The 57,252-nt window shown below is 68.5% G+C and carries 46 protein-coding genes and 2 tRNA genes (1 of these 48 only partly in view); 21 read left to right on the top strand and 27 right to left on the bottom strand.

From position 1 onward, the window contains the following. Positions 1-1,131 carry the beginning of an Rne/Rng family ribonuclease gene (locus tag B161_RS0107310; RefSeq protein ID WP_026310262.1) on the bottom strand. The gene continues 2,115 nt to the left of window position 1, outside the view, so only the first 1,131 of its 3,246 coding nucleotides appear in the window; the start codon lies at positions 1,129-1,131; the stop codon falls past the left edge of the window. A 600-nt stretch (positions 1,132-1,731) separates the two neighbouring features. Between B161_RS0107310 and B161_RS18745 the strand changes: the two genes are divergently transcribed. From B161_RS18745 to prfB, 3 genes are all read left to right on the top strand, one after another. After that, positions 1,732-3,555 (top strand): N-acetylmuramoyl-L-alanine amidase, encoded by a 1,824-nt coding sequence (locus tag B161_RS18745; protein WP_018632714.1) that lies wholly within the window; start codon positions 1,732-1,734, stop codon positions 3,553-3,555. A gap of 184 nt (positions 3,556-3,739) precedes the next feature. Continuing rightward, positions 3,740-6,715 (top strand): penicillin-binding protein 1A, encoded by a 2,976-nt coding sequence (locus tag B161_RS17225; protein ID WP_018632713.1) that lies wholly within the window; start codon positions 3,740-3,742, stop codon positions 6,713-6,715. Positions 6,716-6,824: 109 nt separating this feature from the next. Further along, entirely contained in the window at positions 6,825-7,949 is a 1,125-nt protein-coding gene (gene prfB / locus B161_RS0107295) for a peptide chain release factor 2 (RefSeq protein ID WP_018632712.1), read from the top strand. 85 nt (positions 7,950-8,034) lie between these two features. Here the strand turns inward: prfB and B161_RS0107290 are convergent, their stop codons facing one another. The 4 genes from B161_RS0107290 to B161_RS0107275 all read right to left on the bottom strand — a co-directional run bounded on the left by B161_RS0107290 (position 8,035) and on the right by B161_RS0107275 (position 12,237). Continuing rightward, complete coding sequence (locus B161_RS0107290) at positions 8,035-8,565, bottom strand: bactofilin family protein (protein WP_018632711.1); 531 nt, start codon at positions 8,563-8,565, stop codon at positions 8,035-8,037. Positions 8,566-8,746: 181 nt separating this feature from the next. Beyond that, the gene (locus tag B161_RS0107285; RefSeq protein WP_018632710.1) at positions 8,747-9,262 is read right to left on the bottom strand and encodes a peroxiredoxin; all 516 of its coding nucleotides are present in this window, start codon (positions 9,260-9,262) and stop codon (positions 8,747-8,749) included. Further along, complete coding sequence (gene zapE, locus B161_RS0107280) at positions 9,259-10,422, bottom strand: cell division protein ZapE (protein ID WP_018632709.1); 1,164 nt, start codon at positions 10,420-10,422, stop codon at positions 9,259-9,261. The genes B161_RS0107285 and zapE overlap by 4 nt, the downstream gene beginning before the upstream one ends. A 99-nt stretch (positions 10,423-10,521) precedes the next feature. Beyond that, positions 10,522-12,237 (bottom strand): thiamine pyrophosphate-binding protein, encoded by a 1,716-nt coding sequence (locus B161_RS0107275; protein ID WP_018632708.1) that lies wholly within the window; start codon positions 12,235-12,237, stop codon positions 10,522-10,524. A 140-nt stretch (positions 12,238-12,377) separates the two neighbouring features. Here B161_RS0107275 and B161_RS0107270 point away from each other — a divergent pair, with 140 nt between their 5' ends. The 3 genes from B161_RS0107270 (at position 12,378) to B161_RS0107260 (ending at position 15,337) form a co-directional block, all read left to right on the top strand. Beyond that, positions 12,378-13,409 (top strand): ABC transporter substrate-binding protein, encoded by a 1,032-nt coding sequence (locus tag B161_RS0107270; RefSeq protein ID WP_018632707.1) that lies wholly within the window; start codon positions 12,378-12,380, stop codon positions 13,407-13,409. 210 nt (positions 13,410-13,619) lie between these two features. After that, positions 13,620-14,546 (top strand): ABC transporter permease, encoded by a 927-nt coding sequence (locus tag B161_RS0107265; protein WP_018632706.1) that lies wholly within the window; start codon positions 13,620-13,622, stop codon positions 14,544-14,546. Further along, entirely contained in the window at positions 14,543-15,337 is a 795-nt protein-coding gene (locus tag B161_RS0107260) for an ABC transporter ATP-binding protein (RefSeq protein ID WP_018632705.1), read from the top strand. The genes B161_RS0107265 and B161_RS0107260 overlap by 4 nt, the downstream gene beginning before the upstream one ends. A gap of 72 nt (positions 15,338-15,409) precedes the next feature. Here B161_RS0107260 and gyrA read toward each other — a convergent pair whose 3' ends face one another. From gyrA to B161_RS0107235, 5 genes are all read right to left on the bottom strand, one after another. Then, the gene (gyrA, locus tag B161_RS0107255; protein WP_051085749.1) at positions 15,410-18,157 is read right to left on the bottom strand and encodes a DNA gyrase subunit A; all 2,748 of its coding nucleotides are present in this window, start codon (positions 18,155-18,157) and stop codon (positions 15,410-15,412) included. Between the two features lie 249 nt (positions 18,158-18,406). After that, positions 18,407-19,522 carry a DUF4167 domain-containing protein gene (locus tag B161_RS0107250; RefSeq protein WP_083922920.1) on the bottom strand — a complete coding sequence of 372 codons (1,116 nt, stop codon included), beginning with the start codon at positions 19,520-19,522 and terminating at the stop codon, positions 18,407-18,409. Positions 19,523-19,738: 216 nt separating this feature from the next. Next, on the bottom strand, positions 19,739-20,626 hold the full coding sequence (gene prmC / locus B161_RS17220; protein ID WP_018632702.1) for a peptide chain release factor N(5)-glutamine methyltransferase: 888 nt from the start codon (positions 20,624-20,626) through the stop codon (positions 19,739-19,741). Beyond that, positions 20,623-21,678, bottom strand: coding sequence for a peptide chain release factor 1 (gene prfA / locus B161_RS0107240; protein WP_018632701.1), 1,056 nt, complete (start codon positions 21,676-21,678; stop codon positions 20,623-20,625). Before prfA ends, prmC begins: the two co-directional genes overlap by 4 nt. A gap of 177 nt (positions 21,679-21,855) precedes the next feature. Next, on the bottom strand, positions 21,856-23,499 hold the full coding sequence (locus tag B161_RS0107235) for a mucoidy inhibitor MuiA family protein (RefSeq protein ID WP_157755575.1): 1,644 nt from the start codon (positions 23,497-23,499) through the stop codon (positions 21,856-21,858). Positions 23,500-23,779: 280 nt separating this feature from the next. On the opposite strand from B161_RS0107235, the gene ppdK reads away from it, so the two are divergent. After that, positions 23,780-26,533, top strand: a complete 2,754-nt coding sequence (ppdK, locus tag B161_RS17215) for a pyruvate, phosphate dikinase (protein WP_018632699.1) — start codon at positions 23,780-23,782, stop codon at positions 26,531-26,533. A gap of 2 nt (positions 26,534-26,535) precedes the next feature. Here the strand turns inward: ppdK and dapB are convergent, their stop codons facing one another. The 3 genes from dapB to B161_RS0107215 all read right to left on the bottom strand — a co-directional run bounded on the left by dapB (position 26,536) and on the right by B161_RS0107215 (position 28,441). After that, positions 26,536-27,357, bottom strand: coding sequence for a 4-hydroxy-tetrahydrodipicolinate reductase (gene dapB / locus B161_RS0107225; protein WP_018632698.1), 822 nt, complete (start codon positions 27,355-27,357; stop codon positions 26,536-26,538). A gap of 171 nt (positions 27,358-27,528) precedes the next feature. Then, positions 27,529-28,131 (bottom strand): CDP-alcohol phosphatidyltransferase class-I family protein, encoded by a 603-nt coding sequence (locus tag B161_RS17210; protein WP_018632697.1) that lies wholly within the window; start codon positions 28,129-28,131, stop codon positions 27,529-27,531. Positions 28,132-28,138: 7 nt separating this feature from the next. Then, the gene (locus tag B161_RS0107215) at positions 28,139-28,441 is read right to left on the bottom strand and encodes a hypothetical protein (protein ID WP_018632696.1); all 303 of its coding nucleotides are present in this window, start codon (positions 28,439-28,441) and stop codon (positions 28,139-28,141) included. Positions 28,442-28,782: 341 nt separating this feature from the next. Between B161_RS0107215 and B161_RS0107210 the strand changes: the two genes are divergently transcribed. Together B161_RS0107210 and rarD are read left to right on the top strand one after the other, a co-directional pair. Beyond that, a complete protein-coding gene (locus tag B161_RS0107210; protein WP_018632695.1) occupies positions 28,783-29,388 on the top strand; it encodes a superoxide dismutase in 606 nt (201 codons plus the stop codon). 95 nt (positions 29,389-29,483) lie between these two features. Next, positions 29,484-30,368 (top strand): EamA family transporter RarD, encoded by an 885-nt coding sequence (gene rarD, locus B161_RS0107205; RefSeq protein ID WP_026310260.1) that lies wholly within the window; start codon positions 29,484-29,486, stop codon positions 30,366-30,368. Positions 30,369-30,519: 151 nt separating this feature from the next. Here rarD and B161_RS19815 read toward each other — a convergent pair whose 3' ends face one another. The 3 genes from B161_RS19815 to B161_RS19565 form a co-directional block, all read right to left on the bottom strand. Continuing rightward, a complete protein-coding gene (locus tag B161_RS19815; RefSeq protein WP_051085744.1) occupies positions 30,520-31,083 on the bottom strand; it encodes a hypothetical protein in 564 nt (187 codons plus the stop codon). Positions 31,084-31,359: 276 nt separating this feature from the next. After that, positions 31,360-31,797 (bottom strand): hypothetical protein, encoded by a 438-nt coding sequence (locus B161_RS19410; RefSeq protein WP_157755574.1) that lies wholly within the window; start codon positions 31,795-31,797, stop codon positions 31,360-31,362. Positions 31,798-32,226: 429 nt separating this feature from the next. Continuing rightward, positions 32,227-32,931, bottom strand: a complete 705-nt coding sequence (locus B161_RS19565) for a hypothetical protein (RefSeq protein ID WP_018632692.1) — start codon at positions 32,929-32,931, stop codon at positions 32,227-32,229. Between the two features lie 217 nt (positions 32,932-33,148). Between B161_RS19565 and B161_RS0107180 the strand changes: the two genes are divergently transcribed. From B161_RS0107180 to B161_RS0107165, 4 genes are all read left to right on the top strand, one after another. Further along, entirely contained in the window at positions 33,149-36,319 is a 3,171-nt protein-coding gene (locus B161_RS0107180) for a helicase-related protein (protein WP_018632690.1), read from the top strand. A gap of 10 nt (positions 36,320-36,329) precedes the next feature. After that, on the top strand, positions 36,330-36,704 hold the full coding sequence (locus B161_RS17190) for a S4 domain-containing protein (protein WP_018632689.1): 375 nt from the start codon (positions 36,330-36,332) through the stop codon (positions 36,702-36,704). A gap of 53 nt (positions 36,705-36,757) precedes the next feature. Next, on the top strand, positions 36,758-37,096 hold the full coding sequence (fdxA, locus tag B161_RS0107170) for a ferredoxin FdxA (RefSeq protein WP_018632688.1): 339 nt from the start codon (positions 36,758-36,760) through the stop codon (positions 37,094-37,096). 418 nt (positions 37,097-37,514) lie between these two features. Continuing rightward, positions 37,515-38,039: a CarD family transcriptional regulator gene (locus B161_RS0107165; protein ID WP_018632687.1), complete on the top strand. Its 525-nt coding sequence runs from the start codon at positions 37,515-37,517 to the stop codon at positions 38,037-38,039. A 102-nt stretch (positions 38,040-38,141) separates the two neighbouring features. On the opposite strand, the gene B161_RS0107160 is transcribed toward B161_RS0107165, so the two are convergent. The 3 genes from B161_RS0107160 to B161_RS0107150 all read right to left on the bottom strand — a co-directional run bounded on the left by B161_RS0107160 (position 38,142) and on the right by B161_RS0107150 (position 39,928). Then, on the bottom strand, positions 38,142-38,444 hold the full coding sequence (locus B161_RS0107160) for a hypothetical protein (protein WP_018632686.1): 303 nt from the start codon (positions 38,442-38,444) through the stop codon (positions 38,142-38,144). 258 nt (positions 38,445-38,702) lie between these two features. After that, complete coding sequence (locus tag B161_RS0107155; protein ID WP_018632685.1) at positions 38,703-39,401, bottom strand: response regulator; 699 nt, start codon at positions 39,399-39,401, stop codon at positions 38,703-38,705. Then, positions 39,398-39,928 carry a MarR family winged helix-turn-helix transcriptional regulator gene (locus B161_RS0107150; RefSeq protein ID WP_018632684.1) on the bottom strand — a complete coding sequence of 177 codons (531 nt, stop codon included), beginning with the start codon at positions 39,926-39,928 and terminating at the stop codon, positions 39,398-39,400. The genes B161_RS0107155 and B161_RS0107150 overlap by 4 nt, the downstream gene beginning before the upstream one ends. A gap of 189 nt (positions 39,929-40,117) precedes the next feature. On the opposite strand from B161_RS0107150, the gene B161_RS0107145 reads away from it, so the two are divergent. Then, positions 40,118-40,993, top strand: coding sequence for a branched-chain amino acid aminotransferase (locus B161_RS0107145; protein WP_018632683.1), 876 nt, complete (start codon positions 40,118-40,120; stop codon positions 40,991-40,993). Between the two features lie 60 nt (positions 40,994-41,053). Here B161_RS0107145 and B161_RS0107140 read toward each other — a convergent pair whose 3' ends face one another. Then, positions 41,054-41,638 (bottom strand): DNA-3-methyladenine glycosylase I, encoded by a 585-nt coding sequence (locus B161_RS0107140; protein WP_018632682.1) that lies wholly within the window; start codon positions 41,636-41,638, stop codon positions 41,054-41,056. 164 nt (positions 41,639-41,802) lie between these two features. Between B161_RS0107140 and B161_RS17185 the strand changes: the two genes are divergently transcribed. From B161_RS17185 to B161_RS0107125, 3 genes are all read left to right on the top strand, one after another. Next, positions 41,803-43,494 (top strand): putative bifunctional diguanylate cyclase/phosphodiesterase, encoded by a 1,692-nt coding sequence (locus B161_RS17185; RefSeq protein ID WP_018632681.1) that lies wholly within the window; start codon positions 41,803-41,805, stop codon positions 43,492-43,494. Between the two features lie 31 nt (positions 43,495-43,525). Further along, positions 43,526-44,284, top strand: coding sequence for a YggS family pyridoxal phosphate-dependent enzyme (locus B161_RS0107130; protein ID WP_018632680.1), 759 nt, complete (start codon positions 43,526-43,528; stop codon positions 44,282-44,284). Between the two features lie 96 nt (positions 44,285-44,380). Continuing rightward, entirely contained in the window at positions 44,381-44,959 is a 579-nt protein-coding gene (locus B161_RS0107125; protein ID WP_018632679.1) for a nitroreductase family protein, read from the top strand. A gap of 115 nt (positions 44,960-45,074) precedes the next feature. On the opposite strand, the gene ftsZ is transcribed toward B161_RS0107125, so the two are convergent. From ftsZ to murC, 6 genes are all read right to left on the bottom strand, one after another. Further along, complete coding sequence (gene ftsZ, locus B161_RS0107120) at positions 45,075-46,709, bottom strand: cell division protein FtsZ (RefSeq protein ID WP_018632678.1); 1,635 nt, start codon at positions 46,707-46,709, stop codon at positions 45,075-45,077. 290 nt (positions 46,710-46,999) lie between these two features. Beyond that, positions 47,000-48,304, bottom strand: coding sequence for a cell division protein FtsA (locus tag B161_RS20185; RefSeq protein ID WP_018632677.1), 1,305 nt, complete (start codon positions 48,302-48,304; stop codon positions 47,000-47,002). Positions 48,305-48,311: 7 nt separating this feature from the next. Beyond that, positions 48,312-49,601, bottom strand: a complete 1,290-nt coding sequence (locus B161_RS18725) for a cell division protein FtsQ/DivIB (RefSeq protein ID WP_018632676.1) — start codon at positions 49,599-49,601, stop codon at positions 48,312-48,314. 142 nt (positions 49,602-49,743) lie between these two features. After that, the gene (locus B161_RS0107105) at positions 49,744-50,658 is read right to left on the bottom strand and encodes a D-alanine--D-alanine ligase (protein WP_018632675.1); all 915 of its coding nucleotides are present in this window, start codon (positions 50,656-50,658) and stop codon (positions 49,744-49,746) included. Between the two features lie 9 nt (positions 50,659-50,667). Then, a complete protein-coding gene (gene murB / locus B161_RS0107100; protein ID WP_018632674.1) occupies positions 50,668-51,753 on the bottom strand; it encodes a UDP-N-acetylmuramate dehydrogenase in 1,086 nt (361 codons plus the stop codon). Between the two features lie 41 nt (positions 51,754-51,794). Continuing rightward, positions 51,795-53,228, bottom strand: coding sequence for a UDP-N-acetylmuramate--L-alanine ligase (gene murC / locus B161_RS0107095; RefSeq protein ID WP_018632673.1), 1,434 nt, complete (start codon positions 53,226-53,228; stop codon positions 51,795-51,797). A gap of 220 nt (positions 53,229-53,448) precedes the next feature. Between murC and B161_RS0107090 the strand changes: the two genes are divergently transcribed. Both B161_RS0107090 and B161_RS0107085 read left to right on the top strand, forming a co-directional pair. Continuing rightward, positions 53,449-54,396 carry an intradiol ring-cleavage dioxygenase gene (locus B161_RS0107090; protein WP_018632672.1) on the top strand — a complete coding sequence of 316 codons (948 nt, stop codon included), beginning with the start codon at positions 53,449-53,451 and terminating at the stop codon, positions 54,394-54,396. Between the two features lie 261 nt (positions 54,397-54,657). After that, positions 54,658-55,353, top strand: coding sequence for a hypothetical protein (locus B161_RS0107085; protein ID WP_018632671.1), 696 nt, complete (start codon positions 54,658-54,660; stop codon positions 55,351-55,353). Positions 55,354-55,440: 87 nt separating this feature from the next. Here the strand turns inward: B161_RS0107085 and B161_RS0107080 are convergent, their stop codons facing one another. Continuing rightward, positions 55,441-56,445 carry a Bug family tripartite tricarboxylate transporter substrate binding protein gene (locus tag B161_RS0107080; protein ID WP_018632670.1) on the bottom strand — a complete coding sequence of 335 codons (1,005 nt, stop codon included), beginning with the start codon at positions 56,443-56,445 and terminating at the stop codon, positions 55,441-55,443. A 236-nt stretch (positions 56,446-56,681) separates the two neighbouring features. Here B161_RS0107080 and B161_RS0107075 point away from each other — a divergent pair. Together B161_RS0107075 and B161_RS0107070 are read left to right on the top strand one after the other, a co-directional pair. Next, positions 56,682-56,758, top strand: a tRNA-Asp gene (locus tag B161_RS0107075). A gap of 26 nt (positions 56,759-56,784) precedes the next feature. After that, a tRNA-Asp gene (locus B161_RS0107070) sits at positions 56,785-56,861 on the top strand. Positions 56,862-57,252: the final 391 nt, after the last annotated feature.

The raw sequence follows: 57,252 nt of genomic DNA, 5'->3' as shown, positions 1-57,252 counted from the left end.
TTCCTGGATCTTATAGCGGCCGCGCGGGAAGCGGCGCGGCGAAGCGCCCTCGGCTTCTTCGCGGGAATCCTCCTGACCGACGTTCTCGACCTCGAAGGCCTCGCCGTTGTCGGAATCGCCCTGATCGCCCTGATCCTCGGCGCCCGCCCCGATCCCGGAGGCCTCGGCCTCTTCGTCCTCCGGCGCGCCTTCTTCGGCGGCGAGCGCCTCGGAGGCGGCCTTCTCGCGGGGCTTGCCCTCGCCCGGACGCCGGCGACGACGCAGATACCGCGCCCGGCGCCCGCCCGAAGCTTCGCCGCTGGCGGAATCGTCCGGAGAGGCGGCCATGGCCTTGGCCGGACCCTTGCGCTCCGCTTCGTCCGGGGACTCGGGCTGAGCTTCGGTCTGGGGCTCGATCAGCCGCGCGACGGAGCCGTCCTCCAGAATCGCCTCTTGAGCGGCCTCTCCGGCGGAGGACTCTTCCTGAATCCGGGACTGGGCCTCGGACTGGCCGCGGCGCTCAAGGCGCAGCAGACGCGCCGTGGTCCCGTCCTCCAGAACGACTTCGCGTTCCGGCACCTCGACCCAGCCGCCCCGGGAATCGTTCCGGCGGCGGTCGCGCCCCCGGCCCCGGCCCCTGCCCCGGCGTCCGCCGTCGTTCTTGGAGTCCTCGCGCCGGGATTCCTCCCGACGCCCCGAATCGCCCTCTCCGGAGACGGCGTCCGCCGCTCCGGCTTCGAGAGGCTCGGCCTCGCGCCGCGACGACCCGTCGCGGCCGCCTTTGCGCTCGCCGCTTTTTTCAGCGTTGCGGCCGCGGCCGTTCCGGCTTTCCCGGGCGGGGCGCTCCTCGGCCTCCTCCTGATAAGCGCGGGCGGCGTCGGCGAGCAGGGCGGCCCGGTCGGCGTGGGGAATCTGATAGTAATCCGGATGGATTTCGCTGAAGGGCAGGAAGCCGTGCCGGTTCCCGCCATATTCCACGAAGGCCGCCTGCAACGAGGGCTCGACCCGCGTCACGCGCGCGAGATAGACGTTTCCGGCGATTTGTTTCTTGGTGACGGTCTCGAAGTCAAACTGATCGACCCGCTGGCCGTCCACGACGACGACCCGGGTCTCCTCCGGGTGGCTCGCGTCGATGAGCATTTTTCTGGGCATGGATGCGCCGACCGGGGCGCGCGCAAGGGCTGACGGCCCGGTCGGATCGCGCCGCCGGGTCCGCAGGCGCCGCCTTCGCGCGCCGCCGCCTTTCTGATTTGTTGCTGCGGTCGGAGGCGACAGGCTCGGAGGCGGCCCTCTTGGGCCCGCTTGTCCTCCGCCTGAAGCGCTCCGCCTGAAGAATATGAAGCAAAACCTGACTCTTAGGGCTTTATATGGTTAAATCTTCCGCCTCTCGGCGTCAGGTCGCGCGGATCGGCCGCCGCGAGGGGCGGCCGTATGGGAGAGCGCTCAAACCATCCCGACGGACCTTTTTGAGCGCGCGCGCCTTTACGATAAACTCGGGCTTAATCGTAAGGACGCAAAAATCATACGGATCCCGCCGGAGATAATTCTCTTGGGGGGAGGCCTCGGCGCTGAAGCATTCGAAGGCGGAGTCCCTCCGCCGGATCCCGCTCCAGAGCCGCGCGCCGTCATACTAGACGCGCCCCGCCCCTCGCGCCAAATGTTTTTTCGGTTGGCGCGGAGATATGATACAAGGACCGAAAAAAGCCTTTCCGCTTTCCGGCGAGACAAGGCTGAAGATCAGGATCGAGCAGCATGTGGAGAACCCGCCCCCCGTCACGGCGGAGCCGGAGCCTCGGGAAAGCCCTTTTCGGCGCGCCTCTCAAGGCGTCGAGGCTTCTTTTCGCCCTCTGCGTCCTCGCCCTTCTGTCGGCGACGCCCCTTTGGGCTGCGCCTTCGGTCAAGGCCGTGCGCATCGACAGTTTCGCCGCCGGAGCGCATGTCGTCATGGAGCTGGACCAGCCCCTGACGCCGCGCGTCTTCACCACGGCCAATCCGGACCGGCTGATCATCGACATGCCCGAAGTGATCTGGGGCCTGCCCCAGACCTCCGGGCCGGTGGACAGCCCCGTGATCCGCAATTTCGGCTATGCGCCGCATGTGCCGGGAGTCTCGCGGCTGGTGCTGGATCTCGCCGAGCCCGCGCAGCTTCTGGGCTATGATCTGCGCCCCGCCCCCGACGGAAGGGCGCATTACCTCGACATCGCGCTCGCCACCCGCAGCCAGCCGCCCAACGCGCTGATCGCCGGGCCGCCCTCCGCCCCGCCCGCGCGGGTCGGAGCGCCCCGCCCGGCCCAGCCCGCCGCCCCCGCCGAAGAGCCCGAGGCCCAGAAGGCCGAAGATTCCGAAGCGAAGGCCGCCGAAGCCGAATCGGCTCTGGCCGCGCAAAGGCTGGTCGAGGAGGAGATGCGCCGCCTGACGGAGGAGAACCGCCGCCTCGCGGAGGAGAGCCGCCGTCTCGCCGAAGACACCCAGCGCCGCCTGATCGAGGAGCGCGTCCGCATGGCGGCTCTTCAGGCCGCCGAGGAGGCGCGTCTGGCCCGGCTGCGCGAAGCCGCAGGCCCCAGCCTGCTGCGCCCGACCATCGCGCCCGTCGCCGTCCAGCCGCCCCAGACCGCCCCGCCCGCTCCGGCTCCGGTCGTCGCGGCCCCCGCGCCCGCCGCCCCGCCGCCCGGCCCGCTCAAGACCGAGCGCCGCGCCGAAGCCGCCGTGCGCAAGGCCAACGCCGAAACGCCCGCCCCGCGCGGCAAATCCCAGACCCGCCTCGCCGGATCGCCCTATGCGCCTTCTCTGGGCGACGTCTCGGCGCTGAACACGCTGTTCTCGCGCCCGGAGGGCCAGCAGGTCGCCATGGCGACGCCGCCGACCCCCGCGCCCGCGCCCGTCCCTCCGCCCGCCCCGGCGAAGAAGATGCTCGTCATGCTCGATCCGGGCCATGGCGGCAAAGACCCCGGCGCGGTGCGCAGCGGCGTGCGCGAAAAAGACGTGGTGCTGGATTTCGCCAAGCTGCTGCGCGACAAGCTCGTCGCCAGCGGACGCTACGAGGTCCATATGACCCGCAACAGCGACCGCTTCGTCGAGCTGGAGGACCGCGTGGAGGCCGCCCGCGTGGTCAACGCCGACATCCTGATCTCGGTCCACGCCGATTCGCTCGACGATTCGGCAGTCTCGGGCGCCACGGCCTATCTGATCTCCGAACAGGGCTCCAACGAGCGCCTCGAGCAGATCATCCAGAACAAGGACGCCGCAGGCTCGGTGGGCGGCGTGATCCTCGCCCGCGAGGACATCGACATCGCCCGCACGCTGATCGACCTCGCGCGGCGCACCACGCGGAACCTCTCCAAGGAGTTCGCCGACGAGATCATGCGCGAGTTCGCCGCCATCGCCCCGGTGGTCAACCGCGCGGTGCGTCCGGCGAATTACGTCGTGCTGCGCGCCCCGGACACCCCCGCCGTGCTGGTGGAGCTGGGCTTCATGTCCAATGACGCGGATTTGAAACGCCTCCAATCCGAGGAATGGCGCGGCAAAGCCGCCGACGCGGTGCTGAAGTCTCTGGATTCCTGGAACCGGAAGCGCTGAAGCCCATATGCGGATGAGCCGGAGCGCCTGAGAAGGCGCCGCGGCGGGGCGCTGGACAAATCCGGCGCCCCGCGCGCATAACGGAATTAGGACGCAGGGCGCGCGGCGAAGGCTTCTCTTTCGCCGGACGGCGCCTCATCAGGCGGCGGCCTTCGCGAAGCCCGCCGCGCGCGAAGGCGGAATCATGCGGTTTCTCGGTCATCTTTTCAGCCTTTTCGCCGCGCTCAGCGTGCTGGGCGTGGCGGCGGCCGCCGGAGTCTTCTGGTGGTACGGACGCGATCTGCCCGATCATGCGCAGCTGGCCGATTACAAGCCCCCCGAACTCTCCAAGGTCTACGCCGCCGACGGCGCCCCCATCGCCGAATTCGCCCGCGAGCGCCGGATCTTCGCGCCCATCGCCGAGATTCCGCCCTTGGTGCGCCAAGCCTTCATCAGCGCCGAAGACAAACGCTTCCTCAGCCATCCGGGCGTCGATCCTCTGGCGCTGGGCAACGCGGTGCGCGGCGCGCTTCAGGGCGGACGCATGCGCGGCGCCTCGACGATCACGCAGCAGGTGGTCAAGGTCATGCTCGTCGGCGACGAGCGCGAGATCGAGCGCAAGATCAAAGAGGCCATCCTCGCCTTTCGGCTGGAGCGGGCGCTCAGCAAAGACCAGATCCTCGAAATCTATCTGAATCAGATCTATCTCGGCGCGGGCGCCAACGGCGTGGCCACCGCCGCCCAAACCTATTTCGGCAAGAGCCTCGCCGAACTGGAGCCGGAGGAGGCCGCTTATCTGGCCGCTCTGCCGCAGCGGCCCTCGCAGCTCCATCCGGTGCGCAATAAGGACATCGCCACGAGCCGCCGCAACTACGTGCTGCGCGAGATGCGCAACAACGGCTACCTCACGCCCGAACAGGCCGAGGCCGCCATGGCCAAGCCGCTGGAGACGCGGCTCGACGACCCCACCGCCCGCCGCGCGCCCGAGGCCTATGACTGGGCCATGGCCTATCCCATCGAAGAGATCCGCAGCGAATTGATCTCGCGCTTCGGCGAGGAGGCCGCTTACGGCGGCGGACTCGTGGTGCGCTCCAGCATCGACCCCGCCTTGCAGAATCTGGCGGGGCGGGCTCTGCGCGAGGGGCTCAGCGAATATGACCGCCGCGACGGCTGGCGCGGCCCCGTCGGCCGCATCGAAGGCGTCGCGGCCATGGACGAAGACGCCCGCCGCAAGGCCCTCGGCGAGATCCGCGCCCCGCGCGACCTCGGGGACTGGCGGCTCGGCGTGATCACGGCGGTGGACGCCAAAGCCGCGAGCTTCGCCCCCGAGCCCCGCGAGGGGCAGGATTCCGCGCCGCTGGAGCTGACGCTCGAATCCGTGCGCTGGGCGCGTCCGCGCCGCGAGAACGGGAGCCTCGGCGCCACGCCCAAGGCCGTCGGCGAGGCGCTGAAGGTCGGAGACGTGGTCTACGTCGCCCCCGTGGACCCCAAGGCCAACGGCGGCGCCTCATGGCAGCTGCGGCAGGCGCCGAACGTCAACGGCGCGCTCATGGCCATGGATCCCCATACCGGCCGCGTCCTCGCCATGCAGGGCGGCTTCAGCGCGCAGGCCAGCGTGTTCAACCGCGCGACTCAGGCGAAGCGTCAGCCGGGCTCGGCCTTCAAGCCGATCCTCTACGCCGCCGCGCTGGATCACGGCTACACCCCCGCCACCGTGGTGCTCGACGCCCCGGTCAGCGTGGATCAGGGCGGCGGGCAAGGCGTCTGGCGCCCCGAGAACTTCAGCCGCCGCTTCAACGGCCCGACCCCCGTGCGCGTCGGGCTGGAGCGCAGCTACAACGCCATCACCGTGCGCATGGCGCAGGACGTCGGGATGGACGTGATCGGCGATTACGCCGTCCGTCTGGGCGTCTACGACGGCATGCCCAATCTGCTGGCCTATGCGCTGGGCTCGGGCGAGACCACGCTGCAACGGCTCTCCACCTCCTACGCCATGATCGCCAACGGCGGCGAACGCGTCTCGCCCAGCCTCATCGACCGCGTGCAGGACCGCAACGGCGTCACCATCCTGCGGGCCGATGCTCGGCTCTGCGAGGGCTGCGCCGCCGCCGAGCCGGGCGTCTCGCCGCCGATTCCTCAGGCCCGCGAGCGCGTGCTCGATCCGGTGACGGCCTATCAGACCACCTCCATGATGGAGGGCGTGATCCAGCGCGGCACCGCCACGCGCCTGAAGCGTCTGGGCCGCCCCATCGCGGGCAAGACCGGCACCACCAACGACGCCAAAGACGCCTGGTTCATCGGCTATACGCCGGATCTGCTGCTCGGCTGCTTCATGGGCTTCGACACCCCGCAGGAGCTGGGCCGCGAGGCCTCGGGCGGCGGACTCTGCGGCCCGGTCTTCGAGATCTTCATGGGCGAGGCCCTCAAGGGCCAGCCCCCGAAGGCCTTCGCGGTTCCCGAAGGCGTCTCCTTCGTGCGGATCGACCGGCGCACCGGCCAGCGCATGCCCGAAGGCGTGACCAGCGAAGACATGATCATGGAGGCCTTCCGCGCCGGAACCGAGCCTCAGGATGAGGAAAGCTACGCGCCCAGCGCCGACATCTTCGCGCCGCCCGTCGGCGAAATGGGTTATGGCTACGGCTATGAGGACGGCGCCGGGGGCGGCGGATGGGGCGCGGGAGTCTTCGGCGGCGCGGCCGCGCCGGGAGGCTACGATCCCTACCGGAGCGCGGTCCCCCCGGCGCCTCAGCCCTCCGGCCCTCTGCTCGACGTCTATGGGAATCCGGTGGGCTATCAGCCGCCCCAGCCCCCCGCGCCCGCATGGCCTCAGGCCCAGCAGCCGCAGCAACAGCCCCCGCTTTACGTGGATCAATACGGGCGCCCGGTGATGACGGCGACGCAGCAGCAGCCTCTGCCGGGAGTCTCGGAATATCATATGGACCCCGTGACGGGCCAGTTGATCCCCGTGGCGCCGCGCGGCGGCTTTCCTCAGCCTCAGCCGCAATACGCCCCGCAGCCGCAGCAGCCGCAGTTCTCGGGCCAGCCGCAATATGCGCCACAGCCCCAGCAGGCCCAGCCCAACGCGCCGCTCTTCTACGGCGCCCCGCCCCCCGCCCCGCAGCAGCCGCAAGACGCGGCGGCTCAGGCCGGAGAAGGCTTCCGCCTCGACGGAGTTTATTGAAGCCGCGCCGGGGCGCCCCTTCCTGCGGAGGGGCGCGGTCTTTACCCCACCCCCCGGCGCGGCTATATAACCCCCAAGAAGCAAGATCCCGAATTTGAGAGCCCCGCCCATGCGCGCCGAAACGCAAAGCGTCGTCGAAGAGATTCGCCAGTCCCTCGCCCTGCTGCGCCGTCGGCTCGACTGGGAGACCGCGCCCCTGCGGCTGGAGGAGCTGAACGCCCGCGCCGAAGCGCCGGATCTCTGGAACGACCCCGCCAAAGCGCAGCAGGTCATGCGCGACCGGCGGATTCTGGAGGAATCCATCAACGGCTATCGGACGCTCGAAGGCGGGCTTGAGGATAATCTCGGCTTCATCGAACTCGGCGAGGCCGAAGGCGACGCCGAAATCGTGACCGAAGCCGAAACCGCCCTCGCGGCGCTGCGCGAGAAGGCCCATCGCGCCGAAATGGAGGCTCTGCTCTCCGGCGAGGCCGATGGCAACGACGCCTATCTGGAGGTCCATGCGGGGGCGGGCGGAACCGAATCCTGCGATTGGGCGCTGATGCTCTCGCGCATGTATCTGCGCTGGGCCGAAAAGCGCGGCTATAAGATCGAGCTGATGGAGGAGACCCTCGGCGAAGAGGCCGGGCTGAAGTCGGCCACCTATCAGATCAAGGGCGAAAACGCCTATGGCTGGCTGAAGAACGAGACCGGCGTGCATCGTCTGGTGCGCATCTCCCCCTTCGACAGTCAGGCGCGTCGGCACACCTCCTTCTCTTCGGTGCTCTGCTATCCGGTGATCGACGACACCATCGTGATCGAGGTGCAGGACAAGGACATCCGCATCGACACCATGCGCGCCTCGGGCGCGGGCGGCCAGCACGTCAACAAAACCGATTCGGCGGTGCGCATCACCCATTTGCCGACCGGAATCGTCGTCACCTCCTCGGAGAAGTCGCAGCATCAGAACCGCGACATCGCCATGAAGGCGCTGAAGTCGCGGCTCTATGAAATGGAGCTGCAGAAGCGCGCCGACGCCGACGCCGCCATGCGCGATTCTCAAGGCGAAAACGGCTGGGGACATCAGATCCGCAGCTACGTCCTTCAGCCCTATCAGATGGTGAAGGATCTGCGCACCGGCCATGAGACCTCGGATTCTCAGGGCGTGCTGGACGGCGATCTCGACGATTTCATGGGCGCCTCTCTGGCCGCCAACGCCGCCGGGAAAAGCCGCGCCGACGCTCAAGGCGAGTAAGCGCGCCTTTCCCCGCCGCAGAAGAAAAGCGCCGCAGAGGCTCTCCGCGGCGCTTTTGTTTTTCGTCTCGCCCGCAGGCGGAGCCTCAGCTTTCCTGATGAGGCCCGGGAATCTGGCGCATCTCCTGATCGCCCAAAGGATTCTCGGCGCGCTGCACCGAGCCCTCGAAATGAGCGCCCGCCTCGATGGCGATGCTCTTATGCAGAATGTCGCCCTGCACATGGGCCGAATTGGAGAGCCGGACCTTATTGCCCCGAATGCGGCCGATCACCCGCCCGTTGACCACCACGTCGTCGGCGATGATTTCGCCGCGGATCACGGCGGTCTCGCCGACGGTCAGCATGCTGGAGCGGATGTCCCCTTCGATCACGCCCTCGATCTGCACGTCTCCGTCGGCGACGAGGTCGCCCCGGATGGTCAGATCGGCCGAGATCAGAGAGGTCACCGCCCGCCGCGCCACGGCGGAGCTGGCGGAAGCGGAGGCGGGGGAGGTCATGGGCGGACTCACAGGGCTGGAGGTTCCAAAGACGGAACTGGATGCGCCCGGCGCGGCCGGACGCTGCGTCTCCGGCTCCTGCGTGTCGATGGGCGCGTTGAGCTTGGATTTGGAGAACATCTGGACGGCCTCGAACTGGTGGGGGCGGGAACCCGAAAGGGGAGTCCTGAACTTGCTGATCGCGGCGAGATTTTCCGATCCATCCGGTAAAATCAAGTAAACAGGCCGTCTTCGTATGGGAAGCGGGCGGAGAAAGGTCGATCCACAGGCGAATTCCTCCGCCCCTCGACAACCGTCCGCCTCAGGCGGATTGCGCGCGCAGAACCTTCAGAGCCTCGGCGGCGTGGCCCTCGGGCTTGACCTTGCGCCAGACCCGCCGGACGACGCCTTCAGGATCGATCAGCCATGTGGCCCGCTCGATTCCCATATATTTCTTGCCGTACATGCTCTTCTCGACCCAGACGCCATAGGCTTGGCAGACCTCGCCTTCGGGGTCCGAGACCAGAGCGTCCAGATCCAGCCCATGCTTCAGCCGGAATTTCTCATGCGCCTTCAAGGGATCGCGCGAGACGCCGACCACGAGCGCCCCCGACGCCGCGAACTCCGCCTTGAGGGCGGTGAACTCCTGAGCCTCCAGCGTGCAGCCGGAGGTGTCGTCCTTGGGGTAGAAATAGAGCGCGACCCAGCGGCCCCGCGTCCTGGAGAGGTCGAAGACGCCCTCCGGAGCGGCTTCGCCGAGGGCGGGCGCGGCGAAGAGCGGCGCGGTCTCGCCCGGCCGGGGCCCCTCGGGAAGGGCGGCGGTTTTCTCGGCGCTCATGCGTGGGTCTCCTCCTCGGCGGCTTGGGCCCGGGCGTCGGCGAAGGTCTCCAGCCATTCGGCGGAGCGCATTTCATTCAGACGGCTGACGGTCCGGCCGAATTCGAAGGCCCCGTCTCCCGAGACGTAGAGGTCTTCCGGCTCGCCCGCCGCCGAGACGATCAGGCGGCGTCCGGCGTCATAAAGCACGTCGACCAAGGTGATGAAGCGCCGGGCCTCGTTGCGCCGGGCCGGGCCGAGCAAAGGCACGCGCTCCAGAATGAGCGTATGATAATGATCGGCGATGGCGAGGTAATCCGCGGGCCCCAGAGGCCGCGCGCAGAGATCGCCGAAAGTCGCCCGCGCCACGCCGTCCCAAGCGCGGGGGATCACCACGTCGCGGCCCTGCACCCGCAGAGCCTCCGAGGCGCCCGCGGCGGCGTCGGTCAGACGGCGCCAGATCTCATCCACATGGGCGGTGGCTTCGGCGGTGGGGCCGCCGAACCAGGCTTCATTGGAGGCCAGCCCCGCCATGCGGTGATCCCGCGCGCCGACCAGCTCGACCACCTCCATGCGCTCTTGAATCAAAGCGATGAAGGGCTTGAAGCTGTCGCGGTTGAGGCCGTCCTTATAGAGATCCTTCGGGTGGCGGTTGGAGGTGGTCACCACCACCACGCCCAAAGCGAACAAAGCCTCGAAGAGCCGCCCGAGAATCATGGCGTCGGCGATGTCCGAGACCTCCATTTCGTCGAAGCAGAGCAGACGCGCGCTTTCGGCCACGCCCCGCGCCACCGGCGGCACCGGATCGGCCACGCCGCTCTGACGCGCCTCGGCGAGGCGCTGATGGATCTCGCGCATGAAGGCGTGGAAATGCACCCGGCGCTTGGGCTCGACGGGGGCCGTCTCGAAGAAGAGATCCATGAGCATGGTCTTGCCCCGCCCCACCCCGCCCCAGACGTAAAGCCCACGCGGAGTCTGCGGCGAGGAGGCGGGCTTCTTCAGAAAGGCGAAGCGCCAAGGCTTGCCGCCGCCGCCCTCGCCGGGCAGAGGCGGCGGAGCCCAGGCCGCCAGCCGCTCCTGAAGATCCTGAAGCTTCTGCGCGACCGCGCGCTGCGGCGCGTCTTCGGCCAGCAGGCCCTCGGCGCGGAGCGCCTCGTAACGCGCGAAGGGGCCGGAGGTCATGAAGCGGTCTCCTCAGGAGAGGCGTTAGGAAAGCTTAATCAGCCGGAGGTATCGCGCCGCCCCTTGAGGGTCAAGAGCTTAGGGGGCGGACGCGGGGCTTCACAGCGATTCCGGCTCGGCGTCGGGCGCGGAGCCTTCAGGACGGGCCTCGGCCGCGGCCTCCGCCGCCGGCTCCAGACGGCGGCCCGGAGAAATCGCCTCGGGATCGAGGATCAGATGCAGCACGGCGGGACGCCCCTCGGCGGTCGCGGCGCGGGCGGCGGCGAGGGCCTCGGGCAGATCCTCGTTGCGCTCGACCCTGCGGCCGAAGACTCCGTAAGCTTGGGCTATGGCGGCGAAATCGGGATTCCGCAGAGCGGTGCCGCTTTGGCGTCCGGGATGGGCGCGCTCCTGATGCATGCGGATCGTGCCGTATTGGCCGTTGTCGCAGATCAGAGCCAGAACCGCCGCGCCCTCCTGAGCCGCCGTCCCCAGCTCCTGCATGGTCATCTGCCAGCAGCCGTCTCCGGCGAAGCAAAGCGCCTCGCGCTTGGGATGGCGCAGTTTGGCGGCGATGGCGGCGGGCAGGCCGTAGCCCATGCTGCCCGAAGTCGGGGCGACCTGAGTCCCGTAGCGCCGCCAGCGCCAGTGCCGATGCAGCCAGGCGGCGTAATTTCCGGCGCCGTTGGTGGTGATCGCGTCGTTGGGCGCGGTCTCGCGCAGATGGGCCATGAGCGCCTCCATGGTCAGAGGCCCCGGCGTCGTCTCCGGGAGGGCGCTCCAGATCTCGTAAGCGGCGTGAGGCTGGGCGGCCTCCGCAGCCCAGACCGGCGTCGAGGGCGGGCCTTCGGCGTCATGCAGAGCGCCGAGGAAGCCGCCCGGCGTCGCGCAGATCGGCAGATTCGGGGCGTAGACGCGGCCCAGTTCGTCGGGATCGGGATGGATGTGGATCAGACGCTGATCAGGGCTCGGAACCTTCAACAGCTCGTAGCCCTGACTCGGGATCTCGCTGAAGCGCCCGCCGAGCAGGATCACCAGATCCGAAGCCTCGACGCGTCTGCGCAAAGCGCCGTCCAGCCCGAGCCCCAGATGCCCCGCGTAAAGCGGATGCTGATTGTCGAAAAGGCCCTGACGCCGGAAGGAGCAGGCGACCGGCAGCATCCAGCGCTCCGAGATCGCCCGCAAGGCCCGCACGGCCTCCGGCGTCCAGCGCGAGCCTCCGGCGATCAGCGTCGGGCGGCGCGAGATGGAGAGCAGCCGCCGCACCCATTCGATCTGGGCGACGCTCGGCGTCTGCTCCGGCGCCTCGACGCGGCGCGGCGCGGCGGCCTCGGTCGGATCGACGAGCATGTCCTCCGGCAGCGCCAGAACCACCGGACCCGGACGCCCGCTCATCGCGACGTGAAAGGCCCGCGAGACGTATTCCGGAATCCGGTCGGCGCTGGGGATGGTCGCGGCCCATTTCGCCAGAGGCCCGAAGAAGGCGGCCATGTCCGCCTCCTGAAAGGCCTCGCGGCCGAGATGCGCCCGCTCCACCTGCCCGACGAAGAGAATCATCGGCGTGGAGTCCTGACGCGCCACATGAACCCCCGCCGAGGCGTTGGTCGCGCCGGGGCCGCGCGTCACGAAGCAGATTCCGGGGCGCCCGCTCATCTTGCCCTCGGCTTCGGCCATCATGGCGGCGCCGCCCTCCTGGCGCGCGACGATCAGACGGATCTTCGAATCCTTCAGCGCGTCCAGCGCCTCCAGATAGCTTTCGCCGGGCACGCAGAAAGCGCGCTCCACGCCTTGCTCCTCCAGAGCCTCGATCAGAAGTCTTCCGCCGCTGCGCGCCATATTCCGCTCCAATCTCGCCGATTCCGCCCGAAACGGCGCGAGGCTTGCGCGCCTTCGAGAGTTTCCGTTACATTTTGTGAAACCGGCCTGCGGGCCGCACAGGGGTCCGCGCGCGCGGACGCGCTCTCGGGAGGTCTCGCATGATCCGTCGTCGTTCCCTTATTGGCTCAGTTCTGCTTGCGGCTTCAAGCCTCGTCTCGCTTCCCTTCGGCGCGGCCATGGCTCAGGAGCGCCCGCTGGTCGCCGTTTCGCAGATCGTCGAGCATCCCGCGCTGGACGCCGCCCGCCGCGGACTCATCGACGGGCTGGACGCCGCCGGATATCGCGCCGGAGACACCATCCGCTTCTCCTATCAGACCGCTCAGGGCAATCCGGCGGTGGCCGCGCAGATCGCGCGCCAGTTCGTCGGCGAGAACCCGGCGGTGCTGGTCGGCATCGCCACCCCGACGGCGCAGGCTCTGGCCGCCGCCACGCAGGACATTCCCATCGTCTTCACCGCCGTCACCGATCCGGTGGACGCCAAGCTGATCGCCAGCTTCGCCAAGCCCGGCGGCAACGTCACGGGCCTCTCCGACATGTCGCCGGTGACGGATCACGTGAAGCTCATCCGCGAGATCCTGCCCGAGGCCAAGACCATCGGCGTGGTCTATAATCCCGGCGAGGCCAACGCGGTCTCTCTGCTGGCCGCGCTGAAGGCCGCCGCCCCCGGCGAGGGCTTCACGGTGATCGAGGCCTCCGCCGCGCGCACCTCCGAAGTCCAAAGCGCCGCTCAGGGCCTCGGCCCGCGCGTGGACGTGATCTACGCCCCGACCGACAACACCGTGGCCTCGGCCATCGCCGCGCTGGTCAACGGCGCCAAAGCCTCCGACACCCCGGTGATCGGCGGCGAGACGAGCTTCGTCGAAGCGGGCGCCGTGGCGGCTCTGGGCTTCGATTATTATCAGGTCGGCGTGCAGACCGCCGATTACGTCGTCGAGATCCTGAAAGGGAGGAAGCCCGCCGATCTGCCCGCCCGCGTGGCGGTCGGCACGGATCTCAAGGTGAACCTCGAGGCCGCCAAGGCGCTGGGAATCACCTTCTCCGAGGAGCTTCTGGCCCGCGTCACCCCCGACGCCCCCGCCGAGCCCGCCGCTGAGGAGGCCGAAGAGGCGCCCGCCGAAGCCGCCGAGTGATCCGGCGCGGCCTCCGCCCGCGGCGGAGGCTCTGAAGACCTCCGGAGCCCTCGCCAGCCCGAGGGCTCCGCGCGTCTGAGAAGAAGGCCCCGTTCAGGCCTCGCAAGGCGTCCCCGCCCGTCTTTCGCCCGCCGGCCGATTCCATCTCCGCCGCGCCCGCCCTTCGGGCGCGGCGCGTTTACGCGCAACCGACGAATTGCGAAAGCTCTCATGAATTTCCTCAACCTCATCAACGCTTACGCCTTTTGGGGCGCGATCGAGCTGGGCCTGATCTTCGGCCTTGTGGGCCTCGGCGTCTTCCTCACCTTTCGGGCGCTGGATTTCCCGGATCTGACCGTGGACGGCGGCTTTCCGCTCGGCGCGGGCGTGGCGGCGGTGCTGATCCTCGGGGGCTGGAATCCTTGGCTGGCCTGTCTGGCGGCCGTGGGCGCGGGGGCTCTGGCGGGGCTGGCGACGGGAATTCTGGCCATCCGCTTCGGGGTGCTGCACATCCTCGCCTCGATCCTGACCATGATCGCCTTGTTCTCGATCAACATCCGGGTGATGGGCGCGCCGAATCTCTCGCTGCTCGGTCAGGAGACCATCGTGACCCCCTTCACGCAGATGGGGCTTTCCGGGCTTTACGCGCGGCCTCTGGCGGTGGGGCTGGTGGTTCTGCTCGTGACGGGGCTGCTGACGCTGCTCTTCGCCAGCGATTTCGGACTGGCGCTGCGGGCGACGGGCGTCAACGCCCGGATGCTGCGGGCGCAGGGCGCCGATTCCCGCGCCTACACCTATTTCGGACTGGCTTTGTCGAATGGTCTGGTGGCTCTGGCGGGGGCGCTTTTCGCCCAGACCAGCGGATTCGCCGACGTGACTTCGGGCGCGGGCACCATCGTCTTCGGTCTGGCGGCGGTGGTGCTCGGCGAGACCTTCTTCCGCAGCGGACGCATCTGGGTGATGCTGGCGGCCTGCGTGATCGGCTCGATCATCTATCGTCTGGCTCTGGCGGTGGCGATGCAGAATCTGGGCTCGGTGGGGCTTCAGGCCTCGGACCTCAACCTCATCACCGCGCTGATCGTGGCGGCGGCCCTGATCGCTCCGAAGATCCGCGCCGAGATGCGTCAGCGCGCCGCCCGCAAGGGAGCCGCCTCATGATCCGCGTCGAAAATCTGCATGTGGTCTTCAACCCCGGCTCGGCCATCGAGAACCGCGCGCTGCGCGGGCTTTCGCTGACCATCCCGAAAGGCGCCTTCGTCACGGTGATCGGCTCGAACGGCGCGGGGAAGTCGACGCTGCTCGGGGCGCTCTCCGGCGAGGTGACGCCCACGCAGGGCCGCATTGGAATCGAAGATCAGGACGTGACCTTTCAGCCCGTGCATAAGCGGGCGAAGCTGGCGGCGCGGGTCTTTCAGGATCCCCTCGCGGGCACCTGCGCGCCGCTGACCATCGAGGAGAATATGGCGCTGGCGCTCAAGCGGGGCGAGGGCCGGGGCTTCGGGCGCGCCTTGCGCGAGGAGCGTCGGGCGCTGTTCCGCGAAAGGCTGAAGCCTCTGGGGCTGGGGCTGGAGAACCGCCTCAGCGACCGCATCGGGCTGCTCTCGGGCGGGCAGCGTCAGGCGGTGAGCCTCGTCATGGCCACCCTCGCGCCGAGCCGCATTCTGCTCCTCGACGAGCATACGGCGGCGCTCGATCCCCGCATGGCGAAATTCGTGCTGGAGCTGACCCGCGAAGTCGTCGCGCAATATGGCCTGACCACGCTCATGGTGACGCATTCCATGGCCGACGCCCTCGCCCATGGCTCGCGGACGATCATGCTGCATCAGGGCCAGATCGCGCTGGACGTCGCCGATCCGGAGCGCCAGAGCATGACCATCGGCGATCTGCTGGAGATGTTTTCGAAAGTCCGCGGCGAAGAGATCAAGGACGATAAGCTGCTGCTCTCCTGAGCGCCTCCCCCCAAAAAGAAAGGCGCGGAGCCGCAAAGCTCCGCGCCTTTTTTCATGGGGTCAGGGCGGAGGTCAGCCCTCGCCCTCCTCCTCTTCGGCGGCGAGGCGCGCCACCGAAACCACGCGCTCGCCCTCGCCGACGCGGAAGAGCGTCACGCCCGAGCCGCTGCGCGATTGAAGCGAGATCTGATCCGCGAAGGAGCGGATGGCCTGTCCGCCGTCGGTGGCGAGCATGAGCTGATCGCCCGCCTCCACGCGCAGAGCCGCCACCACCTGCTGACCGCCGCGCCGACCCGTGAAGGAGAAAGCCTTCACGCCCTGAGCGCCGCGTCCCTTGATGGGGTAGTAATAGGCCGAAGTCCGGCGCCCGAAGCCCTCGCTGGTGACGGTGAGGACCGTCTCCTCGGCTTCCGACATCTCGGCGTAACGCTCGTCCGAGAGCGCGGCCTCTTCTTCGGCGCCGTTCTCCTCCTCCTCGGCCTCCAGAGCCTCGACGGCGTCCTCTTCGGCCATGCTCTCCTGACGCTTGCGCTTGAGATAGGCCGAGATTTCGGCGGTGCTCGCCGCCACATGGCGCAGCACCGTCATGGAGACCACTTCGTCGCCCTCCACGAGGCGGATGCCCCGCACGCCGGTCGAGCTGCGGCTCTGGAAGACGCGCAGATCCTCCACGGCGAAGCGCGTGGCGCGGCCTCCGGCGGCGCTGAGCAGAATGCTGTCGTTCTCGTCGCAGAGCGAGGCCCCGACGAGGCGCACGCCTTCCGGCAGGACCATCGCCCGCTTGCCGTTCGACATCACCTTGGAGAAATCGGAGAGCTGATTGCGCCGCACGTCGCCGTCCGAAGTGGCGAAGACGATGTTCAGCTTATCCCAGTCCTCTTCGGGGGCGTCGATGGGCATGACGGCGGCGATGGTCTCGCCCTGCTCCAGCGGCAGCAGATTCACGAAAGCCTTGCCGCGGGTGGCGCGTCCGCCCTGAGGCAGGCGCCAGACCTTCAGCTTATAGGCCGTGCCGAGGGTCGAGAAGAACAGCACCGCCGTATGGGTGTTGGCGACGAAGAGCTGAGAAACCGCGTCCTCGTCCTTCATGCTCATGCCCGCGAGGCCCTTGCCGCCGCGCTTTTGCGAGCGGAATTCCTCGATCGGCGTGCGCTTGACGTAGCCGGAGGCGGTGATGGTCACCGCCATGTCTTCGGGGACGATGAGGTCTTCGTCTTCGAATTCCTCGGATTCTTCGAGGATCTCGGTGCGGCGCGGCCCGGCGAAGGCGGATTTCACCGCCGTAAGCTCCTCCGAGATGATCGCCAGAATCCGGGGGCGCGAGCGCAGGATGTCGAGCCAATCGACGATCTTCGCCGCCAGCTCCTTCAGCTCCGCGCCGACTTCCTCGCGGCCCATGGCCGTCAGGCGCTGCAAACGCAGATCAAGGATGGCGCGGGCCTGAATCTCGGAGAGGCGGTAAGTGCCGTCCGCGTTGATCTTATGCGAGGGATCGTCCACGAGGCGGATGTATTCCGCGATCTCCTGAGCGGGCCAGTCGGGCGCCATGAGCGCCTCGCGGGCGGCGGCCGGATCGGGCGCGGCGCGGATCAGCGCCACCACCCGGTCGACGTTCTCCACCGCCACCGCCAGACCACAGAGCAAATGGGCGCGCTCGCGGGCCTTGGAGAGGTCGTAGGCGGTGCGCCGCGCGACGGCCTCCTCGCGGAAGGCGAGGAAGGCGCCGAGGAAGCCCTTGAGATCCAGAACCTCCGGCCGCCCGCCCGAAAGCGCCAGCATATTGGCCGGAAAGCTCGTCTGCATGGCGGTGAATTTGAAGAGCTGATTCAGCGTGATCTCGGGCGTGGCGTCGCGCTTGAGCTCGATCACCACCCGCACGCCGCGCCGGTCGGATTCGTCCTGCACCGAGGCGACGCCCTCGACCTTCTTTTCGCGGGCCAGATCGGCGATCTTCTCGATGAGCGTCGCCTTATTCACCTGATAGGGGATTTCATCGAGGATGATCGCCATGCGGTCTTTGCGGATCTCCTCGAAGCGGGTCTTGGCCCGCAGGATGATCGAGCCGCGTCCGCGATGATAGGCCGCCCGCGCGCCCGCGCGCCCGAGGATCACGCCGCCGGTCGGGAAATCCGGGGCGGGGATATGCTCCATGAGATCGGCGACCGCGGCCTCGGGATTCGCGATGAGATGCAAGGTCGCGTCGATGACCTCGCCGAGGTTATGCGGCGGAATATTGGTGGCCATGCCCACCGCGATGCCGTTGGCGCCGTTGACCAGCAGATTCGGAAAGCGCGCCGGGAGAACGCTCGGCTCGCGGTCCTGATTATCGTAATTGGGCTGGAAATCGACGGTGTTCTTGTCGATGTCGGCGAGCAGCGCCTCCGCCACGCGGGCCATGCGCACTTCGGTGTAGCGCTGGGCGGCGGCGGGATCGCCGTCCATCGAGCCGAAATTCCCTTGGCCGTCCAGCAAAGGCAGGCTCATGGAGAAATCCTGAGCCATGCGCACGAGGGCGTCGTAAATGGCGGCGTCGCCATGCGGATGGTATTTGCCCATCACGTCGCCGACCACGCGGGCCGATTTGCGATAGGGCTTCGCATGGTCGAAGCCGGATTCGTTCATGCTGTGCAGAATGCGCCGGTGGACCGGCTTCAGCCCGTCGCGCACGTCGGGAATGGCGCGGCTGACGATCACGCTCATGGCGTATTCGAGATAGCTGCGGCGCATCTCGTCTTCGATGGCCACGACGGGGGTGTCGCCAGGGTTTTGGGGGGCGCCGGGCGCGCCTGACGGGAGGTTCGGATCCACGAGGTCGGTCAAGCGGGGCTCCGGGGAGAAATTCTGGAAAAAACCCTTGAAATTCCAAGCTTTCAGGGCGCTTGCGCCCTTATATCCCTCCCGGCTCGGAAGGGCAAGCGAACCGCCTTCGGAAAAGGCGGAAATCGGGCGTTTTCGGGTGAAAAACCGGAGATTCCCGCCGCGAAAAGAGCCGTCGGACAAGGAAAAGGCGCCTCCTCCGTTCTGGAGAAGACGCCTGTCCGAAAACCAGGCCGTCAGAGGCCCGGAGGCTTATTCCGGCTCGCCCTGAGGCGCCGCTTCGGCGGCCTCCCCTGCGGCGGCCGCGTCGACCTTGCGCGGACGTCCCCGACGCTTGGGCGCGGGCGCTTCGCCTTCGGGGGTCTCGGCCCGGACGATGCGCGCGCGGCGCTTGGGCGCGGGCGCCTCTTCGGTCGGGGTTTCGGCCGGAGCCGGAGCCGGAGCGGCGGAAGGAGGCTCAGGCGCCCGGAATTCGGGCTCAGGCGCCGCCGGGACCGGAGCGGGCGCCTCGAAGCGCGGCGCGGGGGGCTCAGGGGGCGCGAGCGGCGCGGGAGCGGGCTCCGCGGGGCTCTGAAGCGGCGGATTCAGAAAGGCGGGCGCCGCCTCGGGATGGCCGAAGCCCGTCGGCGCGGCGGGCGCGTCGTAGGATTCGCCGTAGCCCGGACGCGGATCGCGGCTCTGGGCGGAGCGGTCGTAGCCCCGGTCTCCGCGCTCGCCGTTGCGGTCGGCGCCGCGGGGCGCGAAGTCGGGATTCTGCTGACGGTCGTAAGGGCGCTGCTCGCCTTCGCGGCCTCCCTCGCGTCCGCCGTCCCGGTTCCGCTGGCCGTATTCGCCGCGCTGAGGACGGTCGCGGTCGAAACGACGGTCGTTGTTGCGGTCGCGGCCCCGATTATTGTCGAAGCGGCGCGGCTCGCCGTTCCCGGCGCCGTTGCCCGCGCCGTTTCCGTTCCCGTTATGCTGGCGCGGACGATCCTGCTGCGGCTCGAAACGCGGCGGGCGGGATTCGCGGGGATCGCTGTCTTCGTAAGCGCCTTCCTCGGCGCCCTCGGCTTCGGCGGCCTCTTCGCCGGCCTCGCCGAACTCCGCCGGACGGCGGGGCGGATCCTCATAGGCGCCGGTCGCGGCGAGGAGGATGCGGGTGTAATGCTCGGCGTGCTGGTGATAATTCTCAGACGCCACCCGATCCCCCGAAGTCGCGGCGTCGCGCGCCAGGGATTCGTATTTCTCGATGATCTGCTGGGCGGTGCCGCGCACCTTGCCGTCAGGCCCGGAGCTTTCATAAACCCGATTGAGCGAAGGCCCCATGGGTTTGCGGCCGATCTTGCCCCGGGGGCCGCGGAGATTCTGGGGTTTTATGGATTGTCTCATCAAACCATCGCTTGCGTGACGACCGACCGGGCGCTTGCGGCGCCGATCTCGTCAAAACTCTAGGCGAAATACGGTTAAGCGGAAAAGAACGCGCGCGTCTTGCGCTTGCGTCCGCGACCCGCTTGTCGCAAGGAGGCCCCTCGCCGGCGGCTCCTCTTGACGCGCAGTCTATAGCGATTTCCGCGCCGCTGACAAGCGTTCCGATCCGGAGATGGGTCAAAAAGGCGCGTTTTCCGTCATTTCGGACGTTTTTTCCCCCTGACGCCGGAAAATCAGGACTCTCGGGCGGCCTGCGGCGTCGTCGCGGGCCTCCTCAAGGGCGAAGCCATGGGCCTCGGCGAGGGCTGTCAGGGCTGCGCGCTGCTCATGGCCGTGCTCGAAGGCCGCTGCGCCCCCCGGCGCCAGAACCCGCGCCAGATCCGCCAGAATCCGCCGATAGGCCTCCAGACCGTCGGCGCCGCCGAAGAGCGCCATGGCGGGCTCGTGCCGGGCCACCTCGGGCGCCAGTTCGGGACGCTCCTCCTCGCGGATGTAGGGCGGATTGGAGACCACCAGATCGAAAGGCCCCTCGACCCCCGTCAGCCAGTCGCCGGAGCGCAGATCCGCCCTGCCCTCCAGCCCCAGAGCGGCGGCGTTGCTCCGCGCCACCTCCAGAGCGGCGGGCGAAGCCTCGATCCCCCGGCCCCGCGCCCCGGGAAGCTCGGCGAGCAGAGTCAGCAGAAGACAGCCCGTCCCCAGACCAAGGTCGAGAATCCGCGGCGCGGCGAGTCCCCGGCGGCGCAGAGCCTCAAGGGCGGCCTCGATCAGAGCCTCGGAATCCGGGCGGGGATCCAGCGTGTCGGAGGTGACGCGGAAGGCGCGGCCGTAGAATTCGCGCCGCCCGAGGATCTGCGCCATGGGGCGGCGGGCTTCGCGGGCCGAGACCCAAGCCTCGAAGCGTTCGGCCTCTTCGGGCGCGGGAGGCTCCTCCAGCCGGAGCGTCAGGGTCGCGCGGTCGAAGCCTGCGGCCTCGGCGAGGAGCATCCGCGCCTCGCGCAGGGGCTCCTCGATCCCCGCCGCCCTGAGCCGCGCCGCGGCCCCGCGTAAGATTTCGGCGCGGGTCATTCCTCCAGCGCCGCGAGGCGCTCGGCCTGATCGGCGGCGGTCAAAGGCTCGATGAGCATGTCCAGCGCGCCGTCCAGCGCCTCCTGAAGGCGATAGAGCGTCAATTCGATGCGGTGGTCCGTCACGCGGCCCTGAGGAAAATTATAGGTCCGGATGCGCTCCGAGCGGTCGCCGGAGCCGACCTGTCCCTTGCGCTCGGCGGCGCGGGCGGCGTCGGCCTCGCGGCGCTTGAGGTCGAAGAGCCGGGCGCGCAAGACCTCCATGGCGCGGGCGCGGTTCTGATGCTGCGACTTCTCCGAAGAGACCACCACGATTCCCGTCGGCTTATGGGTCAGGCGCACGGCGGAATCGGTTTTATTCACATGCTGGCCGCCCGCTCCGGAGGCCCGCATGGTGTCGAGGATCAGATCTTCTTCGCGGATCTCGACGTCCACCTCTTCGGCCTCGGGCAGCACGGCCACGGTGGCCGCCGAGGTGTGGATGCGTCCGCCCGCCTCGGTGCTGGGCACGCGCTGCACGCGGTGAGTCCCGGATTCGTATTTCAGCTTGGCGAAGACCCCCTCGCCCTTCACCCGCCAGACGCCTTCCTTCAGCCCCCCGAGATCCGTGGCCGATTCCTCCATGGCCTCGACGCTCCAGCCCTTCAGGGCGGCGTAGCGCAGATACATCCGCGCCAGATCCTGACCGAAAAGCGCGGCCTCCTCGCCGCCGGTTCCGGCGCGGATCTCCAGAATGGCGGAGCGTTCGTCCGCGACGTCCTTGGGCAGAAGGGCCAGCTTCAGCGCATGCTCGGCTTCGGGCAGAGCCCCGGAGATGCGGCGGCGCTCCTCTTCGGCGAGGGCGCGCATCTCGGGATCAAGCGCGAGGGCCTCGGCCTCGGCCAGCTCCTGAGTCAGGCGGCGGAAGCGCCCGGCGGCCTCGGCGACGGGTTTGGCCTCGGCGTAATCCTTCATCACGCCCGCGAAGTCCTCGGGCGAGAGCGAGCCGGACAAACGCGCTTCGAGATATTCGAAACGCTCGATGAGCCGTCGAAGGAGGTCGTCTGCGATCATGCGCGCATCTGCCTGCGCGGGAGGAGGCGCGTCAAGTTAGATTCGCGGAAAGCCTCCCCCCGCGCGGAAGGGAGCGCGGAGAGGAGGCCGCCGGATCGCGATTCAGAGGCGCCGCGCCCAGAGGGCGATGGACGCCAAAAGCAGCAGCGCGCCCGCCAGCGCGCCGCCCAGAGCTTTTCACGGCAGAAGCAGAGTCTCCGTCGAGGGGAAGGAGACGTCGTAGCCGAATTTCAGCACGCGGGTCTCGCGGGGCTTCAGCTCGATCTCCCAGGCGACCACGCCGCGCCGCCCGTCGACCTCGCGGGCGGTCGGGGCCGGGTCGGAGACGAGGTTGATCTTGATCCGCGCGTCCTCGGTGAAGGGCGCCGCGTCCAGAACCGTGATCTTCTGCGGCTGATCGGTCAGATTCTCCAGCTTATGCTCGAAACGGCGGCTGGTGATCTTCTCGGCGCGGAAGATGCGCTCCTCCTCGGCCTTGACCTCGACGATGCGGAACTCGACCCGCACGGCGTCGCTCTGGCCGAAGGAGACCTTGGCCTTGTCGCCGGGAGCGGCGCGCCCCAGAGAGGACCGGCCCACGAAGACGCCGTCGCGATAAAGGCTCGCCTCGCCCGAAAGGATCGGCGCCGCCGAGCCGTTGACGAAGCTCGCCTGAAGATAGGCGGATTTATCGAGGCGCGGCGAGCTCCGCAGGACCACTTCGGCGGGGCTCTCCTCCGAGCCGATCAGCAGCTGCTTGGAGGCGCCGTCGCCGCCCAAATCCGCCGGATCGGGAATGCGGAAGCTCACCGTCTCGCCCTGCATCTCGCTGGCCGCCCCGACCACCACGGCCGCCTTGCGCTGACGCAGATCGGCGGAATCCGCCATGGCGATGGGCGCCGGAGGCGGAGGAGGCGGAGGCGCGAAAGCCGCCGATTCCATCGCCATGCCGCGCATCGCCGCCATGCCGCCGCCGCCCATGCCGACCGAGGGGCGCGGAGGCTGGAGCCCGGCCTCGAAGGAATAGGGCTCCGGCGCGGCGGAGCGGCCCGAAGGCCGCGCGGTGGAGAGGGTCAGAGCCACCTTCTCCCAAGGCTCGCCGGTGGTCTGAAGCACCATGGCGCGGCGGGTCAGCTCGACGGTCGGCTTTTCGCCCATGGTCAGGCGCGCGTCGTAGACGGGGCGCCAGAGCGCCTCCTCGCTCTGATAACGCAGGACCAGCGTGATCTCGCCCGCCGCCTCGGCGGTCACGTCCACCGCCAGCACCGAGGCGTCCGACGCGCCGGAGGAGGTTTCGTTGAGCTGGGCGTGGAGCATCTCGATGCGGCGGTCGATGTTGCGGATCTCGACTTCGGTCTGCACGCGCGAGTCCTGCGCGGATTTGATCCCCTCGCCGGTGAGGCGCCAGAACTCCGCCCAATCCTCGACCGGAACCGTGGCGGCGCCTTTCTCGCGGCTGCGGGCGTCGGTCTGGCTCTGGATCATGGCCTCGATCATGCGCTTTTGCGCCTCGGCGGCGTCGAGGGCGTTCCGCGCATAGGCTTTCTGATCCTCAAGCCCCTGAATCGCGTCGAAAATGCGCTGACGCTCGCTCTCCAGCCGGGTTTGCAGCGCCGCGACGTCGGCGGCGCGCTCGTCGATGGCGAGGATGCTGAAGGCGGCTTCGCCCTCGCCCTCCACCCGGAGGGTGGCGCGGTCGAAATTCTGCGGCAGGCCCGGCACGATCAGCGTATGGCGCCCCGCCGAGGTCAGCGTGAACTCCGCCTGACGCTCCACCAGAGCGCCCCTTGGGTAAAGCGTGGCCGCGACCACCTTCGATTCGGCTTCGAATTCATCGGCCATGGCCGCGCTCCCCATTCCGCAAAGCGCAAGCGCCGCGGCGCTGCCGAGAAGACTCAGATGACGACGCATTCACAAGGCTCCTTTTCACATCTCCGCTCCGGGCCCGATCACAGGCCGACGCTGCGGAGTTCATACGCCAAATATATACTGAACGTCACTCAAAAAACAAAAGCGCCCCGCCTTTCCGCTGTTCATCCGCATGAGGCGGCCCCTCTCCGCCGCTTGCGCCCGCGTCCCGGCGGCGCCACAAGCGAACCAAGCGCAAATTCAAGGCGGGATCATGACGATCAATTCCCCCTCCTCCTCCCGGCCTCCCCTCCCGCGATCCTCACGCCCGCGATTCATCGCGCGCTTCGGGGCCGGGCTTTCCGAGGGCTCCGCCGCCGAAGCGCCGAGTCTGGGCGGCAAGGGGGCGCAGCTCTGCGAGCTGGCGCGGCTGGGCCTGCCGACCAAACCGGGCTTCGTCATTTCCCTGGAGGCGGGGCGCGCGGCCAAAGGCGAGATCGGCCCGGCGCTCGAAGCCGGGATCGAAGCCGCGCTCGGCTGGCTGGAGGAAGCCACGGGGCTGAGCTTCTCGGACGCGACGCGGCCTTTGCTGGTCTCGGTGCGCTCCTCGCCCCCGATCTCCATGCCGGGGATGATGGACACCTTGCTCAACGTCGGGCTGACGCGCGAGGCGACGGCGGGTCTGGCGATGCGGGCGGGGGGGAATCTCGCCTTCGCGCTGGATTGCCGCCGCAGGCTGCTGCCCGCCCTCGCGGAGATCGCCTTCGACATCGAGCCGGATCTCTTCGAGGAGGCCCTCGACGAGCTGAAGGAGGAGCGCGACCTGCGCGAGGATTCCGAGCTTTCCGCCGGAGACTGGGCCGAGGCTCTGGAGCGCTTCGAGCGCATCCTCGAAGAGGAGGAGGCCGCCAATCTGCCCGATTCGCCCCGCGAGCAACTGGCTCTGGCGATCAAATCCGTCTGGGCCAGCGCCGAGGGCGCCCGCGCCCGCGCCTGGCGGAGCCTGCATAAGCTGCCGCAGGACATGGGCGCGGCGGTGGTGGTGCAGGCCATGGCCTTCGGGAATCTCGGGCCGGATTCGGCGACGGGCGTCGTCTTCACCCGCGATCCCTCGACCGGCGCGCCGGGGCTCTTCGGGGAATATCTGCCTCAGGCTCAGGGCGAAGAGGTGGTTTCGGGGCTGCGCACGCCGCGTCCTTTGTCGAAATCCGCCCGCGAGGCCCTCGGGGGACGCGCCCCCTCGCTGGAGGAGGTCGCGCCGGGGGCCTACGCCGATCTGGCGGCGGCCTGCCGCAAGCTGGAGGCCGAGCGGCTCGACGTGCAGGACGTCGAATTCACCGTCGAAAGCGGCGAGCTTTTCCTGCTCCAGACCCGCCCGGCCCAACGCACGCCCCGGGCGGCTTTGCGCATCGCGGCGGATCTGGCCTCGGAGGGGCTGATCTCGCGCGACGAGGCCCTTTTGCGCGTGGCCCCCGCCCTGCTGGAGCGGCTGCTCCATCCGGGCGTCGATCCCTCCGCGCGGCGCGAGACGGCGGCGCGGGGCCTTGCGGCTTCTCCGGGGGCGGCGGTGGGCGAGGCGGTCTTCACCGCCGCCGAAGCCGAGGCTCTGGCGCGCTCGGGGCGTCCGTCGATCCTCATCCGCGCCGAGACCAGCCCCGAGGACATCCGCGGCATCTACGCCGCCGACGGCGTGCTGACCGCCCGCGGCGGCATGACCAGCCATGCGGCGGTCATCGCGCGGGGGCTGGGCAAACCCTGCGTCTGCGGGGCGGGCGAGATGCGGATCTTCGAAAACGAGGGGCTGGCGCGTCTGCCGGGCGGCAGGATCATCCGGCGCGGCGATCCTCTGACCCTCGACGGCACGGCGGGCGAAGCGCTGTTCGGAGCCATGCCTCTGATTCCTCCGCCGCAGGAGGAGGCCTTCGAGCGGATCATGGGCTGGGCCGACGCCCGGCGGCGCCTCGGGGTGCGGGCCAACGTCGACGCGCCCGCCGAAGCCGAGCAGGCGCTGAAATTCGGCGCCGAGGGCATCGGGCTTTGCCGCAGCGAGCAGGCGCTCTTCTCGACGGGCCGCCTGACGCCGCTGCGCGAGACCATCCTCGCCAGCGATCCCCACGAGCGCCGCGCGGCTCTGGAGAAGCTCGGCGCGGCGCAGAGGGCCGATCTCGAAGCCTTGTTCCGGCCCATGGCGGGCCTGCCGGTCGCTTTGCGGCTGATGGACCCGCCTCTGCATGAATTCCTCCCCAAGACCCCGGAGGAGATGGCCGAGACGGCGGCCTCGCTCGGCGTTTCGGCGGAGGCGGTGGCGGCGCGGGCGGCGGATCTCGCCGAGTTCAATCCGATGCTCGGACGGCGCGGCTGCCGGATCGGCGTGCTCTATCCCGAGATTTACGAGGCTCAGGCCCGCGCGGCCTTCGAAGCGGCGCTGGATCTGGGGCCTTTGGCGCCCAAGCCTCTGGAGATCATCCTCCCCTTCCTCGCCACGCGCAGCGAAATGAGCCTGCTGCGCCGCCAGATCGAGGAGACGGCGCGGCGCGTGCTGGACGAATGGGGCGCGCCGCCCGAAGCTCTGGACTGGCGGCTCGGGGCGATGATCGAGACTCCCCGCGCGGCTCTGCGGGCGGAGGATCTCGCGGAGGACTGCGATTTCTTCACCTTCGGCACCAACGACCTGACTCAAATGACCTTCGGCCTCTCGCGCGACGACGCGGGCCGCTTCATGCGCGACTACATCGCGGCGGGGGCGCTCTCGGCGGATCCCTTCCACGTCTTCGACGAGGTGGGCGTGGGCGAGCTGATGCGGCTGGCCGTGGCGCGGGGCCGCGCGCGCAAGCCGGGCATCCTCCTCGGGGTCTGCGGCGAGCATGGCGCCGATCCCGAGGCCGTGTCTCATTTCCATGAGATGGGCGTGGATTACGTCTCCTGCTCGCCTTACCGGGCGCCGGTGGCGCGTCTGGCGGCGGCTCAGGCGGCGATCAGGTCGGACAGGGCGGCGGATCGGGCGAAGGAGGCTCCGCCCGAAAGCTGACGTCAGCCGTTCTTGAGGCCCAGCACGTCGAGCATGTCGTATTCGCCGGGCTTTTGCGTCTGGCCCCAGAAGGCGGCCTTCACGGCGCCCCGCGCGAAGAGGCTGCGGTCGGTGGCGACATGCTTCAGAACGATCCGCTCGCCGGGGGCGGCGAAGATCACCTCATGCTCGCCCACCACGTCGCCCGCGCGCAGGCTGGCGAAACCGATGTCGCCCCGCCGACGCGCGCCCGTATCGCCGTCGCGGCCGCGGTCCGAGACCTCGGAAAGCTTGACGCCGCGGCCCGCCGCCGCCGCCTCGCCGAGCATCAGGGCGGTGCCGGAAGGGGCGTCGACCTTTTTATTATGATGGGTTTCGAGGATCTCAATGTCGAAATCCGCGTCGAGCGCCTGAGCCACGCGCTTGGTCAGGAGCGTCAGCAGATTCACGCCGAGCGACATGTTGCCCGCCCGAATCAGCACGGCGTGACGCGCCGCCGCCTCAAGGCGCGGCAGCTGCTCCGGGGCGAATCCGGTGGTGCCGATCACATGGGTCAGCCGCGCCTGAGCCGCGAGGTCGGCGTGCTCCAGAGTGGCGGCGGGGGCGGTGAAGTCGAGGACGGCGTGGCTGCTCGCGAAGATCGGCAAGGGATCGTCGGTCACTAAAATTCCGAGCTTGCGCCCAAAGCCCAGAACCTCGCCGCCGTCCTGCCCGATCCAGGGATGGCCGGGGCGTTCGGCGAGGCCGGAGAGCTCGGCGCCCTCGGTCGCCAGAACCTGAGCGGCCAGAACCCGCCCCATGCGGCCCGAGGCCCCCAGAACGGCGATGCGGATCGGCGAAGACATGATGCGGGCTCTCCTCTGCGCGAGGGCTGGAGCGGTTTCCGGACAAACCGGGCCGTTCAAATGCTCTAATTTTCGTTGGCCGCGCTTTCACGACGCGAAGCCTGAGCGGCTTCGCTGAAAAGCGCTTCAGGGGCTAACGCGGCGCGGCCCGCCGCGCAAGAGACTCTCTGCTCAGAGCCTCTCCAGCCCCTCGTTGAACCGCGCGACCACCGCCGCGAGCGCAATGAAGACGAGCAGGCCCGCCAGCCAAGGGAAAACGCCCGGCAGAAGGCAGAGCAGCCCCAAAGCCGCGAAGGCGGCCCATCTTTCGAGGCGCCGCGTCGGCCAAGGCTCGGCCTCGCCGCGGAATCCGGCGCGGTCGGCGGCGCGGCGCGCGGCGTGGAGGTCATAGGCGAGCGTCGTCGCCGACCAGATCCCCCAAGCGGCCAAAAGCGCCGCCGCCGCCACGCCATGGGCCGCGGGCACCTGAATCCCGAAGCCGAGGATCGCCAGAGCGGGCCCGGCCGCGTTCAGAGAATCATTGAGGAAGGCGCCCCGGTCTGTGCCGATGGTGGCGCGCGCCACGGCGCCGTCCAAACCGCCGAGGAACCCGGCGGCGAGCAGGGGAATCAGCGCCAGCCAAGACCAGCCGGCCGCGATCAGCGCCGCCGCCGCGACCATGCAGCCGAATCCGGCCCAAGTGACCGAATCCGCCCGCGCGCCGAGCAAAGCGGCGCGACGGCCCATGCGGGCCATGAAAGGATCGACGAGCGTCCTCAGACGCTGCTCAAGCACGCCGACCTCAGCGCGGCGGCTGACGGCGGCGGTCCTCGACGCGGACCTCGGCGTAGCGCACGCCCTCGATCACGCCGTCGGGGCGCGCGAAGGGACCAGCCTCCTCGCGAGTCTCGGAGGTCTGCGCGCCGCCCTTGAATTTCGCCCAAAGGCCCAGCGCCAGAGCCGCGCCGCCGCCGATCACCAGCAAAGCCGCCGAAGCGACCACCGCCGTCGCGATCAGAACCGCGCCCAGAGCCAAAGCCCCCACGGTCGCCAGAATCCCGCGCGGCGCGCGCGGCGTCGAGAAGACGAAAACCCGGTTGGGCATGAGTCGCTCCCTGAATTCCCTGAAGCCTTGCGGCTCCGTCGGACGCGCCCAAGCGCGCCTTTGCTGAGAAGATAGGCGTTCCGCCCCGCTCTGAAAAGACCTTCGGAGGGGCGGGGTCCGCCTGCGGGCTCACGTTTTCGCGTCCTCCCGGCCTTCTCCGCGCGCCCGCCCGCGCGCCACCCGCGCGCCAGCCCGGCGCTGAAGCCCCTTGCGCCCTCTCCTTCAGGATGTTCAAACCCATGCTCAGAGACTCGGGCGGCCTTCATCGCGCCGCCCGCGCATCCTGCGGACGCTCCGCCTCGTCGCAGCGTCCGCCCCCGGCCGTCATAAGGAGTCCTCCCATGACCTTCACTCTGCCCGACCTGCCTTACGCTCACGACGCGCTCGCCGCCTCCGGCATGTCCGAAGAGACGCTGAAGCTGCATCACGACCTGCATCACAAGGCCTATGTGGACAACGCCAATAAGCTGATCGTCGGCACGGGCCTCGAAAGCAAGACGCTGGAGGAGGTGGTCCGCGCCAGCCATGGCGACCCCAAGCTCAAGGGCCTGTTCAACAACGCCGCCCAGCATTGGAACCACGTCCAGTTCTGGAGCTGGATGAAGCCCGAGGGCGGCGGCGAGCCTCCTGCGGCTCTGGCCGCGGCCCTGACCGGCGCCTTCGGCTCGGTCGAGGGCTTCAAGGCCGAATTCGTGAAGGTCGGCCTCGCTCAGTTCGGTTCGGGCTGGGTCTGGCTGGTCTCGGAGAACGGCGCGCTGAAGGTGGTCTCGACCCCGAACGGCGAGAACCCGCTCCACGCCGCCGGACAGACCGCCCTGCTCGGCTCCGACGTCTGGGAGCATTCCTATTACGTCGACTTCCGCAACAAGCGTCAGGGCTACCTTGAGAACTTCCTCAACAAGCTTGTGAACTGGGACGACGTCGCGGCGCGCCTCGCCGCGGCCTGAAGCCCTTCCGAGACCTGATCTCCGGGCCGGTCCCCTTGCGGGGTCCGGCCTTCTTCCTTGCGCTTTCCGCTCTTCTCTCCTCCGCCGAGGCCGACATGTCCAAGTTCGGACCCTTCCTTTACGCCATCGTCGCGGTGGCTTGCTGGGGCCTTTCGCCATTGCTCTATCATGCTCTGGAGCATGTCCCGGCGGGCGAGATCGTCGCCCATCGCGGGCTCTGGGGCGGCCTGATCCTCTTTGGAATCGGGATCTTCACCGGCCGCATCCCGCAGATCCGCGAGGCCATGGGCAAACCGAAGCTCATGGGGCTGATCGCCGTCGCGGCTTTTCTCGTCTCGATCAACTGGATCGGCTTCGTCTGGGCGGTGCAGGTGGGGCGCACCGCCGAATCGAGCTTCGGCTATTACATCTATCCCCTGATCGCGGCGGGGGCGGGCTATGTGCTGCTCGGGGAAAGATTCTCGCGGCTTCAGGCGGTGGCTCTGGCTCTGGCGGGCGCGGCGGTGCTGGCTCTGGCGGCGGCGGGCGACGGCGTGCCTTGGCTGGCGCTGTATCTGGCGATCACCTTCGTCGCCTATGGATTCTTACGCAAGTTGACGCCGGTCGGCCCCATGGCGGGCACGATTCTGGAGATGGCCATCGTCGCGCCTTTCGCGATCTTCTGGCTGGCGAAGGTTTCAGGCGGCGTCTTCGTCACCGGCGACTGGAGCGACCGCGCCTTGCTGATCTTCGCGGGGCTGGTCACGGGCGCGCCTCTGGCCCTCTTCGCCACGGCGACCAAGCGTCTGCCTTATTCCACGATCGGGATTCTGTTTTATCTGAATCCGACCTTGCAGTTTCTCTGTTCGCTCTATTTCGGCGAGCCCGCCGACGCCGGAAGGCTGGCGGCCTTCGCGGTGATCTGGACGGCGGTGGGGCTTTATTGCTTCGACCTCTGGCGGCAGGGCCGACGCCCGGCGCCCGATCAGGTGAATCTCTGAGCCTTCGAAGGCCGCCGAAACGGCCGCGACGGCGCGCAGCCCCTGCTCTGGGCTGCGCGCCGCTGCGTCGCGTGGAGAGAACGACGCTCTCGGAGCCTCCCGGCCAGCAAGAATCTCGCCAGCCGGAGGGGAGAGGAGAGCCTCACAAACCTCAGCAGTAGAGCGAGGCGAGGTTCTTGGAGGAGGACAGCGCGCTGGAGCCCATGCCGAGAACGCCGTTGACGCCCGCCTGGAAGCTGTTGAAGGCGCCGGTGCCGGTGGCGTAGCCGCTCACGCCCTTGCCGCTGATCCCGACTTGGAAGCCCGAGCCGTTGCCCGCGCCCATGATCGAGCCCTTGCCGTTCTCGAAGCCGAACTCATAGGCGCCCTGGCCCTGGCCCGAGAGGAAGTTCTTCCCGTCGCCGACCTGGAAGCCGTAGTTCGAGGTCTGGTTCGAACCCCAGCCGCCGCCGATCCCGCCCCAGGAGCCGCCGAAGCCGCCGCCATAACCGCCGCCGTAGCCGCCGCCGATGTTGATGTCGACGCCGATGTTCACGCCCGGCTTGGAGGGGCTGGTCGGCTTGGTCGAGACCGGCGGGCAATAGGGGGCGGTCGGCGTCGTCGGCTTGGAGGGCTTGCTCGGCTTCGTGGGCGTGGTCGGCGGGCAGAAGGCCGCCGATTTCGCGCCGAAGAGGGAGGAGCCGAAGGATTTGGCGAAATTCGAGGAAATCGTCATTTATGTAAGTCCCCTAATGAAGTTCCGATATGAGTAACTTAGGCCGGATTTTCCGAAAATGGAATCTTATTTCGTGTCAAAATAATTCATTTTTACACATAAGGAGAAATTTACCCTAATACGCCCCTCCGGAGCGGGTCATTTTGAATGAATCCCCCGGCGAAAGGCCGCCTCTCCGCGAGGAGGTCGGCCCAAAAACACGACGCGGCCCCCTTGCGGGAGCCGCGCCATGATCGGAACGTCTTCGAGGGACGAACTCGAAGGGTTCGCCGGAGATCAGCAGAAGAACGCGTTCTTCCAGCCGTTCTGCGCGGATTGGAGGCCGAAGCCCGCCAGAGAATTCATCGGCCCGAAAGCCTGCTGGCTGACGCGGAGATTCAGCGCGCGCGCGCCGTTCGCGCCGACCGCCCCGCGGTAAGCCATGGAGTTGACCACCCCGCCGAAGCCGGGACGGAAGCTCCCGAAACGGCTCGCGCCGCTGAAGGCGTTCGCGCGGCCCGCGCTGAAGCCGCTGAAGCGGCTGAAGCCGTTGAAGCGCGTCGGCCCGCCGAAGGAGCCGAGACGGCTCGCGCCGCCGCCCAAACCGCCCCCGAAGCCGCTCCCGAAACCGCCCCCGAAAGAGCCGGGACGCGGGCCGAGATTCGCGCCGCTGATGCGCACGCCCACCTGCACCCCGCCGCTCCGAACGCCGATCTGCACGCCGTTCGCGTCCACTCTCACCCGCGCCTGACCGCGCGGAGCGGCCAGGCCGTTGGAATTGAAGCCCGCCCAGGACTGGGACCGTCCGCCGGAAGAGCGATGCGCGAAAGCGCCTGAAGAACCAACGCCGTCCAAGGAACACATATTTATAACTCCCCAAGGTAGAACTTAACGACATGTTCCATAATAATCCTGTGAAATTCCTTTTCCAAGATAAAATGTCCCATTATGTTACTAATCCAGATGGAGAACCTTGAGGAGTTCAGATCTTCGCCCCCATGGCGCCGAAGCTCGGACGCCCTCCCTCCACCCCTCTCCGGGCCCGCCGCGCGCCTCGGGCGGCCGAAGGGCCGACGAAAAAAGCGCGACCTCCTTACGGAGGCCGCGCCCTGCGCCGCAGCCCTTGGCCGCGACGCGCGTCTCAAATCGATCGAGCCGACGAAATCAGCAGTCGATGCCCGGCTTGCTGCCGCCCTTGCCGTGGTTATGGCCGCTGTGGTCGCCCTTGCCGCCATGGTTGCCGAAGCCGCCATGGTTGCCGAAGCCGCCCTGATTGCCGCCGAAGCCGAAGCTGGGACGACCGCCGCCGAAGCCGAAGCCGCCCTGGTTGCCGCCGAAGCCGAAGCTGGGACGACCGCCGCCGAAGCCGAAGCCGCCCTGGTTGCCGCCGACGCCGATGTTGATGCCGATGTTCACGCCGCCCTGATTGCCGCCGAAGCCGAAGCCGCCTTTGTTGCCGCCGAAGCCGAAGCCGCCCTGATTGCCGCCGAAGCCGAAGCCGCCTTTGTTGCCGCCGAAGCCGAAGCCGCCTTTGTTGCCGCCATGGCCGCCGCCGAAGCCGAAGCCGCCGTGGCTGCCGCCGAAGCCGCCTTTATTGCCGCCGAAGCCGAAGCCGCCATGGTTGCCGCCGAAGCCGAAGCCGCCGCGGTTCTGGCCGCCGAAGTTCACGCCGCCTTTGCTCTGGCCGCCGAAGTTCACGCCGCCGAAGCTGATGCCGCCGACGTTCACGCCGCCTTTGCTCACGCCGCCGACGTTCACGCCGCCGCGGCTGTTGCCGCCGAAATTCAAGCCGCCGAAGCCGGAGCCGAAACCGCCGCCGAAGCCGCCGAAGCCGCGACCGAAACCAACATTGCCCAAGGACGAACCCATAGGAATATCTCCCATTGCAGAAGTATTAACGACGAGCAAAGGATATTCCAAAAAAAACACAATGCAAGAGCTCTTTGTCTCAAAACGAACCAATAACTCTGGGAATCCTCTTGTTTCGAGCCAAAAAAGGACTTGCCTCTCAGGGTTTCACGAAGGATGCTCCGCCCGCCGCGCGCCCTCCGTCGATTCCCGCGCGCGGGTCCGAATCTGGAGCGCAATGACGGCTTTCTCCTCGCCCCGCATCGTCTCCGCGATCCTCGGGCCCACCAACACCGGCAAGACCCATCTCGCCATAGACCGCATGCTCGGGCGCAAATCCGGCGTGATCGGCTTTCCTCTGCGTCTGCTGGCGCGCGAGGTCTACGACCGGCTCGTGCGGGCGCGCGGGCCTTCTCAGATCGCGCTGGTGACCGGCGAAGAGAAGATCGTCCCGGCCACGGCGAAATATTACATCTGCACCGTGGAGGCCATGGCGCTCGACTGGGGCGCCGACTTCCTCGCGGTGGACGAGATCCAGCTCTGCGCCGATCCCGAGCGCGGCCATGTCTTCACCGACCGGCTGCTCAACGCGCGCGGACTTCAGGAGACGATGTTCCTCGGCTCGGCCTCCATGCGCGACAAAATCCGCGCGCTGGTTCCCGAAGCCGAGATCCAGCAGCGCGAAAGGCTCTCGACCCTCTCCTGGGTGGGCTCGAAGAAGCTCTCGCGCCTGCCGCCGCGTTCGGCGGTGGTGGCCTTCTCGGCGGAGAACGTCTACGCCATCGCCGAGCTGCTGCGCCGTCAGAAAGGCGGGGCGGCGGTGGTCATGGGCGCCATGAGCCCCCGCACCCGCAACGCTCAGGTCGAGATGTTCCAGTCGGGCGAGGTGGATTACCTCGTGGCCACCGACGCCATCGGCATGGGGCTGAATCTCGACATCCATCAGATTTTCTTCGCGGGGCTGGAGAAATTCGACGGCCGCCGCCACCGGCCTCTGACGGTCGCGGAGCTGTCGCAGATCGCCGGACGCGCCGGACGCCACACCAACGACGGCGGATTCGGCGTCACCGGCGAGGCCCGTCCCATCGATCCCGAGATGATTCGCGAGATCGAGGAGCATCGCGTCGATCCGGTGCGCCATATCTGGTGGCGCAATTCGCGGCTGGAGCTCGCTTCGCCGGAGGCTTTGCTCAAATCTCTGGAGGCGCCGCCGCCCGCGCCGGGGCTGATGCGCGTCCGCGACGCCGACGACGAAGGCGTCCTGAAGATTCTGCTGCGCGATTCGGAGATCCGCGATTCGACGCGCGGACGCTCCGCCGTCAAGCTGCTCTGGGAGGTTTGCCAGACGCCGGACTTCCGCAAAAGCGGTTTGAACGAGCATGCGGCCCTTCTGGAGCGCATTTACGCGTTCCTTAGCGGCGGCGGCGGCGTTATACCCACGGAATGGATGGCCGAGCAGATGGGCCGCCTCGACCGCACGGACGGCGATATTGACGCGATTTCGAAACGTCTGGCTTATATCCGGACTTGGACCTATGCGGCCCATCGTCCGGACTGGCTCGCCGACCCCGCTTATTGGCGCGAGGCGACCCGGGCGCTGGAGGACCGCTTGTCGGACGCGCTGCACGCGCGGCTGACTCAACGCTTTGTCGATCGGCGCGCGAGCTTGCTGATGCGCCGCTTGAAGCAGAAGGAGGAGCTCGTGGCGAGCGTGGATAAAGATGGATCCGTCGCCGTCGAGGGCGAGTTCGTGGGCCGCATCGAGGGCCTGCGCTTTCAGCCGGACAAGGAGGCCGAGGGCGCGCAGCTCAAGGCCCTTCTGGCCGCCAGCGCCGCCCCCGTCGCCGCCGAGCTGACTCAGCGCGTGGAGAAGCTCTACGCCGCCTCGGACGCGGAGATCGACTTCACCGAGCAAGGCGGGCTCGTGTGGGACAACGTGGTCGTCGGGCGCATCGTGAAGGGCGCCGAGCCGCTCGCGCCCAAGGTCAAGGTCTTCGCCGACGATCTGCTGGAGGCCGTCAGCCGCGAGCGCGCCGAACGCCGGCTTCAGCAATGGCTCGACCGGCGCGTGGCCACGCTCTTCGAGCCGCTGAACGCGCTGAAGAACGACGAGGCCATGACCGGGCTCGCGCGCGGCGTGGCCTTCCAGCTCTCCGAATCGCTCGGCGTGCTGCCCCGCGCGGGCGAGGCCGCCGCCAGCGTCAAAAGCCTCGATCAAGAGGGCCGCGGGCAGCTGCGCAAACATGGCGTGCGCTTCGGCCAGCACACGATCTTCATCCCCGCCCTGCTCAAGCCCGCCGCCGCGCGGCTGAGGCTGACGCTCTGGGGCGTCTTCGGCGAGCTGGAGGAGATCCCGGCGCCGCCTCCGGCGGGGGTGGTCACCTTCCTCGCGCCCGAGTCGGCTCCGGCGGCCTATTATCCGATGTCGGGCTATCGGCGCAGCGGCGCGCGGGCCATCCGCATCGACATGCTGGAGCGGCTCGCGGATCTCATCCGCACCCTCGACGGCCGGACCGGATTCGAGCCCTCGCTGGAGATGCTGTCCATCACCGGCCTGACCATGGATCAATTCGTCGATCTCATGAGCGGCCTGAACTACGTCGCGGAGAAGGGCGAGCGCCCCAAGCGCAAGCCCGAAGCCGCCAAGGCCCCCGCCAGCGACGCGCCTCCGGCCGAAGCCGCCGCGCCGGAGGCGGTCGATTCGCCCGAGGCCGCCGCGCCCGAGGCGCCGGAGGAGGCCCCCGCCCCGGTCGAGGCCGTCGCGGAGACGCCCGCCGAACCGCCGGTCGAATCCCCTGTCGAGGCCGCCGCCGAATCCCCCGCCGAATCCCCTGTCGAGGCGGCCGCTCCTGAGGAGGCGGAGGCCGCCGAGGCCGCGCCTCAGGCGAAGGCCCAGTCCGCCCGCGAAGAGATCGAAGTCTTCTATCTCCTGCGCTACAGCCCCCGCGCCCGCACCGAGCGCGGCCCCCGCCGCGAAGGCGCTCGCGAAGGCGGACCGCGTCGCGGCCCCCGTCAGCAGGCGGGCGCTCCGGCGGGCGCGGGCGGCGCCCCCCGCGAAGGCGCGCCGCGCGAAGCCCGCGAAGGCGCTCCGAGAGAGGGACGCCCCCCGCGCCGCGAAGGCGAGGGCGGCCGTCCTCAGGGCGAACGCCGTCCCCGCGGCGAAGGCGGAGATCGTCCGCAGCGCGAAGGCGCCCCCCCGAGAGAGGGCGGGCGTCCGCCGCGCCGCGAAGGCGAGGGCGGCCGTCCTCAGGGCGAGCGCTTCGAGCGTCGCGGCGGCCCGCGCCGTCCGCCGGAGGATCGCGGCCCCCGCGCCTATGTCGCGGCCCCGCCGCCCGCCGCCGGAGAAAAGAAGGGCGCGCCCTCCGATTCGCCTTTCGCCGTGCTCCAGCGGCTGAAGGACCAGACTTGAGGCCCCGGCCTTGAAGCGCGACGGACGCGGCGGCGCCAAAAGCGCCCCGCCCGAAGCTCTCGCCGAATCCTCTGAAGAATCGGGCGGCGCGCGCCGCCTCGACAAATGGCTTTTCGCGGCGCGCTGGTTCCGCACCCGCGCCGCCGCCGCCGAAGCCGTGGCCTCAGGCGCGGTGCGGCGGAACGGAATCCGCTGCGTGAAGCCGGGCCAGACTCTGAATCCCGGCGACGTCCTGACCATCCGCAGGGCGCGCGACGTGGCGCTGATCCGCGTGCTCGCCTTCGCCGACCGGCGCGGCGGCGCCGAGCAGGCTCAGGGGCTCTATCAGGAAATCGGATCGGATCATGCGGAACCAGACCTTGCGTCCAAGGACGCGCGCGCCTAAGCACAGCGCCTAAGCGGCGTCCTGCGGGGCGCCGGGAGCTTGAGGGATTCCCGATGACTTACGTCGTCACCGACAACTGCATCCGCTGCAAATACACCGATTGCGTCGAAGTCTGTCCTGTGGACTGCTTTTACGAAGGCGAGAACATGCTCGTCATCCATCCGGACGAATGCATCGACTGCGGCGTCTGCGAACCGGAATGCCCCGCCGACGCGATCCGGCCCGACACGGAGCCCGATCTGGAGTCCTGGATCGATCTGAACCGCAAATACGCCGAGATCTGGCCGAACCTCACCACGGCCAAGCCCGCTCTGGCCGAAGCCGAGAAACATGACGGCGAATCGGGCAAATTGGAGAAGTATTTCTCCGAGACTCCCGGCGAAGGCGATTGAGATCCTCCCGCGCGGACCTGACCCAAGGGTCAGGGCGCTTGCGGGAGGGGGAAAGCCCGGATGTGGAATTTGCGGCCTTCCGTCGCATTTGAGTGAAATTCATTTCAAAATTCATTTTGAGACGGCGTTCACGTCTTGAGAAAATCCTGTCGCAATGCTATAATCATGCCATAATCTGGTGAGATAAGTCGATCTTCGCGCCCTAATTCCGGGACACGTGCGAGATTCGCCCGACGCGGCGAAGACGCTCCGGCTCCAAGCCGTGCGTCTTGCGTTTTCGTGTCGAGTCGGGCGGCCCGGTCGGCGCAGCGCGTCCATCGACTTTTTTCGCCCGAAGGCGGCCGCCGGACGGAGCCTTTTCCGCTTTGGCGGAAGCTCCGAAAAGCGCACCAATACGAAACAATTATGGGCGATCGCGATGACGAAGACAACAAGCAAGGCGCAGAAAAAGTCTCATTTTCGGGCGAACGAATACGTCGTTTACCCGGCGCATGGCGTCGGGCGCATCGTTTTGATCGAAGAGCGTGAAATCGCCGGCGCGAAGCTGGAGCTGTTCGTCATCTCCTTTGAAAAGGATAAGATGACGCTCCGCGTGCCCACCGCCAAGGCGGAGAGCATCGGCATGCGCCCGCTCGCCGACGTGGACACGCTCGGCAAGGCGCTCGACACTCTGCGCGGCCGCGCCCGCGTGAAGCGGGTGATGTGGTCGCGCCGCGCGCAGGAATATGAGCAGAAGATCAATTCCGGCGATCTGATCTCCATCGCCGAGGTGGTCCGCGACCTGCACCGCGCCGACGATCAGCAGGAGCAGAGCTATTCCGAGCGTCAGCTTTACGAGGCCGCCCTCCAGCGCCTCACCCGCGAGCTGGCCGTCGTCGAGAAGATCGACGAGACCGACGCCGTCAAGCGCGTCGAGAACGCGCTGGTGCGCCGCGCCGCCTGAGCTTTCGCGCGATCCTCCGGGATCGCGCCCTCTTCTTCGACGCCCGCAGCTTCTCCGGAAGCGCCTCTTCGCCCCGCCCGATCAGATCGGCGCGGGGCGTTTTCATTCTCCCGAGGCCCCCAGACGCGCCTGATAGCCCGCGCGATCGGTCAGACCATTGAACCATTCCATGCAGGCCTCGAAGCGCCGCCAAGCCTCGGCGCCGATCTCGCCCGGAGGCTCGACGCAGGTGGCTTGCTCCCCCCGATCCGGCCCCGCATGCCAGGTGCCATAAGCGCCGCGTCCGCCCGATTCCAGCGCGAGGCTCTCGCCGCGGTCCAGATTGGCGAAATTCGGCGGCGGCGCCTCCTTCGCGCAGGCCGACAGACCTAAGACGGCGATTCCTCCCAACACGAGCATCCGCATGGCCGACTCCCCCTTTTCGAGAGGAGAAGCCTGCCAGAGGCGATCCGCCGCGTCATGCGTTTTTCACGCAGCCCACTGAGCATACCTGCGCCTGACGCCGGACTAGAGCGCTTTCCAGCGAAGCCGACCAAGCTTCGCGTCGCGAAAGCACGCTCAAATCAAGGTTGAGGGCTTTGTTCGATCATGCCGGATCGCTCAGGTTTCGACTGGGCCGCCTTCGCACGAGGCGAAGCCGTTTCGGCTGCGCTGGAAAACGCTCTAGTCCGGCGTCAGGCGATAGCCCACCCCGCGCACCGTGCGCAGGAATCGCGGATTGGCGGCGTCGTCCTCCAGCTTGCGCCGCAGACGCGCCACCAGAACATCCACCGTCCGCTCGTCTCCGGCCTCCAGCGCGCCGAGCAGCGCCGCCCGCTCCAAAGGCTCATGCGGCTGCTCCGCCAAAGCCGAGAGCATGGCCTCTTCGGCGCCGGTCAGATGGATCGGCTCCTCTCCCCGGCGCAATTCGCCGCGCGGGCGGTCATAGGTCAGGCCGCCGAAACTCAGCGTCGCGGGAGCCTCGGGCGCAGGCGTGAGCGGCGGCGGACGAAAAGCCCGGCGCAGGATGGCCTCGATGCGCAAAGCCAGCTCGCGCGGCTCGAAGGGCTTGGCGAGATAATCATCCGCCCCGGCCTCCAGCCCCTTGATGCGGTCGGCGGATTCGCCCCGCGCGGTCAGGAGCAGGCTCGGAGGGCCGCCGGTCTCGCGCAGCCAGCGCGCCAGAGACATTCCGTCCTCGCCGGGCATCATCACGTCCAGAACCACCAGATCGAAGAGTAAAGACCCGATCAGCCGCCGCGCGGCGGCGGCGTCGGCGGCGCCGCTGGCCCGCCAGCCCTGACGCGCCAGATAACGCTCTAAAAGCTGGCGAATCCGCGCGTCGTCGTCCACCACGAGGATATGCGGCGGATCCTCCTTCATGAGCGGGCGATCATGCTCAGAGCGCGGCCGCGCTCGGATTCGTCGATCATCAATTCGAGCACCCGGCGGAATCCGGCGACGGCCTCGGGTCCGGCGGCCTGAAAGGCGGCGCGCATCCGGCGACGCTGGGCCTCCTGCAAGCGCTTCTCCAGAGCCGCCCCCGCCTCGGTGAGGAACAGGCGCCGCTGTCGACGATCCTTCTCCCCGACGCGCTGGGCGATCAGCCCCTGATCCTGCAAAGGCCGCAGCACCCGCGCCAAAGATTGCTTTGCGATGCGCAGAATCCCGAGCAGCTCCGCCACGGTCAGCCCCGGATTCCCCCCGACGAAATGCAGCACCCGATGATGCGCCCGTCCGAAATCCATTTCCTGAAGAATGGCGTCGGGATCGCTGGTGAAGTCGCGATAGGCGAAAAACAGAAGCTCGATCCCCTGCCGCAAATTCTGATCGGTCAGATACAGCAGATGATCCGCCGAAAGCGGCGAGGCGGCGCGGTCGGAGGCCGGAGCGGGAGAGGAGACGGGCATGAGCGTCCTTGCCGAATCGCTTTTCAGGTGAAACGCTAGGCCGACCGAAGCGGAATAAGGCGTCGGACGGCGGCCCGCGAAATAGGGCATAAATATTGACATAAATCAAGTCGGCTGCTACCGCTCGGGCAAGGCCCCCGAACAAGCGGCCGCAGGAAACGCCCCGTCAATCATATCGGATCTCATGAGATGTCCCAGCCCTTCCACGACCGTGACGGATTCATCTGGCAAGACGGCGCTCTGCGCCCTTGGCGCGAAGCCAACGTCCATATTCTGACCCATGCGCTGCATTACGCCGGGGCCGTCTTCGAGGGCGAGCGCGCTTACGGCGGCGTCATCTTCAAGTCGCGCCTGCATTCCGAGCGCCTGCATAATTCGGCGCGGCTCCTCGGCTATCAGGTGCCTTTCACCGTCGAGGAGATCGACGCGGCCAAGCAGGAGGTCCTCAAGGCCAATGGGCTGACGGACGGCTATCTGCGCGCTTTGGCCTGGCGCGGCTCGGAGATGATGGGCGTCGCGGCTCAGAAGAACACGATCCACCTCGCCATCGCGGCTTGGGCTTGGGGCGCTTATTTCGCGGGCGAGCTCAAGGGCATCCGTCTGACCATGGCCGACTGGCGCCGTCCGGCGCCCGACACCGCGCCGTCTCAGGCGAAGGCCTCGGGCCTTTACATGATCGCCACCATGTCCAAGCACGCCGCCGAGGCCAAAGGCTACGCCGACGCCCTGATGCTCGATTATCGCGGGCAGGTCGCCGAGGCCACCGGGGCCAACGCCTTCTTCATCAAAGACGGCAAAGTGCACACCCCCACCCCGGATTGCTTCCTCAACGGCCTGACGCGCCAGACGGTGATCGACATCCTGCGTCATCGTCAGGTCGAGGTGGTCGAGCGGGCGATCCAGCCCAACGAGCTGGAGAGCTTCGAGCAATGCTTCCTGACCGGCTCCGCCGCCGAGGTCACCCCCGTCGCCGAGATCGGGCCCTATAATTACGAAGTCGGCGCCCTGACCAAGCAGGTCGTGCAGGATTACGCCGACCTCGTGCGCGGCAAGATCTCCATCTGAGCCGCAAGGCCGGAGCGCAGCAAAGGGGCGGGGCCGCGAGGCGCCGCCCTTTTTCAATGCTCAAGCCAGCGCCGCGCATTCCCCATGGCGCGGACAGCCCAGCATATGGTCGTTGACCAGCCCCATGGCCTGCATGGCGGCGTAGACGATCACCGGGCCGCAGAAGACGAAGCCCTCGGCCTTGAGCGCCTTGGACAGCGCCGTGGATTCCGCCGTGGCGGTCGGGACTTCGCTCATGCTCCGGAAGCGGTTCTGGATCGGCCGCCCCTCCACGAATTTCCAGAGGAATTGCGAGAATCCTTCGCGCGCCTCGATCTTCTCCCAAGCGCGGGCGCCCTTGATCGCGCCTTCGATCTTGCCGCGATGGCGCACGATCCCCGGATTCTGAAGCAGGCGCGCCACCTCCGGCTCGCCCCATTGCGCGATTCGCGCGGGCTCGAAGCCTTCGAAGGCCGCGCGGAAGGCCGGACGCTTACGCAGAATCGTGATCCACGAAAGCCCGGCCTGGAATCCGTCGAGAATCAATTTTTCGTAAAGCGCCCGCCCGTCGCGCTCAGGAACGCCCCATTCCTGATCATGATAGGCGACATAAAGCGGATCGCTCCCGCACCAAGGGCAACGGTCGGGGTCTGCAGAGGCGGTCATGCGCGAATCTCCGGAAAAGAAGGCGAGGTTTTCGTATGGCGCTCGGCTTTATCGCGAGTCCGGTAGGAGTTTGGAAAGGCCCCTCCGCCCATATCATGAATCCGAGCGATCATGCAGGGGCGCAGGGCCCCGCGCGCGCGGCTTTGCGGGCGGGAGTTCGGTTTTTGACAGGCACGCGAATCGACGCCGAAGACCTCGCGCTCGCCCTCAAGGGGCTGGGCGACGCGGCTTTCGTCTGGCGGCTCGCCGATGATCGGCTGAGCTGGTCGGAGAACGCCGAGGAGGCCCTCGACGCCCCCGGCCTCGCGCGGCTCGACACAGGCGCCGCCCTGCGCGCCCATCTCAACGACGAAGATTGCCGCAACCGCGATTCCTGGCTCTCCGAGCCTCAGCTGCGGGGCTCTCTGGTCAGCGAATATCGCTGGCGCGACTGCCCCGAAGGCGCCCCGCCCCGCTGGACCGAGGAGCGCCTGAGCTTCGTCGAGGATTCCAAAGGCCCGCGCCTGATCGGCGTGCTGCGCGACGCCAGCGCCCGCCGCGCCCGCGAGACCCGCCTGTCCTATCTCGCCTTCTTCGACCAGACGACCGGCCATCTCAACCGCCCGCGCCTGCGCGAGCATCTGGCGCAGGTCATCGCCCGGACTTTGGCGACTCACGGCTCGGCGGCCTATCTCATCGTCGGCCTCGACAATATGGCCGGGGTGAACGACGCCTATGGCTACGACGTCGCCGACGCCGTGATCGTGCAGCTCGGCGCGCGGCTGGAGAAGCTGCTCCGCGCCGGGGATTCCCTCGGCCGGGTGGCGGGCGCGAAATTCGGCGTCGCCCTGCCCGACCGCAGCCGCGCCGAAGTCGAGGAGCTGGTGGCCCAGATGCAGGCCGCCGCCCGCGATCCGGTGGTGCGGACTCAGGCGGGGCAAGTGGCGATCACCATCTCCGTGGGGGCGGCGCTGCTGCCCGACCATGGCCGCGCCACCCATGACGCCATGGCCGCCGCCGAAGAGGCGCTCTTCCGCGCCCGCGCCCAAGGCCCCAACAGCTTCATGATCTATGAAAGCCGGGGCGGCGGCGCCGAATTGCGCCGGCGCAACATCACCATGGCCGGACAGATCGTCACCGCGCTTCAGGAGGACCGAATCACTCTGGCCTATCAGCCGGTGGTCCGCTCCGACGATCCGAGCCGGCAGGCCTTCCATGAATGCCTGATCCGCATGCGCGATCCTTCGGGGCGCATCTCCTCCGCCGCCGACTTCATGCCGGTGGCCGAGCAGCTCGGCCTCGTGCGGATGCTGGACCGCCGCGTGCTGGAGCTGGCCTTCGCCACTTTGCGCGACATTCCGAAGCTGCGCCTGAGCATCAACGTCTCGCCGCAATCGGCGCTGGACCGCGATTGGATGCGGGCCTTGCGCGAACTCTCCGAAGGCCGCCGCGACCTCACCGAGCGGCTGATCGTCGAGATCACCGAGGCCACCGCCATTCACGACGGCGGCCATACGGCGGAGTTCATCAATAATCTGCGCGATCTCGGCTGCGCCATGGCCGTGGACGACTTCGGCGCGGGCTACACCTCTTTTCGCCATTTCAAGCGGCTGAAGATCGACATCGTGAAGATCGACGGCGTTTTCGTGAAGGGCGTGGATAAGAATCCCGATAATCAGACCCTCGTGCGCACTCTGGTCGAGATCGCGCGGAATTTCGAGATCATGACCGTCGCCGAGATGGTCGGAGAGGCCGAAGCGCCCATCCTGCGCGAATTGGGCGTGGATTGCCTTCAGGGCTATTATTTCGGACGCCCGGAGCTGCATCCTTCCTGGCTGCGCGATCTGGACCGCTCCCGGAGCGCGGAAGGCGCTTGACCCTCCGCGCCGGGGCGGCCTAACTCGGCGCATGACTCAGAGCCTCTCCCCCGAAGAGATCGCGCGTTTCGGCGCCGATCCGCAAGAGACCTTCGCCCGCAATCACGCCGGCCTGCGCGCCCGCATCGAGGCCGCCGCCGCCCGCGCCGGACGCGATCCGGCGCCCATCCGGCTGCTGGCCGTCAGCAAGACCGTGCCCGCCCATGTGTTGCGCGCGGCTCTGGCGGCGGGGATCGCCGATTTCGGCGAGAACAAGGTTCAGGAAGGGCTGGAGAAATCCGCCGAATTGGCCGGAGCCTCCATCCGCTGGAGCGTCATCGGCCATCTGCAAAGCAATAAGATCAATCAGATGCTCCGCTTCGCCCATGAATTCCACGCGCTGGATTCGCTGAAGCTCGCCGAGGCGCTGGACAAACGCCTTGAAGCCGAAGGCCGCGATCTTGAGGTTCTGGTTCAGGTCAACACCTCCGGCGAGGAGAGCAAATTCGGCCTCCCCCCCGAGGCCCTGCCGGAGTTCCTCGCCGCCCTGCCCCGCTTCGCGCGGCTCAAGCCCAAGGGGCTGATGACCCTCGCCGCCCTGACCGAGGACGAGGCCCGCATCCGCGATTGCTTCCGCCTGCTGCGGCGTCTGCGCGACGAAGCCGCCGGGGTCCATCCCGAGATCCGCGAACTCTCCATGGGCATGTCCGGGGATTTCGAGGCCGCCGTGGAGGAAGGCGCGACCATTCTGCGCGTGGGTTCGGCGCTCTTCGGCGCGCGGAGTTACGGCCCGCCGATCACGCCCGCCTGAAGTCCGGCCCCTTGACCTTTCCGCCGCCCCCCGCCTACCCATGAGCCTTCGGCGCGCGGGAGGGCCGCGCCTTCCCGAAAGCTGAAAGGCCTCGTCATGTCCGCAGTTCTCGACGCGCTCCACGCGCGCCGCTCGGTTTCGCCCCGTCGCATGGAGACGGGCGCGCCCGGCCCCTCCCTAGAGCAGATCCGCGCCATCGTAGACGCCGGATGCGCCGCCCCCGATCATGGGCTTTTGCGGCCTTGGCGCTTCATCTACATCCCGACCGGCCTGCGCGAGACCCTCGGCGAGCGTTTCGCCGCCGCCGAAAAGGAGATCCGCCCCGAAGCCTCGGCGGAGCATCTCGCCACGACGCGCATGAAAGGAATCTGGGGCTCGGAGACCATCGCGCTCATCGCCCGGATCGAGCCGGAGCGCGATCATATCTCCGAGACGGATCAATGGCTGAGCGTCGGAGCGGCCATGCAGAACATGCATCTCGCGGCCGAATCCTTCGGCTGGCGGGCCATGGTGATCTCCGGTCCGCGTCTGGAGTCGCAAACCCTGCGCGCGGCCTTCAAATTGGCGCCGGAGGAGCGTCTCGTGGGATTTCTGGTGATGGGGACGCCCGCCGTTCCCTTCCCTCAGCCGCCGCGCCCGACCTCCGCCGAGAAGCTGACCATCTGGGAAGGCTGAGGAAGGCGGCTCCGGGCCTTCGTGCTTCAGAGAAAAAGCCTCCGCCCTATCCGGGGCGGAGGCTTTCGAGCGTCTCAGGCGCGCCGGGCGGAGGCGGCCTTCGACGGCTCAGATCTCAATTCGCCTGACGGCGCAGGAAGGTCGGGATGTCGCGCGGAGATTCTCCGCCGCCCTCTTTCGCCTCGCGGCGCTCCGTCTGGGGCTCGTCGCGCCCGGCGCCGCTGAGGCTCTGGGTCATGCGGCGCAGCAGATCGAGGCCGCCGCCGCTGAGCAGCGAGCTGCGGGCCTGCTGGCTCGGCGCGGGCTGCTGCGGAGCCTCGGCGGGCAGAGCCGAACCGCGCGCCGGAACCGGAGCCGCGGCGCCCGTCTCCACCGAAGGATCCACGATGCGCTCCATGTTCGGGCGCAGGATGGATCCGGTCTCGGCGAGGGGCTGCGGCTGCGTCGCGACGGGGGCGTGGGCCTCCTCGACGCGGCTCTGAACGGGCTCTGCGCGGGGCGTCGGCTCCTGAACCGGCGCGCGGGCCTCGACCGGGGCCGGAGCGGGCGCGGCGGGCGGCTCGACGCGGGGCGCGGCGGAAGCCGTCTCAGTGGGCCCCCGCGAGCCGGGCGCCGAAGGACGAGCCGGCGGCGTGTAGGGCGCGGTGGCCGCGCGGCGGACCGCATTGCGCACGGAGGTGTTGACTCCGCCGCCCGGCTGCGGCGGCGAGGGCAAGGCCCGGCGCGGCGGCAGAGGCTCGCGGGAAGGGGGCTCGCCGCCGCCCGCGGCGGGCGTGTTCTTGAGGTCGGCGTCGATGCCCGTCGCGACCACGGAGACGCGCATGCGGCCTTCCATGGTGGGGTCGAAGCAGCTGCCGACGATGATGTTGGCCTCGGGATCCACTTCCTGACGAATGCGGTTGGCGGCCTCGTCCACCTCGAACAGCTTGATGTCGTAGCCGCCGGTGATGTTGATCAGCACGCCGCGCGCGCCCTGCAGCGACACGTCGTCGAGCAGCGGGTTGGCGATGGCGCGCTCGGCGGCGTCCACGGCGCGGGTCTCGCCGTCGGCTTCGCCGGTGCCCATCATCGCCTTGCCCATCTCGTTCATGACGGTGCGGACGTCGGCGAAGTCGAGGTTGATCAGGCCGGGCATGACCATCAGGTCGGTGACGCCCTTGACGCCCTGATAAAGCACGTCGTCCGCGAGCTTGAAGGCGTCGAGGACGGTGGTCTGCTCATTGGCGACGCGGAAGAGATTCTGGTTCGGGATGATGATCAGCGTGTCGACGTAGTTCTGAAGCTCGTCGATGCCCGAATCGGCCAGCTTCATGCGCTTGCCGCCCTCGAAGAGGAAGGGCTTGGAGACCACGCCGACCGTCAGCACGCCCATTTCGCGCGCGGCGCGCGCGATGACGGGAGCGGCTCCGGTGCCGGTGCCGCCGCCCATGCCGGCGGTGATGAAGCACATATGCGCCCCGGCGAGATGGTCGATGATCTCGTCGATGGTGTCTTCGGCGGCTTCGCGGCCGACCTCAGGGCGCATGCCCGCGCCGAGTCCGCGCGTCACGCCGTTGCCGAGCTGGACCCGGCGCGTCGAACGCGAATGGGTCAGCGCCTGGGCGTCGGTGTTGGCGACGACGAATTCGACGCCCTCCAGCCCCTTGTCGATCATGTTGTTGACGGCGTTGCCGCCGGCTCCGCCCACGCCGAAGACCGTGATCCTCGGACGCAGTTCGCTCTCTTCGGTGATTTTTAAGTTCAAGGCCATGCTCCGGCTCCGCCCGCTCAATCGATTTTTAACGCCTGCCTCGTTTCTTGTGATTCCGGAGAATAACGTAAAGATTCAAGCGCGTCACGGCCAAAAGGCCCCCTTTGGGGCGAAATTATGGTGCTGTCTCCGTCACTTGCGCCGAAAGCGCGGGGCGAAGTTCAGAAACAGGATGCGCGAATCGACGTAAACCACGCTGCGATTTAAGCTTCGCGCGACACGGTTGAATCCGGAATTCGTTCAGTCGCCGGAGGAGCGGCCGCCTGAGGGCCCGGTCGCCGGTTCCGGCCTCACCAGTTGCGGCGCCACCAGTCGAGCGCCGCCGCCGCGCCCGTCCGCGGCGCGAGGGAATCCAGCAAAGGGCCGATCCAAGCGTCTTCGCGGGCGCGCAGAGCATGGGCCGCCAGCCCCGCCGCCGCCGCGTATTCCGGCGCCGAAGCCCCCTCCGCCGCCGAGGCGGGACGAATCGGACGCCCCAGACGCACCCGAGGCCCGAAGACGGCCCGCGCCGCCTCCAGAGCGCCCATGGTCTGCGAGGCGCCGCCGGTCAGCGCGATGGGCCTGCCGCCGAAATCGCCGCCGAAATCTCCGCTGAAGCTTCCGCCGAACTCCGCCGAGAGCTTGCCGCCCGCCTTCAGCCGATTCTGAAGCAGCTCGAACATCTCGTCTAAACGGGGGCGGATCACCCGCTCCAGCGTGGAGCGCACCATAGGCGCCGCGCCCTCGCCGCCGGTCTTCTTGAGGCGCTCGGCCTCTTGGAATCCGACGCCCAGAGCCGCCGCCACGTCATAGGTCACATGAGCGCCGCCCATGGGCTCCACCTCGACGTGCAGCAGGCGTCCGCCCCGGAAGGCCGCCGCCTGAATCGAGCCGCCGCCCATGTCGAAGCAGAGCGCCCCGAGATCCAGCTCGTCGTCGCTGAGGCAGGCCAGCCCCGAGGCGTAGCCCGAAGCCGCCGCCCCCACCGGCTCGATCCCGCAGAGCCGCGCCGCCTGAGCCAAAGCCCCCAGCGCCGCCCGATCCACCGAGACCACCCGGATCTCCGCCGAAAGCCGCCGCCCCGTCTCGCCGCGCGGATCCTTCATGGCGCGCCCGTCCACGGAGAAGCCGACCGGATAGGCGTCGATGGGCTCGCGGGTGCGTGGAGTCGGCTCGGGGCGGCAGGCTTCGAGCGCCCGCGCCAGCTCCCGGTCTCCGATGGGGCCGCGCCCGAGACGCAGGCTCGCGGCGGCGGGCGCCAGACGCGCCAGACCGCCCACCGACAAAAGCCCCTGTTTGATCCGCACCCCCGCCGAGGCCTCGGCTTCCGAGACCGCGCGCGAGAGGGCTTCGGCGGCGCCCTCGGCGTCGAAGACGGCGCCGTCCGCGCCCACCCCGAGCGAGCGCGCCGAACCGGCTCCGATCACCCTCAGCCCGGAATAGAGGTCGGCCTCGCGGCCTTCGCCGCTTTTGGCCAAAGCCGCCGGATCGGCCTGCACGATCAGGACCGCCGCTTTGGAGGCCCCCATGTCCAGAGCGCCGAAAGGCCCGCCGCGCATCGCGCCGGCGAGCCTCTCCCGCAGATGTTTTTGAGCGAGGATCGGCGCAAGGCTCATGAGAAGGTCATTTTCGGGTTGGCGCGGGCTCCGCGCGAAGCCGCTCGCGATAAGCCTGCGCGTCTTCCGGCAGGCTCGCCACGAGCCCTTCGGCCGCGTTGGTGTAATTCAATTCGAGGAAGCTGCGTTGCAGCAAAGCCGCCCCGCGAGTCAATTCGCCAAGAGCGCGCATCGCCGCGAAAGGATCGGTCTCGGGCAGCAGAATGCGGCGGCCGTCGATCAGCTCGATGTCCCAGCGGCGCTGTCCGACCCGGGTCAAAGCCCCGATCCGCGACCGCAATTCCGGTCCCGCCGCCTCCAGCAGCCGCCAAGCCTCGCCGGAGGCGCGGTCGGCGCCCGCCCCCACCACCCAAGGCAGGTCGAGGCGTTCGGTGGCGTCCATCACCCGCGCGATGCGCGCGCCTTCGGAATCGATCAGCCAGAACTCGCCCCGGATCTGCCAGACCGCCGAAGGGACGCGCTCGTCCAGCGTGACGAAGACCTCGCCGGAATCGGCCAGCTCCACCGAGGCCGCGCGCACCCAAGGCGAGGCCTCCAGCCGCAGACGGGCGGCGGCGGCGTCGAAGCCCATGGCCGAGACGCGGCCGTCCGGCTCGATGCCGAGCGCGGTCTTGATCTCCTCGACGGAGAGGTTTTCGCGCCCTGTGACGTGCAGCGTATGGATGGCCAATTCGGGACGCTGCGCCATGCGGGCGCGGATCTCGCCGGTCTGGAGCGCGAAATCAGCCGGATCGCGGTCCTTGAGCAAAGCCGCCGCGCCCAGCGCGATCAGCCCCACGCCCAAGATCGCCCCGCCGATCACCCGCCAGCGCCGCGGCGGACGCGCCACGGCGGCGCGCAGCAGCCCGCCCTTCACCTTCTCCAGAACCTGAGCCGAAGCGGCTCGCGCCCGCGATTCGGCGGGCGGCGTCACCAGAGAGGCCACGCCTTTGTCCTCCAGCGCGGGGCCTTCCCAAGGATAGGGCGCGCTCATGCGGGCCACGGGCGGCGCGGCGGGAGTCGGCGCCGGAGCGCCTAAAGCGGATCCAGCCGCCGGGCTCTTGGCCGCCGGAGTCTTGGCCATCGGACTGGGGGCGGCGGGAGCGGCCTTCAACAAAGCCTCCGGCGCGAGGGCCGAGGCCGAAGAAGGGGAGGCCGAAGAGGGGGAAGCCTCCTTCGAGACCGCGCCCAGAGCCTTCCCCGCCTCGGCGAGCTTGCGCGCCAGACGCTCGGCCGCGGCTTGGGCGGCGTCGGGCTTCGCCCCCGCAGGCGGCGCGGCGGAGGAGGCGGAGGCGGGAGGCGCTTCGGTCATGGACATGGCGGAATCTTTCCTGTCGCCGGATTCGGGCGAAAGCGGGCGACGTCCAGAAAATCGCGTCCGCTTTGCCATAGCGTTAACGAGAGGCCGCTCCTGACCGCGCGCGCCCCGCGCGAGCTCCGGAACGCAGGTTTGTGAAGGCTCAGCGCCGACATGAAGCGTCCTCGACCATCCAGGCGACGAATTCCGGGAAGGAGATCCCCAGATAGGCCGCCTGCTCGGGCGCGAGCGAAGTCGGAGTCATGCCGGGCTGAGTGTTCATCTCCAGCAGCGCGAAGCCCTCGACGCCCTTGCGGTCGTCCCAACGGATGTCGGCCCGCGCGACGCCCCGGCAGCCGAGCGCCTGATAGGCGGCGGCGGCGATCCCCATGGCGGCGTCGAAGGCCTCCTCGGGCATCTCAGCGGGGACCACATGGCGCGAGCCGCCGAGCTTATATTTCGCGTCATAGTCGTACCAGCCCTCGGCGACGATCTCGGTGACGGTCATGGGCTCGCCCGCCCGCACCGCCACGGTCAATTCCCGGCCCGGCGCATAGGCCTCGACCATCAGCCGCTCCTGAAGGGCGCCCTGCACCTGAGGCGGCGCGTTGGCGCCCTCGCGCAGGACGTGCACCCCCACCGAAGAGCCCTCGTCATAGGGCTTGACCACATAGGGCAAGGGCATGAGATGGCGCGCGGCGATCTCGGCGGGGCTGGCCAGCAGGCTCTCCGCCACCGGCAGGCCCGCCGCCCGGAAAACCGCCTTCGACAAATGCTTGTCCATCGACAAGGCCGAGGCCCGCACGCCGGAATGGGTGTAAGGGAGCTCCATCAGCTCCAGCAGACCCTGCACGCAGCCGTCCTCGCCCCATTTGCCATGGAGCGCGTTGAAGACGGCGTCCGGTCGGGCGGCCGTCAGACGCGCCGCCAGATCGCGGCCCGCGTCGATCTCCTCCACCTCGTAGCCCGCCGCGCGCAGACCCTCCGCGCAGGCCGCGCCCGAAGCCAGCGACACTTCGCGTTCGGCGGAGCGGCCGCCCAACAAAAGAGCGATGCGGTGATGGCGTTTCTGGGTCATGCGCGGTCCTCAGGCTCCGGGTCGGGTGTCGGGATGAAGGTTAACAGCCTCGCCCGCAACCTCGGGAGAGGAGATTCCGTATGCTCGCCTTTCCCGCGCCTTTTCGGCTCCGTCCGGGATGGGCGCGGCCCCCGGCGCGGGCAGGCCGAGGCGCTTGATCTCCCAATGCAGCTCATGGCCGCTGGTCTCGAAGACGCGGCGGCGGACCTCCTCGCCGAGAGCCTCGACCTCGGCGGCGGTCGCCCCCTCATGGGCGATGAGGAAGTTGCAATGCTGCGGGCTGACTTCGGCGCCGCCGATCCTCAGGCCCCGGGCGCCGGCCTCGTCGATGAGCCGCCAGGCCGCGAGGGGCATGTGGCTTCCGTCCACGGTGGAGCGGCCCGCCGGATTGCGGAAGGTCGAGCCGCCCGTGCGGGCCTTCACCGGCTGAGAGGCCTCGCGGCGGGCGACCAATTCGGCCATGCGGGCGCGGACGGCCTCCGGCTGGTCCGGCTCGCCTTGGAACGTCGCCGAGACCGCCACGGCGCCCTCCGGCCAGCCTTGGGCGCTGCGATAGCCGAAGCGCAGATCCCCGGCGGAGATCTCGCGGCGAGTCCCGTCGCGCAAGAGGAATTCGGCGGAGATCAGGCGATCCTTGGTTTCGGTCCCGTAGCATCCGGCGTTCATGCGCAAAGCCCCGCCGATGGTCCCCGGCACGCCGCGCAGATATTCCAGACCGCCGATTCCCGCCTCGGCGGCGGCTTCGGCGGCGCGGGAATCCAGAGCCGCCGCCCCCGCCCTGAGCCGCGCGCCCTCCAGAGGCTCGACGGCGTTGAAGCCGCGCCCCAAGCGAATCGCGACTCCGGGAATCCCGCCGTCGCGGATGAGCAGATTGCTGCCCACCCCGAGGATGGTCAGCGGAACCGCCTCCGGAGTCCCGGCGAGGAAGGCCGCGAGGTCTTCGGGATCGGCGGGCGTGAAGAAGACCTCCGCCGGGCCGCCGACGCGAAACCACGTATAGGGCGCGAGCGGCGCCATGGGCGTCAGCCGCCCCCGGACCTCCGGCAGACGCGCGAGAAGCTCTTGGGCGGATTCAGGAGTGATCGGCGAAGACATCGAAGCCCTTCCTGCGCGAGGGAAGACGGAGGGCGAAGGGATCAGGCGGCGCCTTTGGCCTTCTTAACCTCCAGAGCGGCGAGCTCGGCGGCGAGGGCGTTGGCCCATTGCGTGATCGAGCCCGCGCCAAGGCAGACCACCAGATCGCCCGGCCGGGCTTCGGCGGCGATCAGCTCCGGCAGAGCCTCGGCGGAGTCCAGAGCCAGAGCCCGCCGATGGCCGCGCGTCCGCAGGCCCTCGACGAGATGGTCGCGCGTCGCGCCTGCGATGGGCGCTTCGCCCGCCGCATAGACCTCGGAGATCACGGCGACGTCGGCTTCGTTGAAGCAGCCGCAGAATTGATCGAAGAGATCATGCAGCCGCGTGTAGCGATGGGGCTGATGCACCGCGATCACCCGGCCCTCGCCCGCCGCCGCGCGGGCGGCCTTGAGCGTGGCGGCGATCTCGGCGGGATGATGGCCGTAATCGTCGATGATCCGGACGCCCTTCCACTCGCCCGCAGGGGTGAAGCGCCTTTTGACGCCCCGGAAGCCCTCCAGAGCCGCCCGGATCGCCGCGTCGCCGATCCCGAGATGCAGCGCCACCGCCAGAGCCGCGAGGGCGTTCTGCACGTTATGCTCGCCCGGCATGGGCAGACGCAGGCCCTCCAGACGGCGCGCCTCCTCGCCCGGCCAGCGGATCGCGACGTCGAAGACGGAGACCCCGCCCTCCATGCGCGGATTCTCCGCCATGACGTCGGCCTGAGGATTGAAGCCGTAAGTCACGACGCGCCGGTCGCGCATCCGCCCGACCATGGCCTGAACCTCGGGATGATCGAGGCAGCAGATGGCGGCGCCGTAAAAGGGGATGTTCGACACGAAGGTCAGGAAGGCCGCCTTGGCCGCTTCGAAGCTGCCGTAATGGTCGAGATGCTCGGGATCGATGTTGGTGACCACCGCCACCGTCGCCGGGAGCTTGAGGAAGGTGCCGTCGGATTCGTCGGCCTCGACGACCATCCAGTCGCCCGCGCCCTTGCGCGCGTTGGAGCCGTAGGCGTGGATCACCCCGCCGTTGACCACCGTCGGATCCAGCCCGCCCGCGTCGAGCATGGCCGCGCAGAGCGAGGTGGTGGTGGTTTTGCCATGGGTTCCGGCCACGGCCACGTTCCATTTGAGGCGCATCAGCTCGGCGAGCATCTCGGCCCGCCGCACCACCGGCAGACGCCGCGCGCGGGCCTCCATGAGTTCGGGATTCTCCGGCTTGATGGCCGAGGAGACCACCACCACCCGCGCCTCGCCGAGATTCTCCGCCGCATGGCCCGCGAAGACCTTCGCGCCGAGCCGCTCCAGCCGCTCTGAGATGGGACTGAGCTTGGCGTCCGAGCCCTGCACCTGATGCCCGAGGTTCAGCAGCACCTCGGCGATGCCGCTCATGCCGATGCCGCCGATTCCGATGAAGTGAATCGCGCCGATGTCGAGAGGAAGCGCCGCAGTCATGGAATCCGCCTCAAATCTTATATTTTTTACGATTTCCAGCGTTTTACGCCCCCGACGGCGGATTGGAAAGGCTTTCGGGGCCGCAGGGGCGGGCCTCAAAAGATCAGGAGGCGGCGAAAGCCCTCCGGAGGCGGCTTCTGCGGCGCGATGACGCGGAGGCGACGGCTTTCGCGGGCCGGGCCGTAGCATGGGGGTCGATTTCAAGGAGCACCCCCCGAACATGACTCTTCTCCCAGCCAGCCCCGACCGACGGACCTTGCTTCGTCTTCTGGCGGCCAGCGCGGCCCTGACGGCGGGCGGCGCCGCGGCTCCTCCCTGGGCGCGGCGCGCGGCGGCTCAGGCGGGCCTGATCGCGCCCAACGTCTGCGCCCTGACGCCCGAAGTCACGGAAGGCCCCTATTACATCGATCCCAAGCTTCTGCGCGCCGACATCCGCGAGGATCGCCCCGGAATCCCGCTCAAGCTGGCGATGCAGATCGTCGACGCCTCCTGTCGGCCCATGCCGGGCGCGCGGGTGGACGTCTGGCATTGCGACGCGGGCGGCGATTACTCGGGCTATGCGAATCAGGGCTCCGACGGCGTGACCGACACCAGCGGACAGACCTTCCTGCGCGGAACTCAGATCGCCGACGAGCGCGGCGTGGCGAATTTCGTCACGATTTATCCGGGCTGGTATCGCGGCCGCACGACGCATGTCCATTTCAAGGTCTTCGTCGAGGAGCGGACGGTCCTCACCGGACAGCTCTTCTTCCCCGACGCCCTCAGCGAATACATCTATCTCAACGATCCGCTCTATAAGCGCGACTCGACCCGCGACACCATCAACGCCCGCGACGGCATCGCCAAACAGGCGGGAGAAGGCTCCTACGCCGCCATCCGCGAGCAGGAGGACGGCTATGAGGCCGAACTCGTGGTCGGGATCGACCCCAACGCCGTCTCGCGGGACGTCGGCATGCCGGGCGGCCCCCGAGGCCCCGGCGGCGGACCCGGCGGGCGCCCTCCCGGACCTCCGCCCGAAGGATTCCCCGAAGGATTCCCGGAAGGATTCCGGGGCGGCCCGCCCCCCGGCCCCCCGCCCGGAGGTTTTCCGGGCGGCTTCCCCGGAGGCCCCGGCGGCTCCAGAACGCCGATCTCGCCTGCGGATCTGATCCCCGGCGCGAAAGGCTGAGGCCTGAGACGGGCCCCGGCCCGGACGCCGGAGCCCGAACCTCGGAGGGGCGCCCTTTATCGCCGGGCGCCCCTACGCCCTCCCCGGATTCTCACGGAGGAAGACCGCCTCCCCGGCCTCCCCGGAGCAGGGCGCGGCGGAGCGGCCCGAAGATCGAGACCGGCCCGCGTCGCTGGACGAATCTTCATGAGTTCCTCCATAATCCGGAAAGGCGAGGCGTTCACATTCCAGAGAAGGCCCGCCTTCAGGAGACCCTGTATTATGCAACGCCTGCTTTCCCTTTTGCTCGTCGCCGCGGTCGCGGCGCCTGTTCCCGCTCTGGCGCAGAGCCGCAAATCCGCCACGCCCGAGTCCGCCGCCGCCTCGTCGCGGATTCCCGCCTCCGACGTCGATTTCGGCGATGATTCCGGCCAATGGGCCAAGGACGGCGAATGCGACGACCCCCGCTTCCGCGGCCCCGGCATGACCGCCACCACGCTGCTCGACGCAGACATCCGCGCCGACGCCACCGATTGCCGCGCGGCCTATGAGGCCGGCGAGCTGACTCTGCGCGATCCGCCCGCCGAAGCCGTCGTCTATCAGGGGATCACGTTCGGCGACGATTCCAGCCAATGGGCTGAGGACGGCGAATGCGACGACCGCCGCTTCGAGGGCGTCGGCATGTCCAACCCGCCGCTGATGGCCGAAAACGAGCGCGCCGACGCCGCGGATTGCCTCGCGGCCTTCAAAGCCGGAAGCGTCCGGCTGCGTCCGGCGAAGATCACCAGCCCGGTCTTCTATCAGGGGATCAATTTCGGGACCGACTCCAGCGAATGGGCGCAGGACGGCGAATGCGACGACTCGCGCTTCGCCGGCGAGGGCATGACCGCCACGCCCCTGCTCGACGAGGACATCCGCGGCGACGCCTCCGATTGCCTTGAGGCCTTCAAGGCCGGGCGCCTCAAGCTCGCCCCCTGAAGCTCGCCCCCTGAGCCTGATGAGGCCATGAATGAAAAACGGCCGCCTTTCGGGGCGGCCGTCCTCTTTTTTGGGAAACGAGACGCCTCAGTCGAGGCGCACGCCCGCCTCCTCGACCACCGGAGTCCATTTCTCGGTCTCGGCGGCGACATGGGCGCGCAGCTCCTCCGGCGTCCCGGCGACGATCTCGGCGCTGAACTCGGCCATGCGCGCGATCACGTCGGGATCCTCCATCGCCGTGACCGCCGCCGCATGGATGCGCTCGATCGCCTCGGGCGGAGTCCCCTTGGGCGCGAAGAGCGCGTTCCACGTATAGGTCTCATAGCCCGGCAGGCTCTCGTCGATGGTGGGGATCTCCGGGAAGGAGGGCGCGCGGGTCTTGGTGGTCACGCCCAGAGCCCGCAGAGTCCCCGCCTTGATATGGGCCGAAGCCGAAGGCAGGTTGTCGAAGATGATCGGCACCTGTCCGCCGATCACGTCGTTCAGCGCCGGGCCGGAGCCCTGATAGGGAATATGCTGAATGTCGACGTCGGCCAGACTGTTGAACAGCGCCCCCGAGAGATGCAGCGGCGTGCCGTTGCCCGAAGAGGCGAAATCGTAATGGCCGGGCTCCTCGGAGCGGACCAGCTCCAGAAGCTCGTTCACGGTGGTCGGCGGGAAGCCGGGATTCACCAGCAGAACGTTCGGCACCACCACCAGCAGCGAAATGGGCTCGAAATCGGTCTGCGGATCATAGGGCTTCTGGCGCAGCATGAGCGGGTTCAGCGCATGGGTCGCCACGGTGGCCATGAGGATGGTGTAGCCGTCGGCGTCGGCGCGGGCGACGCGCGTCGCGCCCACGCTGCCGCCCGCGCCCGCCACATTCTCCACGACCACCGACTGGCCGAGATTCTCGCTCATCTTCTGAGCCACGATGCGCCCGACCACGTCCGTCGAGCCGCCCGCCGCGAAGGGAATCACCAGCGTGACCGGACGATTCGGGAAGCTCTGCGCCCAGGCGAGAGGGGCGACGGCGGGCGCGGCCGCGAGGCTCGCGCCGAAGGCCAGGCCCAGAGCCAAAGCCGCGCGGCGGGCGAGATAGGATGACTTCATCAAGAGTTTCTCCCTAAGAATGGCGGGTCGGACTGCGCCCCGCGTTCCCGCGCGGCGGATTTTTGCCTTATGATAAGCGCGTTCACGGTTCAGACAAGCGCGGCGAAGCCCGCGGCTCCGGCTCCGCCCCTGCGAGAACGCGCCGCCCGCTCGCGAGAACGCGCTTGACGCCGCTCCGGACGCGGGTTAGACACCGCTCCGTCGCGCGGACCTTCGGTTCGGGCGCGTCGAAACGGGCGGTTGTAGCTCAGTTGGTTAGAGTACCGGCCTGTCACGCCGGGGGTCGCGGGTTCGAGCCCCGTCAACCGCGCCATTTCGACGCCTCAGCGACTGACCTGTGCGGTTGTAGCTCAGTTGGTTAGAGTACCGGCCTGTCACGCCGGGGGTCGCGGGTTCGAGCCCCGTCAACCGCGCCACTATTTTTCCTGAAAATTCCGGAAGCGACGAAATCCGAGGCGGAAGCCTGCGGATTTTTTCGGCTTTTTCTCTGCGCTTCGGGCGCTTCTTCTGGATTCGCTCCGAAATTCACGACGCATGCGGATGAATTTGTTCTTGGGAGATTCCTTAAAACATAGTAAGAACATTCCAAGGGCGAAGGATGAATATCCGCCCGCAGGGCTCTGACCCTACGCGGCTTTCGCCCCTCCGGCGCTTTCCGGTCCCATCGGATCATGAGGAGGCTTCGGAGTCTGAATGGACCGCGCGATCCGCCCGAAATTTCGGATCGCGCCGCAGGTTTCGAGTTGATCGCGCGATCCGCCGAAAAGTCGTTCAAACTTTTCGGATCGCGCCGCAGGTTTCGAGTTG

The organism is Neomegalonema perideroedes DSM 15528, assembly GCF_000374145.1.
Classification (GTDB): domain Bacteria; phylum Pseudomonadota; class Alphaproteobacteria; order Rhodobacterales; family Rhodobacteraceae; genus Neomegalonema; species Neomegalonema perideroedes.
This window is presented reverse-complemented; position numbering and strand designations above follow the sequence as displayed.

Coding starts and splice junctions, on each gene's coding strand:
- B161_RS18745 (WP_018632714.1), top strand. CDS start 1,732: ATGTGGAGAACCCGCCCCCCGTCACGGCGGAGCCGGAGCCTCGGGAAA.
- B161_RS17225 (WP_018632713.1), top strand. CDS start 3,740: ATGCGGTTTCTCGGTCATCTTTTCAGCCTTTTCGCCGCGCTCAGCGTG.
- prfB (WP_018632712.1), top strand. CDS start 6,825: ATGCGCGCCGAAACGCAAAGCGTCGTCGAAGAGATTCGCCAGTCCCTC.
- B161_RS0107290 (WP_018632711.1), bottom strand. CDS start 8,565: ATGTTCTCCAAATCCAAGCTCAACGCGCCCATCGACACGCAGGAGCCG.
- B161_RS0107285 (WP_018632710.1), bottom strand. CDS start 9,262: ATGAGCGCCGAGAAAACCGCCGCCCTTCCCGAGGGGCCCCGGCCGGGC.
- zapE (WP_018632709.1), bottom strand. CDS start 10,422: ATGACCTCCGGCCCCTTCGCGCGTTACGAGGCGCTCCGCGCCGAGGGC.
- B161_RS0107275 (WP_018632708.1), bottom strand. CDS start 12,237: ATGGCGCGCAGCGGCGGAAGACTTCTGATCGAGGCTCTGGAGGAGCAA.
- B161_RS0107270 (WP_018632707.1), top strand. CDS start 12,378: ATGATCCGTCGTCGTTCCCTTATTGGCTCAGTTCTGCTTGCGGCTTCA.
- B161_RS0107265 (WP_018632706.1), top strand. CDS start 13,620: ATGAATTTCCTCAACCTCATCAACGCTTACGCCTTTTGGGGCGCGATC.
- B161_RS0107260 (WP_018632705.1), top strand. CDS start 14,543: ATGATCCGCGTCGAAAATCTGCATGTGGTCTTCAACCCCGGCTCGGCC.
- B161_RS0107250 (WP_083922920.1), bottom strand. CDS start 19,522: ATGAGACAATCCATAAAACCCCAGAATCTCCGCGGCCCCCGGGGCAAG.
- prmC (WP_018632702.1), bottom strand. CDS start 20,626: ATGACCCGCGCCGAAATCTTACGCGGGGCCGCGGCGCGGCTCAGGGCG.
- prfA (WP_018632701.1), bottom strand. CDS start 21,678: ATGATCGCAGACGACCTCCTTCGACGGCTCATCGAGCGTTTCGAATAT.
- B161_RS0107235 (WP_157755575.1), bottom strand. CDS start 23,499: ATGGCCGATGAATTCGAAGCCGAATCGAAGGTGGTCGCGGCCACGCTT.
- ppdK (WP_018632699.1), top strand. CDS start 23,780: ATGACGATCAATTCCCCCTCCTCCTCCCGGCCTCCCCTCCCGCGATCC.
- dapB (WP_018632698.1), bottom strand. CDS start 27,357: ATGTCTTCGCCGATCCGCATCGCCGTTCTGGGGGCCTCGGGCCGCATG.
- B161_RS0107215 (WP_018632696.1), bottom strand. CDS start 28,441: ATGCCCAACCGGGTTTTCGTCTTCTCGACGCCGCGCGCGCCGCGCGGG.
- B161_RS0107210 (WP_018632695.1), top strand. CDS start 28,783: ATGACCTTCACTCTGCCCGACCTGCCTTACGCTCACGACGCGCTCGCC.
- rarD (WP_026310260.1), top strand. CDS start 29,484: ATGTCCAAGTTCGGACCCTTCCTTTACGCCATCGTCGCGGTGGCTTGC.
- B161_RS19815 (WP_051085744.1), bottom strand. CDS start 31,083: ATGACGATTTCCTCGAATTTCGCCAAATCCTTCGGCTCCTCCCTCTTC.
- B161_RS19565 (WP_018632692.1), bottom strand. CDS start 32,931: ATGGGTTCGTCCTTGGGCAATGTTGGTTTCGGTCGCGGCTTCGGCGGC.
- B161_RS0107180 (WP_018632690.1), top strand. CDS start 33,149: ATGACGGCTTTCTCCTCGCCCCGCATCGTCTCCGCGATCCTCGGGCCC.
- fdxA (WP_018632688.1), top strand. CDS start 36,758: ATGACTTACGTCGTCACCGACAACTGCATCCGCTGCAAATACACCGAT.
- B161_RS0107165 (WP_018632687.1), top strand. CDS start 37,515: ATGACGAAGACAACAAGCAAGGCGCAGAAAAAGTCTCATTTTCGGGCG.
- B161_RS0107160 (WP_018632686.1), bottom strand. CDS start 38,444: ATGCGGATGCTCGTGTTGGGAGGAATCGCCGTCTTAGGTCTGTCGGCC.
- B161_RS0107155 (WP_018632685.1), bottom strand. CDS start 39,401: ATGAAGGAGGATCCGCCGCATATCCTCGTGGTGGACGACGACGCGCGG.
- B161_RS0107150 (WP_018632684.1), bottom strand. CDS start 39,928: ATGCCCGTCTCCTCTCCCGCTCCGGCCTCCGACCGCGCCGCCTCGCCG.
- B161_RS0107145 (WP_018632683.1), top strand. CDS start 40,118: ATGTCCCAGCCCTTCCACGACCGTGACGGATTCATCTGGCAAGACGGC.
- B161_RS0107140 (WP_018632682.1), bottom strand. CDS start 41,638: ATGACCGCCTCTGCAGACCCCGACCGTTGCCCTTGGTGCGGGAGCGAT.
- B161_RS0107130 (WP_018632680.1), top strand. CDS start 43,526: ATGACTCAGAGCCTCTCCCCCGAAGAGATCGCGCGTTTCGGCGCCGAT.
- B161_RS0107125 (WP_018632679.1), top strand. CDS start 44,381: ATGTCCGCAGTTCTCGACGCGCTCCACGCGCGCCGCTCGGTTTCGCCC.
- ftsZ (WP_018632678.1), bottom strand. CDS start 46,709: ATGGCCTTGAACTTAAAAATCACCGAAGAGAGCGAACTGCGTCCGAGG.
- B161_RS20185 (WP_018632677.1), bottom strand. CDS start 48,304: ATGAGCCTTGCGCCGATCCTCGCTCAAAAACATCTGCGGGAGAGGCTC.
- B161_RS18725 (WP_018632676.1), bottom strand. CDS start 49,601: ATGTCCATGACCGAAGCGCCTCCCGCCTCCGCCTCCTCCGCCGCGCCG.
- B161_RS0107105 (WP_018632675.1), bottom strand. CDS start 50,658: ATGACCCAGAAACGCCATCACCGCATCGCTCTTTTGTTGGGCGGCCGC.
- murB (WP_018632674.1), bottom strand. CDS start 51,753: ATGTCTTCGCCGATCACTCCTGAATCCGCCCAAGAGCTTCTCGCGCGT.
- murC (WP_018632673.1), bottom strand. CDS start 53,228: ATGACTGCGGCGCTTCCTCTCGACATCGGCGCGATTCACTTCATCGGA.
- B161_RS0107090 (WP_018632672.1), top strand. CDS start 53,449: ATGACTCTTCTCCCAGCCAGCCCCGACCGACGGACCTTGCTTCGTCTT.
- B161_RS0107085 (WP_018632671.1), top strand. CDS start 54,658: ATGCAACGCCTGCTTTCCCTTTTGCTCGTCGCCGCGGTCGCGGCGCCT.
- B161_RS0107080 (WP_018632670.1), bottom strand. CDS start 56,445: ATGAAGTCATCCTATCTCGCCCGCCGCGCGGCTTTGGCTCTGGGCCTG.